The organism is Candidatus Dadabacteria bacterium (assembly GCA_009837205.1).
Lineage (GTDB): Bacteria > Desulfobacterota_D > UBA1144 > Nemesobacterales > Nemesobacteraceae > Nemesobacter.
The window spans coordinates 3,978-54,650 of record VXTZ01000024.1; the positions used below are offsets into that span (position 1 = coordinate 3,978).

Genomic DNA, 50,673 nt, shown 5'->3' on the forward strand with positions numbered 1-50,673 from the left:
TTATCGAAGTCTTCTATTGCTCGGTCAAAGTCGCCTTTGCTATATAGTACGCGAGACCGCGGTTATAGTAGGCAAAAGCTTTATCATGGGGTGATTTCTCTAGTTCAACTATTTCCGCGCATATAGGTATCAGTTCATCCCAATTTTTTTCGTCGAAAAACTGGTGTGCTTTTTGTTTCAGATTTTCTAGATTTTCCTTCATTGTCGTTTTAATTTCATGAAACAGATTTTATGCATACAGAAGCTACTCTCTGTCTTTTTTATGCGAAATTCAACAGTTAATAAAGGCTGCCCGGGTTATTGTGGTTACAAAAATGATCTGATCAAATGACAAAGATGGTTTTGGTTTGATTTCTTGGTCATTAGTCACCAGATTCAGCAATCCCGAGAACTTTTAACTTTGAACCAGCTTCCGCAAGTGGTTGTCTTAAAGCCTTTTCAAACAAAGTCATATTTGAGACAAGCCATTGAATCATCTCCGGCCAGTTATCTCTGTTATAACCGTCGAAAAGCTTGCGAAATTGGATTCTTGATGCTTTTCTGCCTTCTTTGTGGTTCCAGATAAGTTTCTTACCAAAACTTCCTTCAATTTCAGCTTGCTGGTCTTTAAGTTCGCTAAAAAGAAAATCGTTTTCTTTAGCGTTGCTACGCATGAGAGAAAGTTCTACCCTCACCTCTTTTTTACCAAATATAAGAACGAATGGACAACTGGACACGCCTGAACCGGCACTCAACCAATGGTCCTCACCCGGACTGAGGTTGTTATAAAGCTTGCATTCAGAAATTCTGAAAGACTCTAGTGCTTTTTTCCAAAATTCCAGCCTTATGACATGTCGATCTTTACGTAGCGCCTCAGTCGATTTCTCTTCTTCTTCTTTAGTTTTCATGATAATCATGAACTCTTTGGCTTCAGGCGTAGGTATGATCTGGTCTATACTAAGCAATAACTGTTCGCCAAAAACATATGGTTTTGCCCTGAAACACTGTATGGAAATTCCTTGCCCGAGTAGCCACAATGCGGTGTTTGTCACTTCCTTAGGAAAATTAGCCGCCACAAACATCAGTCGCTGGCTATTGCCTATGTTTATCTTTACTTCATCGATGTCAGATGCCTCCAGGAACTCACAAATCAAGTCCTCGGCATTGTCATCTTCTTTCAAGTATTGGCGGAAAATCTCAACAATCTGAAGTTTGGTTAAATTGGCACAATATGATGCATATTTAAGTGCCTGCCAGACCACATCCTTGCCGCTGTCATCAAGCTTGTTCTCAATGACGACCAAATTCCCGTTTTTGTCTAAAGCCAACAGATCCAACCTTTCTCTAGTCTCGGCAAAACCATCGAACTCTTTTTGTATTATTAAGAGTTCTTCACCTAGTGCGTCAGGCCGATGAGCCAACCACTCCTGAAGATTTTTCCTTTCCGTAAACCCAAGTTCGCCGAAGCCTTTAGCCTGTAAAGGGATAATCCGATTTGAAATTCTGTCAATTTGAAACATGTCAGTAAGGTCTATATTTGAGCAAAGCCCTGCCTCACCTTGTCCTCACCCCTTCGCTTTACGTTCTCCTCAAGAAGCTTTCGCCTCTTCTGCTCTGCTTCGTGTGGTTTCACCTATCCCCCTTTTCGTAGGTTTTCAGATTTATAAAGATTACTGAACTGGCCCGTTCGACTCAAGAAGTCAATTTCTTACAGGAAAGGTTCTTTCCAAGCATGTAGCGTTAAAATACTAAGTAATATCAGGAAACTATGAGCGCAGAAAGAGTGATGGAACCATTTTTGTCGTTTGATGAAACGAGCTCTCAAACTATAGAAGATCCAAGTCCACCCTGCCCTCAGACTAGCGCAATGATGAAAAGGCGGGGGAAGGGATACAGCGTACGGTTCCCAGAACCTATGGGATAAGCATCTCGAAGCCGCCGCTTGTATACCTTTAAAAACCGGTTCCGCTCAGTATCGGGCAGACCATTTAGGATCGGGCGAAGACCGCTGCCCATAACCCATTCAAAAACAGGATCTTCGCCTTCCAGCGCATGGAGATACCGCGTTTCCCAGATATCAAGGTGTCGCGTACAGGGAGAAAGGATATCGTAGTAGAACTCTGAATCCTCAACCCACTTGTTTGACAAGGCGTCAAGAAGTGAGACCTCGCCGACGGGCTTCCCGTCGGGACCACCATCTGCCAACGTATCCCGCATCAGGCGGTGAGACGGAAGGTCCCAGCTAAGCGGCATCTGGACCGCAAGGCAACCTCCCGGGTTAAGGTAGCTCACCAGGCGCGTAAACAGCTCAGAGTGGCCGTCAACCCAGTGCAAAGACGCATTGGAATATATAAGGTCCGGGCTCTCCTCCGGCACCCAGCTGCGGATATCGGCGTCCGCCCAGTGTATGGTTGACGGCTCCGCAGCCGCCTCGGCCAGCATCTGCGGTGAATTATCGATACCGTATACCTTGGATGAGGGCCAGCGCTTCGCCAGAAGACGGGTTATGTGGCCCGAACCGCAACCCAGATCATAGATCACACCTGGCGCCTCAAGGGGTATACGATCCAGCAACTCAAGGGCTGGTCGCAGACGCTCCTGGGAGAACTTCAGGTACTGATCGGGGGTCCAGCGCGTTCCGGCAACTTCACCTTGGTGCACTCTTTGCGACATGCGATTTCCTCGCTCCACCCCTCGGATATGTCCGCACGGTTTTTGTGCGGAGTGGTCAGCTACGTCGTCTTTTTAACTTCAGGAACTACGATCAGTCGCCGCTCAGGTAACTTACCACGTCATCCTGAATGGACTCGTCCACGAGTTCCCTCCACTCCTCATTGCCGCTTGCTATCGACTCGCGTATTTTGGTAGCCGATATGAACCCTATGTTCTCAGGCGGGAAAAACTCGTTCATCTCGTAACCGACTCCCCTGCCCCAGTTTACCGATTCAATGTCTGGAATCACCATCACGACTACGTCATCGCCCTTGCTCTCGTGATATTTTCTAATCATTCCGACGGTCTGTTCCGTGGTGAAGGGGTTTTTCGGGTCGGGAGGAATATCCCTTACCATTATCAGGCATGGAACTCCGTTGTCGAGTTTCTGCCTGACAAGGCTTATGTGCCCGGCGTGGTATGGCTGATACCTGCCGATGAATATCGCTCTTCTGGAAGGAGAAGGCTTTATGTCTGGATGACCGTGATTTTTACATTCCCAGTTGCTCATTATTTACCTCGTCGAGTGGATTAAAAGAAGATTTTTACTAACTGAAAGACGCACGGATTATACACACGCCCGGATTTTTTTCAACAGCGATTAATAAGGGGACTGCAGGCGCCAAAGCTTCAGACAGAAGGCATATGCGCCTTTTTCTCCGAAGTGCCCCCAAGCAGATCGATAAAACCACCGAAAGTCCGCCTGCTGAGATCGGAAAGGGCATCTATGTGTTTTGGAGTCTCGGACCTTATAACGTCGGGATTTATCTTGCCGCCGAGTTCTTCGATTTCCTTTTTGTTCACCGGAGTGACTAGCCAGCGCTCTATCATGGGCGCGTCTACCTCGAGGTGGAACTGAAACCCGTACACCTTGTCTCCGTATCGAAACGCCTGGTTCGCGCACGCGGGGGAAGTGGCCAAGTGCACGGCGCCCGGTGGAATCTCAAAAGTATCCCCGTGCCACTGAAAGACCTTCTCAACCGCGCCGAATGCGCCCATAAGACGGTCCTCTCCCCCCTCTTCGGTAGGGGAAACGTCGTACCAGCCGATCTCTTTTTCCGGGTTCTTGCGAATCCGGGCTCCGAGGGCCTTGGCAATCAGTTGCGAACCGAGACATACGCCGAGCACCGGAGCGTCCATTTCGATAAACTCCCTTATGGACTCGGTCTCCGGTACGAGGTAAGGATACTCCTCGATCTCGTCCACGTTCATCGGCCCCCCCAGAACAACAAGACCATCGTAATTGCGGAGTCTGGGGATCTTGTAGTTTGAACGGCCGAAGTTTACGTAACGTATCCTGAAACCGGCATCCCTTAGCATCGGGTCAAGAGTTCCCAGTATCTCGTGGGGGACATGCTGGAAGACAAGCAGTTTCGGCATGAGGCAGGATTTTAACCACTTTTCCAGCCCCTGTCATTTCGCCGGACCGGGGACAGTTCAGATCTCCCACTTGCCACGCAGGGTCTTCTTCCCAAGAGAGGATTCAAGCGCGGACAGAAACTCCTTTCTTGAGATTTCTCTTCCTCCGAGAGTCCTCATATGATCCGTCGGAACCTGGGAATCTATGAAATCAAAACCGGATTCCCAGCATCTCTGCGCCAGATGGAAAAGGGCCACCTTGGAAGCGTCGGTTTCAAGGTGAAACATCGATTCTCCGAAAAACGCGCCACCGAGAGACACTCCGTAAAGACCGCCGACAAGCTCTCCCTCCCGGTAGGTCTCAAAAGAATGGGCATAACCCAGTTCATGCAGTTTCCCGTAAGCCGCCTTCATCTCCTCAGTTATCCAAGTCCCGCTCTGCCCTTTCCTCTGGACCTGCGCGCAGTTCTCAACGACCGCCACGAAATCCGTATCGGCCCTCACTGAGAATTTCCCGGAAGACACCGTCTTTAAGAGGGTTTTTGAGAACCTGAAGTCCCCCGGGAGAAAGACCATCCTCGGATCGGGAGAGAACCATAAAATGGGGTCTTCCTCGGAATACCAAGGGAAAATGCCGTTTTCGTAGGCCAAAAGAAGCCTCTCGGGAGAAAGATCCCCTCCGACCGCCAGAAGCCCTCCCGGCTCCGCTTCGGATGGATCAGGAAATCTTATTCGGGAGTCGAGAAAGTAAACGGTCATCGGTTCCGGATAAAATCTTTTTAGCGTGACGGCCGCTCACTCAGGAAAATCCCTCGGGTTTGCCAATTCACTGAAGATCCTGCTTTCCCCAGGTCCTTTCGATAAAGCCAGCCCTCCCCGAACCTATTTTGTAATTGCCGTAGTGAATCGGGTTTTTCTCGTAGTAATTCTGGTGGTATTCCTCTGCCCTGTAGAAGGAAACGAGCTTCTCTACCGAGGTGACTATCGGCTTTTTGAACTTGCCCGACTCCTCGAGTTTCTTTTTCGAGAGAAGGGCTTTTTCCTTCTGCGAATCGTTATGGTAGAAGATAGCGGTTCTGTAGTGCTTTCCTCTGTCGGCGAACTGCCCGTCCACTTGGGTAGGATCAATATTTATCCAGAAAGTCTCAAGAAGGGTTTCGTAGTCTATCTTCGCGGGATCGTAAACAACCCTTATAGCTTCTGCGTGGCCCGTTCTACCCTGCCAGACCTGCTCGTACGTAGGGTTTTTCTCCTTTCCGCCCGAGTAGCCCACCACCGTCTCGACAACCCCGTCGAGGCTGTCAAAAGGAGGCTGCATGCACCAGAAGCATCCTCCGGCGAAAGTCGCTTCCATGTAACCGCTGTTTTTCCCGCTTTCCATGTCTTTAACCTCCCCTACACTTTCGTTGTACACGGGAAAAGCCGCACCCGCAAGCACAACAAGCATCGGAACAAAAACCCTGGACCAGAAATCACGTCTCATTTTTCCTCACACCAAGCAAAAACCGGGAAATTTCGACTCCGAGGACTCGTAGAGCCGCCCCCAGACAGGAATCAGTTATACACCCTTATTTCGTTATAAAGCGCGTCTCTCTCAACGGGAACGTACCCCGAATCCCGGATCATCTTTATCATGAAATCCCTGCTGTGACCCACTTCAGAAGGGGCGCCCGCGTCGTGTATGATCTTTTCCCTCATTATCGTTCCGTCCGCGTCGCTCGCGCCGTAATGCAGCGCCACCTGAGCCGCTTTTTCCCCGAGGGTGATCCAGTAGGACTTTATGTGAGGGAAATTGTCAAGATAGAGCCTCGCAAGCGCGTGAACCTTCATGTCGTATGAGGCTGGAAAAGGCTTTATGTCTTTAAGACCCGTGTTCTCCGGCTGGAAAAGAACGGGGATGAACGCAAAAAATCCGGGGGACTCGTCCTCTATTTTTCTAAGCCTCTCCATGTGGTCAACTACGTGGAAGGGTTTTTCAAGATGACCGTAGAGTATGGTGGCGTTTGTAGGGATGCCAAGTGTGTGAGCCAAGCGGTGGATTTCCTCCCATCTTGTCGCAACCGTCTTCGGGGCGCAGATCTTCTTTCTCACCTCTTCGTGCAGTATCTCCGCTCCCCCGCCCGTAAGTGCGTCAACGCCCACGTCTTGAAGGGCGAGAAGCACATCCCTCAGGGAAAGGCCGCTTATCTCAGAGAACCAGTCGATCTCAACCGCGGTGAAGGCCTTTACGTGAATATCCGGGAAATGGCGCTTTATCATCTTCACTATGTCCAGGTAATGATCGAACTCCCAGTCAGGGTGAAGGCCACCAACTATGTGAACCTCCCTCATCTCCTCGCTCAGCATGGAAAGCATCTGCTCGTCTGAGAGCTCGTAGGCGTTTGCGGACTTCTTCGTGGTCCCGAAAGCGCAGAACCGACATGATATGGCGCATATGTTGGAAGGGTTTATGTGGCGGTTCACGACGAAATAGACCTTTTCCCCCGATTTCTTTCTCTTAACGTAATCCGCCATCATGCCGACGGTGTTAAGATCGGGGGAATCAAGTATCGAAAGCCCGTCTTCAAAGGAAAGCCTGCGGCCCTCGGCGACCTTCTCCATTATGGGGAGCAGGTTCGGGTCGGTGCAGAAACTCTCGGTCAGCTCCAGTACTCGCTCCATCTCGTCTCAACCTTGTCCTTTATATCCTCCGACATCTCTATTACCGGGGGATACCACTGCTTCACAGTGGCGTCGATTCCCATCCTGCCGTCGTAAACAACGGCTGAACCCCGAAGTTCCGTATGTTCGAACAGAACATCCAGATAAGGATCAAACCTAGTAAAGATACCCCAGATAAGCTCCATGTCATCAGTTAAATCTATATCCGGGCTCACAAGAGCGATTATGCGCACCCCTTCAAGGCCCGGAGTCTCAAACAGCCTGCGTATCATCTCTTTGGGATCGGTCCGGGATTCATCTATCCGGACGGCGCAGAAACCTCCCGCAAGGAGCCTGAATCCCGTTATCTCCGGGTGTTTTTCCCTGGGATCGGGAACCTCCCTGGCGTAGGTTTTTCTCTCCGGGGTGTTTTTCCTTACTGCGTTTATTCCCATCTTGCTTCCCACGTTAAACTTGTTGCTCGTAAAATCAAGGGTATCCAAGGGAGCCCACTGTATCATGAGGAAATCCTCCCTGGGATCGAAATTCTCCCCTATTTCGTGAAGCACCGCGGAGAAATCCCTGGGGTTAACATCGCTTGAAACGCAGATCATGCACTTTGTGAGAAGGAGCTGCCCTGTTCCCCAAAGCGCAAGCATGGCCTTTATCCCGCCCTTGGGATAGCGCTCGTCGACTGAAACCGCAAGCAGGTTATGAAATCCCGCCTCTGGGTAAGCCCACATGTCCTTTACCTCGGGCTGTATTATCTTTATAAGAGGGGAGAACATCTCGCCGGCTGCGATCCCAAGGTAGAGGTCTTCCTGCGGAGGCTTGCCGACCACGATGGAAGGGTACACGGGGTTTTTCCTGTGGGTTATCTCGCTCAGATTAAAAACGGGGAAATCTGCCTCCATCGAGTAGTGACCGAAATGATCGCCGAAGGGCCCTTCCTGCCTCAGCACGTCCCTCGGAACGGAACCCTCGAGTATGAATTCCGCCTCGGCCGGGACGTGAAGTGAAATGCTCTTGCCCTTCACCATGGGCATCGGGCTTCCGCGAAGATAGCTCGCAAACGCGAGTTCGTCCATGCCGTCTGGGAGCGGAGCGACGGCGGAGAAGATCATCCTGGGGTCTCCTCCGAGGATCACCGCGGCTTCGAGGTCTCTTCCCAGTTTTTTCGCCTCGTGGTAGTGCGCGGCTCCTCCCTTGTGCGCGTGCCAGTGCATCCCAGTAGTCCTGTTGTCATATACCTGAAGCCTGTAAATCCCGAGGTTTCTTGAGCCCGTAGCGGGATCCCTCGTCAGCACAAGACCAAACGTGACGAACTTTCCCCCGTCGCGCGGCCAGCATTTCATCACGGGAAGCTTCGAGAGATCGGGTTCGGTTTCAACCTGCTGAACGTCGCCGCGCCTTACCTTCTTAGTTCTCATGGAAAGAAGACCGGTGGCCTTTGGAAGCACGGAAAAAATCCCCCCTATCGAGGGAGGATTAACCTTGCGGAATATCTCGACGAGTTCCTCGCCGACCGAGGCGGGTTTTCTGCCAAGCGCAAGCTCCACCCTCTGCTCCGTGCCGAAGAGGTTTATCACCAGGGGAAAATCTGATCCTTGGACGTTTTCAAACAGAAGGGCGGGGCCGCCTTCCCTTACAGTCCGCGACGCTATTTCCGTTATCTCAAGCTCAGGGGAGACCTCAGTTTTTATTCTCTTCAGGTCGCCTATGCTTTCAAGATGGCTTATAAAGTTTTCGAGATTCCTAAAACCTTTTGGGGGCATGAGAAAAGACTACTCCAGTTCGTCCCTCCTCCATCCCCTGCCGGTATCGACACCCACGAGGCCTAAAAGCTTGTCCACGTATCCGCTCACCACATCGGAGATCGATTCGGCACCCATGTAATCAGTCGGAGAGATCGGCGCGATAACGACTCCCTCGCGGGAAAGCTTAAGGGCGTTCTCAAGGGCGATTGTGCCAAGCGGCGTCTCCCTGAGAGCGATTACGAGCCTTCTTTTCTCCTTTAGCGCCACGGCCGCTATTCTCGTTATGAGGGTATCGGCTATGCCGTTTGCGATCTTGGCAAGCGTTGATACAGAACACGGCACTATGACCATGGAATCGAAATGGTTGCTTCCCGATGAAAAAGGAGACGCGAGGTCAGAATCACTGTAAATATCAGTCACCCAAGGCCGCAGTTCCTCAATCTTTAGGCCGAGTTCCTCGTGAAGGACTCTTTTGCCCCACTTGCTCGCCACCAGATATTTCTCATCAGGGCATCTTCTAAGGAAATCAACCCCGTAAGCGACTCCGGAAGCTCCAGTAATTCCGACTATGGTTCTCATGGTCAGGGTAAGTATATACCCGCGAGGGTGAAAAACAAAACCGCGAAACCTATCAGGATGTTGGTTCTGAAAAAAGCGGAATCCACCTGCCCGAAGCTTCTGTGCTCAAGGTAAAGGAGGTAGCCGCAGAGTAAAAGCGGCAAAAGCGCCAGGAAGCCGCGAAACGAAAGAAGGTAAAGAAAAACAAGCGAAACGAACGAAAGCAGATGGGAGATTCTGGAAACAGAAAGCGCTTTCTCTTTGCCGAAACGGGCGACAAGTGAGTAAATTCCGCGGCGGCGGTCAAACTCCTCGTCGGCCGTGGCGTATATGATGTCAAACCCCGAAATCCATAGGAAAGTGAAAACCGAGAGCATGATTGCCGGAAGCATCTCCTCAAAAGAGCACCTCACGGCAAGCCATCCGCCAAGCGGACCGAGCGCAAGGGAGAGTCCCACACCGAAATGACAGAGGCTAGTAAATCTTTTCATCAGCGGATAGACAGTAAATGCCACAAGCGGAATCGGGGAGAGAAGGAAGACAAGCGGACATATAAGATAGGCGCAGACAAAGTAAAGCAGGGCTCCCACAGCCGCCACGGCCACGGCCTCGCCCATGCTCATCTTGCCCGAGGGAAGCTCTCTTTTTTCGGTTCTCGGGTTCTCCCGGTCTATTTCCCGGTCAAAAATCCTGTTAAGCGCCAGAGCGGCGGTTCGCGCCCCTGTCCCCGCAAGGACAATCAGCACGAAAAGCCGGACACTGAATATCCCGCCGGCGGCCAAAAAAGCGCCCGCGAAGATAACCGGAAGGGAAAAAAACGTGTGCTCTATTCTAAGAAATCCCGAGAGATTTTTTAAAAACGTCATTTTGTATACGGAATTCTACCGGATGTTTCATCTGCACAAACGGTCTTTCGGGCGGATAGTCACCCGCAGAGAACGTGTCCGCAGCTTACTTTGCCTGTCATCTAAAATAACAGTAATCTTCTCAAACACATCGGAAATTTCAATGGAAATCAACATTTTGAGTCTGGAAACAAACCATGGAAACATGTGAAGCGCTTGTTTTAAGAAAATCAGATTACGGGGAAGCCGATCTAATTGTAACCCTTTTCTCAAGGGAACTCGGAAAATTCAGGGCGCTTGCCAAAAACGCGAAAAAGAGCCGAAAGCGCTTCGGTGGACGCCTCGATTTCTTTAACCGCCTAGCAATCGAAGTGACCCTGAACAAAGGAAGGTTCAATCTCATCGGGGACGTGACGCTTAAGGAAAGCTACAGGGAAATAACAGAGTCGGTTGACTCTTTCGTCGCGGCAAACCGAGTTTTGGAGCTGCTTGATTTCCTAACCCCCGAACAGGAACCCGCAGACAAGCTGTTCGACCTTGTGACAGACACCCTGGGGTTTCTCTCGGAAAAACGGGAACCGCACTCCGTTTTTCTCATTTTTCTCCTCCGCGCGTTAACCCTTTGCGGCTACAGGCCCGATTTCCGCTTTGACAGGGAAAAAGAGATCGCGGGATTTGACGTAGAGAACGGAAAACTCAGCAGTCTTGAGAAAACACGGGGGAAAAGGAACATCTATCCCTTCCACATGGACATAATGAGACACCCGGAAATCATGGACACAAACCTCGAAAAGGTAAAAAACAACATACGGATTCTAATGAGATACACCGAATACCGTACAGGAAGGCGTCTTGAGAAAACCGGGTTTGCTGACGAAACCTAAGCATGAAGCGTAGAGTCTCCGACGGAGACCGCCCGGGTCAGGTCCTGTAATCGGAATTGATTGAGACGTACTTGTGGCTTAGATCGCTTGTGAGAATCGAGTAGGCCGCCTTCCCCTCCCCGAGGCTCAGGGTTACCGTAAAGGACGGTTTTTTGAACACAGAGGCAAACCTTGATTCCGGCTTAGATCTTACCCCTTTTGAAAACACCTCTATTCCGCCAAAATAAAGCTTTATTTTTTCCGGATCGAATTTCACGCCGGCCCTTCCGGCGGCCGCCACTATCCTTCCCCAGTTCGCATCCTCCCCGTAAAACGCGGTCTTAACGAGCTGGGAAGTGGCTATCGTCCTCGCGATCTTCTCAGCGTCCTTCTTGTCCCTAGCTTCCGTAACATTGATCCTGACGACCTTCGTGGCCCCTTCGCCGTCGCTTACCATCATCTCGGCGATCTCTCCGCATAAAGACGAAAGCACGTCTACGAACCTGCCGTAATCCCCGCTTTTCTCCGTGATCTGCTTGTTTCCCAGAACCCCGTTTGCGAGGATAAAAACGGAGTCGTTGGGGGAAGTGTCCCCGTCAACCGTTATGGCGTTAAAAGAACCGCTTGCCGCTGCCACAAGAGCTTTTGAAAGAGCTTTCCGCTGAATATTAAGGTCGGTCATTATAAAACAGAGCATGGTCGCCATGTCAGGACATATCATCCCCGCCCCCTTGCCAATAGCCGAGACGGTGGCGGTCTTCTCTCCCACGGCAAGCTGTCTTGATGCGTACTTGGGAAAGGAGTCGGTCGTCATGATGGCTTCGGCCGCCTCGCGGACATTGTCTTCTCCAAGACCCTTTATGAGCTTGGGAATGGACTTTTTGATCTTCCCGACGCGAAGCCGCTCCCCCGTAACCCCGGTTGACGAAGGAATCACGAGCGATTCATCTATTCCAAGCCGCCCGGAGAGCGTGTTTGCAATTTCAAGTGAGTCTTCGTAGCCCCTTTGGCCCGTGAAGGCGTTAGCATTTACGCTGTTTATTATTAGCGCCTGGCAGAGCCCGCCTGCGATTCTCTCCTGCCCAACAAGCACAGGAGCACCTTTTATCAGGTTTTTCGTGAATATGGCGGACGCGCGGGCCGGAACCGTTGAGAATATAAGCGCCAGATCCCTCTTTTTGTCTTTCTTAAGCCCAGCGGATACACCGCTTAGCAGAAATCCCGGTACGTTTTTCATATCGCAGGTGCCCGCAACTCAGATTTCTCCGAGGCGAATTCAGTCTCGGTATTCAGTATATCCAAAAACAACAGCACGCATGTTATTTACTTAACATGGTCCCAACTATCAAATAATATCAGCAGTGATGGTTGCCTGATTCGGTACGGCCGCTCGCGAGGCATAAACTTCCGCCGGATACCTCCACGGCCTCACTTGGTATTTTAGATCAATGGCTATAATTAAGATTGCCGTCAGGGAGAAAGGAGCGGCTTCAGTTGGTCATGATACGAAAACGTACGAACAGGCAGCTCGTCATGCCTTGGAATCAAATGCCTCAATTCCTTTTTAAGCAGGAAGTCCCATGTCTTCTCGTAAGATCTCTCTAACGGGGAATAGGAGTTAAAGACTTTTGCCATAACCATAGCCCCTTTAAACTGATAAATCAGGAATTGGGGAATCAGCTTCGTATCAACTCCATCTTGAACCATTCCCGCTTTCTCGCAGTCTTCTAAGCTTATCTCAACACCGTGGTTGGTTACCTGGAAAAACTCATCAATAACAGAACGGAATTTCTGGTTTATGGAGCCTTGTTCCAAATCCATCCTTGCAATAAAACTGCCCGTCCGTAAAAAAAGGTCACGCTTAGCGTAAATTCCCTCTGTATAGAACCTGATAAAGCGCTCAAGGGGATCGATATCGCGGTTAAGGAGAATTTCTGATACGATTTTTTTCTGATAATCAACGTGAATTCCGAGTATCTTGAGCCCCAACTCCTCCTTGCTTTCGAAATGGTAGTAAAAATTACTCTTGGAAACCCCCGCCGCCTTTATGAGCATGTCGATAGAAGTTCCATTGTATCCGTAAAAACGAAAAGACTCGTAGGCAGCCTCAATAATTTTATCTTTGTTAGTAGGTCTCATCCTTATATCAACTATTAAACTCCGTAGAAAAGCCTCTGTCAATGAATTCGGGGAGTGATTACAGCATGATACGGAACGGTTGGTCCTTAATTGACGACACTGAGAATCAAAGTGTCGCCAGTTCCGGAAAAACTAACACCGGCGGTCATATCCTGCCCCAGCTCTCACGCAAGGGCAGAATCCCATTCGGGGTGATAAAAACACCCGCAGATACCCTTTCGGGCGAGTAAATCTTACAAGCAGGGAAAGCGCAGTCAGCGTCGAGAGCAACTCCTTTTTGAAGCGCACTCTCTACCCCGGCAAGTTATTTCCCCGCGATCAGGCGGGCCTAAGTCTTTCCACCATGTGCTTATTCAGAAAGAGGGAGGGGCGTTTTGAAAACTCTTAAGTCCAGTGTTATTTCTTTTGATCGTCCGTTCAGCTTGCTTCGTGGCCTGAACCGACAATCTCGCTTATGTCACTGATCCCGCTTTTATCCATGAACTCTAAAAGCCCCCTGTTTATCGAGTTCGCAACCGAAAAACCCTCTCCGCGAAGACCCGTGACCACCTGGAGGGCTTTTGCGCCCGCACAAAGCTTCTCAAGCGCAGAAGCCGTGTCGCAAACGCCCCCGACCCCGATTATCTCAAGCTCCCCGCCAGCGGCGCGGTAGATGTGGGAAATAATCGACGTTGAAAGCGACCTGTACTCAGGATCGTTTCCGCTTATTCCCCCGGGAAGACCTTCCCACTTCTCGCCGTACTTTGCCTTGAGGCCCCGGTTATCACTCGTATTGGTAGCGATTACGCCGGAAATCCCGGAATCGATCACGACCCTGAGGAGCTCATCGATCGCCTCCAGGGAAAGATCCGGGGAGATTTTTACAAACAATGGTTTCCCCGCGCCCGAGGAATCCACAAGTGACTCCGTTACCGCACCTATTATCTCCCCAAGGCGCCCTCCGTCCTGAAGCTTCCTGAGCCCCGGGGTGTTGGGGGAACTCACGTTTATTGCGAAGTAGGCGGCGTCCGTGCGGAATTTCCGCGCGACGGCGGCATAGGCCCGCGGGGCGTCTTCATGGCTTGTGTCAGAGTTTATGCCCAGATTTATTCCCACGGGCATATCGAGGCGGCCGTACCACCTGAGGTTCTCTAAAACAATGTCCATCCCCGGGCTGTTAAGGCCAAGAGAATTAAGGCACACATCGGGGGTTACCATGAACTGCCTGGGCTTGGGATTTCCCCTCTGGGGCCTCTCGACGACCGAACCCACCTCGACCCCTGCAAACCCAAGCGAGCAGAGCGCCCGAAGCGCCTTCCCGGTCTTGTCCCATCCGGCGCCCACGATAAGCGGGTTCTCAAAAGGCACGCCGGCCACGCTAACTCCGAGCCTTTTGTCCCTGACCCTAGCCCCGCCGCTTGCGGCGAACTCAAGGAATCTCAGAGTAAGGCCCGAGAACTCGCAGAGGTGCATGAGTTCCTTTACGTTATGGTGCCACGTTTCTGAATCAAGACGGTCAAGAACCGGCCTTAGAAAAGTTTTATAGATCATGCCTTTTGGAGAATTCTATCCGAACAAGGCGTCGGCAGGCAAAGCCGGCCTTCGGATGGAGCGCAGTTGGGTCAGACATTGAACCTGAAAAACATGACGTCCCCGTCGCAAACCTCGTAATCCTTTCCCTCAAGCCTCATTTTTCCGGCTTCCCTCACCATCTGCTCGGAACCTTCCCTCACGTAGTCCTCGTAGGATATGGTCTCGGCCCTTATGAAGCCCCTTTCGAAATCGCTGTGGATAATCCCGGCCGCCTGGGGCGCCTTGGTTCCCCTCTTGACGGTCCACGCCCTTACTTCTTTTGGCCCCGTGGTGAAATAGGTAAGAAGCCCGAGATTTGAGTACGCGCAGTTAACAAGCCTGTCAAGACCGGAGTCGCAAAGCCCGAGTTCCTCCAGAAAAACTGCCTTCTCCTCGTCCCCAAGTTCGGATATTTCGGCCTCTATCTTGGCCGAAACAATGATAACGTCATCTCCCGAGCCGCTCGCGTGCCCTCTCACCTTCTCGACCTCCACATTTCCTTCGGTCCCCGAAACTTCGTCCTCCGATACGTTACATACATAGATAACGGGCTTTGAACTCAGAAGAAAAAGCTCCCGCATAGTATCAGCACATTCCTCTCCACCGGGAAAATCACGCGCACGTTTCCCCGTCTCGATAAATTCTCTAAGAGATCTTACCGTCTCAAGTTCCCTGATTATGTCCCTGTCCCCGCTTTTAGACTGATTTGCTAGTCTTTCCTCCCTTCTCTCGACCGTTTCCAGGTCCTTGAGGATAAGCTCGTCCTCGATCGTGCGGATATCGCGGATGGCGTCAATTCCCTCCTCAACGTGAACAACGTTTTCATCCTCAAAACATCTGACTACGTGAAGTATCAGATCCACTTCCCTTATATGGGAGAGAAAGGCGTTTCCCCTGCCCTTTCCCTCGGAAGCTCCCTTGACAAGCCCCGCGATGTCAACGATCTCTATGCTTGCGGGGACGGTCTTCGGGGGTTTTACGATATTCGAGATGGCATAAAGTCTGGGGTCCGGAACCCCGACCACTCCTATGTTAGGATCTATGGTGCAGAAAGGGAAGTTGGAAGCGTCCGCGTCCGCGTTTGTAAGCGCGTTAAAAAGAGTCGACTTCCCGACGTTCGGGAGTCCCACTATTCCGCATCGAAGTCCCATATGTCTTTAATTTTCCGCGGCCTGTGAGGAAATGGGGTGGATGACCGGATTTGAACCGGCGACCTCTTGGGCCACAACCAAGTGCTCTAACCGGGCTGAGCTACACCCACCGCTGAAATTTTCATTGTCTACGAGGTAAAAACCGAATCTGTTAATATACCGGCAACCTCGTTAACAGACAAAATCGCCGGGAGAAAGTCGCCAAAAACCCTGCGTCTGCTTTCGGCGCCTCTGATTGCGGTTTAAACACATGACTTCCAAAATCCGACTACATTTAGTATAGTACCGAACATGGCTACCGACACTTCCGCTTTGCGATCAGACGTCCGCTACGAACCTAACGACAAACCGCCAACGCTACTGATAGCCGGGCTGGGACTGCAACTTGCCATTATCACCATATCGGGGATCGTCCTCACGCCGTTAATCGTGATCAAGGCGGCCGGCGGATCTGAGGCTTACATGATGTGGGCGGTATTCGCATCAGTCGTGATCAGCGGGATAAGCACGATACTGCAGGCCGTCAGAGTTGGTCGAATCGGCGCAGGATACGTCCTCTTGATGGGCACCTCCGGCGCATTCATCGCAATCTGCATTACCGCGATCGCACAAGGCGGACCCGCCATGCTGGCGACGCTCGTCATTATCTCGTCTTTGTTTCAATTTGCCTTGGCGAGACGTCTTTCTCTGTTTCGCCGGATACTCACCCCCACAGTCGCAGGTACGGTAATCATGCTGATTTCCGTCACCGTGATGCCAATAATTTTCGATCTCCTGGATAACGTTCAGGATGCCGCACATCCCCAGGCTGCTCCCTTCAGCGCGCTTGTAACCGTACTTGTCATCACTGGCATCGCCCTCAAGGGCACCGGTGTATTTCGACTTTGGGCACCCGTAGCAGGCGTCATTGTAGGATCCATTGTTGGCGGTTTTTTCGGAATTTACGACACGGCACGCATTTTCGAGGCCGCCTGGATCGGGTTTCCGCAAGGAGGCTGGCCCGGCCTTGATCTGAGTTTTGGACCGACGTTCTGGACGCTTCTGCCCGGGTTCATCTTTGTCACCCTGATTGGTGCAATCGAAACAGTTGGCGACTCCGTAGCAATTCAGCGCATTTCGTGGCGACGGCCACGGGCCGTAGACTTTCGTTCCGTTCAGGGAGCCGTGGCTGCCGATGGGGTGGGCAACCTGCTATCCGGGTGTGCCGGCACGATTCCAAATACGACGTACTCGACCAGCGTATCGGTAACGGAACTTACCGGAGTGGGAACCCGGACAGTCGGGGTTGCTGCGGGCATCGTCTTTCTCATCTTGGCGTGCTTCCCCAAGGCGCTCGCCGCAATTCTTGCAATTCCGAGTCCGGTGGCCGCAGGGTACCTAGCCATCCTGGTAGCCATGCTGTTTGTGGTTGGAATGAAGGTCGTCGTCCAGGACGGAATTGACTACCGCAAAGGCATGATTGCAGGAGTTTCATTCTGGGTAGGTGTCGGCTTTCAGAACGGCGTGATCTTCCCTGAGTATTTTGCGGCCTTTGCCGGTGGATTATTGCAGAACGGCATGACGGCAGGTGGTCTCACCGCTCTGCTCTTGACACTTTTTGTGGAAGTCACTGAACCTCGGCGCAGACGCATAGAGCTTCCGTTCCACATCACGACATTGCCGAAAATCCGGGAGTTTCTCCAATCGTTTGCTTCCCACAGCGGTTGGGGGGAGGCGATGGCTGACCGACTTGACGCCGCCAGTGAAGAAACCCTGCTCACACTGCTTGAGCAGAAGACGACATCAGATGAGGAAGAACCCTTGCGGCGACTGCACATTATTGCGCACAAAGAAGGCGACGAGGCTGTGCTTGAATTCATTGCATCAGCCACTGAAGAAAATCTCGAAGACCGGATCGCGCTGCTAGGCGAGCGAGCTACGGAAGCCCCAACTGAACAAGATGTGTCTCTGCGACTGTTGCAGCACATCGCCTCGTCGGTACAACATCAACAGTATTACGACACGGACATCGTCAAGATCCGCGTGAAGGCACCAGCTCCTTCATCCAATTGAGTGGTCAAAAGAGGAGAGGCGCAAGGTTTTAGCTGTGTAAGCCGGGAAATACCGGCGCTCCTGCCGTCCGTCTTCCCCTGCGAAGTCCTCGCGTACCGGCAGCTTAAAAGCCCCTTCTATGCTCGCCTGTACGATCCCTCTCAAAGCTAAAAAACCGCCGTTTTCCCCGACGCCCAACGGGTTCCGGCTGGATATTTGATTTAATCGAGAACTTGTTTATACTAGGCTGTCTTTATTCAATCATAACAGGCATCCGAGGAGTGAAGAACCAATGGGCACCACACTGCACATAAGAGACAACATCGAGCAATCCTATGGGGACGTGTACACGCCGGAAGCACTGGAGGCCCTTGAATTCATGGCCCGCTTCAACGGCGAGCAGAAGGCCCTCATGGAAAAAAGGACCCAGAGAAGAAAAAGGCGCTATGAATCCAAGGAAAGAATAACTTTTCTTGATCCAGATTCTCTTATCCCGCGCACCAATCTCAAGGTTCAGGACGCAAGGGACGGAAAATTCGAAGGACCGGAGATTCCCCACGACCTCAAAACACAGTGGATACAGGGAACGGGCCCAGCGGCAAAACCGAACTCCCCGGTTGAAAAAAGCATAAGAAACGTCGCCTACGCCCTTCTCTCGGGCGCGGACGGGTGGATGTTCGACGGCGAGGATGCCCTAGGGCAGATATCAACGATGTCCCTTGACAATCAGCGCAATCTGAAGCTCGCAATTGCGAGGGACGAAGTGTTCATGAAAACCGCCGAAGGCGTGGCCGGGCAGATGAACAGCTGGGGACGGGATTTTTTCGGACACGACATAATCGAGGACTGGGAAAAGCAGCTTGACTTCACCACCGTTATTTTCAGGGCGAGGGGACTTCACCTGGACGACCGCCACATACGCGACGCTGACGGCGTAGCGCTTTCGGCTTCCGTGGTCGACATGACGCTTTTTGTCGTTAACAACTACAGGGAACTCGCCAAGAGAAACTCATCCATAGTCCTTTACCTGCCCAAGATCCAGACCGCCGAGGAAGCCGCGCTATGGAACGAGATGCTAAGCGCCCTTGAGGGCCACATCGGGCTTCCCGAAGGCACTATAAAGGTATACGTGCTTATAGAGCAGCTCGAGGAAACGTTCCAACTGATGGAGATAAGGGCAGTTTTGGGCAAGCACTTCGCCGGGTTTAACACCGGCAGGTGGGATTACATAAACAGCGTCTCTGACGCCATGGCGTGGGATGAGGATTTCGTTAACCCGAACATAGAGTCGATCACCATGACCTACGGATACATGAGAAACTACGAGGACCGCGTTAGAAGGGCCGTTAATACCCCGGACGTAAACGGGAACTTCGCGCTCTGGCAGGGAGGCATGGAGCCCAACATACCGGTGGGATCGAAAGAAGGGGTCGAGAGCAGCATGGAGAAGGCCTACGCGGGGGCCGTAAGGGAGCAGCAGGAAGGGGCGAGCGGCAAATGGGTCGCCCACTGGAAGATGGTCCACATAATAAGGCCCGTCTGGGATAAGGTCGGCGAGGAGAACCAGCTCGGAAGGGAATTCCCTCTCCTTACCTACACCCAGGAGGACGCAGACGGCCTCATACTTCTTGAGCCCGCCCCGAGAACGATAAGGGGGGCACGCAACCTGCTTAGCGTCGGACTTCAGTACGGAAACGCATTCGGCCAGGGATTCCAGGCCGCGGCGCTCAAGCCCGCCGACTTCTTCGGAAACGACGACATTCTCTACCTGATGGAGGACGCCGCTACCGGAGAGATAAGGCTCAGCATACTCTGGGAGTGGATCCACAAGGGAGCGGAGCTCACCGAGGACGACCCCGAGACCGGGCTTAAGGCCGGGGACACGTTCACCGTCGAGGTCTTCGAGAGGCTTCTTGAGGAAGAGTACGCAAAGCTCCAGGCGGCAAGCGACAGGGATGTCCACGACATCTCCAAGCCCACTACCCTTCCGATAGCGAAGCAGATAGTGAGAGCCTACGTGCTTGACGACGTAAAGGTGCCGTGGTACATAGACCTGCTCAACATAAACCTAAACAACCATGACCACGAGGTGGCCTCGCAGAGAATCGAACTCTACATGACGGAGTTCGCGGGCAATGACACGAGAATCACCGAGAACCTCGATTTCGTAATCTAGGTTCCCGAAGAAACAACCATTTTTATTTTCAGGAGAGCATATCGATGAGCCAGTTAGAAGCTGAGATAAAGAAGACGAAAAGGTATTTCTCAAGCGCGCGCTTTAAGGGAATAACTCGTCTTTACTCGCCCCGCCAAGTGGTGGAGCAGAGAGGAACCATAAGAAGGGACTACTCAATCGCGAAAAACGCCGCGGGGGCGTTCTACAAAAGACTCCGCGAGCTTTTCGCCGAGCGAAAGCAGATAACGTCCTTCGGCCCCTATTCGCCCGGCCAGGCAGTCATGATGAAAAGAAAGGGAATAGAGGGCATATATCTCGGCGGATGGGCCACGTCGGCAAAGGGATCGATCGGCGAGGACCAGGGAGCGGATCTCGCTAGCTATCCGCTTAGCCAGGTGCCGGACGAGGCGGCCCCGATAGTGAGGGCGCTTCTCGCCGCGGACAAAAACCAGAGATACAACCGGGCCAGGATGACCGATAAAGAAAGGGAGCAGACACCCGAGATTGACTACAGCCCATTCATAATCGCCGACGCGGACACTGGGCACGGCGGCGATGCCCACGTTAGAAACCTTATCAGAAGGTTCGTCGAGGCGGGCGTTACAGGCTATCACATAGAAGACCAGAAGCCCGGAACCAAGAAATGCGGTCACCAAGGCGGAAAAGTTCTCGTTCCTTCCGACGAGCAGATAAAGAGACTTAACGCCGCCCGGTTCCAGCTCGATATCATGGAAGTGCCCGGAATAATAGTTTCAAGGACCGACGCCGAAGCCGCCACCCTTCTTGACGGAAACGGAGACGAGCGCGACCAGCCGTTTGTCCTGGGAGCAACCAAGCTCAACATCCCAAGCTACAAAAACGCCTACCTGACGATCCTTAAAAGAATCCACGAAAAAGGCGTAAAGGAGATAAATGGCCACAAGCTCTACAAGATAAGCAAAGAGGTCTATGCGGAAACGGACAAGTGGCTTGAGCAAACCGGCATAGCGTCGGTTATTGACGAGACTATAGAAGCAATGAAGGGGGACACCCAGGAACTTGAAACCGCTTTGGATTCCGTAGTCACCAAGTTCGTTGAGATATGGGAAGAGGAATCCGGCCTGAGCACCTTCGGCGAAACAATAGAGACGCTAATGGAGTTTAACATGGAGCAGGGCATTGAATTCGACATGACCATCGAGCAGTGGAGAGAGTTTGCCAAGACCGCCTCCACTAAAGACGCCATGGAGAAGGCCGATTCCCTGGGAATCGACTACATATGGGACCCCGAGATTTCAAGAACGCCCGAGGGATACTCCCAGGTAAAAGGCGGAATTGAATACGCGATCGCAAAGTCGCTTGCCGTGGCGCCCTTCGCCGACCTGCTCTGGATGGAAACCAAGACGGCAGACCTTGAGGACGCAAGGCAGTTCGCGGACGCCATTCACGAGGTCTTTCCGGACAAGATGCTTGCCTACAACCTCTCTCCTTCCTTTAACTGGGACACGACGGGAATGACCGACGAGGAAATGAAGAAATTCCCCGAGGAGATAGGAAAGCTCGGCTTCGTGTTCGATTTCATAACCTACGGAGGCCACCAGATCGACGGCATGGCCGCCGAAGAGTTCGCAACCGCGCTCATGGAAGACGGCATGCTCGCCCTGGCGCGCGTGCAGAGAAGGCTGAGGCTCATAGATTCGCCTTACAAGACTCCGCAGACCCATGTCGGAGGACCCCGCATGGACGGAGCACTTGTTGCAAGTTCCGGAAGAACCGCGACCACGAAGGCTATGGGCAAGGGTTCGACGCAATTCCAGCACCTGGTTCAGACGGAAGTCTCTATCAAGCTTCTCGAAGAGTGGCTCGAGGCCTGGACAAGACACTACAAGATCAAAGACAGCTTCACTGTTGAACTCAAGCCTCACACCGTGGGAACTTTCGTGCTTGAGTTGAACATCATAAACGGCAACGGCGATAAGGTAGGGGACGTCATATTCGAAATACTGCAGGACAGAAAAGGAGAGAAAATACTGACGGTGAGGGACGAGAACAATTTTGATCCCGCACTTCGCCAGAAACGTCTCGCGACACTGCTTCACCTGTTCCTGATTCACCGTTACAGAACCGATTTCGTGCATTACGTAAGCCCCACGGAAGACAATCTCATGCAGACCAAGGGGATGATGAGGCTCGGAATCTACGAATCGGTCAACACAGAAGTCGGTCACATAATAGTGACCAAGGTGAACGTCGAATACGTTAAGGAGCTGCTTAGCCCCGACCGCAGGGAACTCAAGAAGCTCATCGCAAAAAAAACCGGTAGACGCAAAAAGAAGTAACAGAATGCCGGATTGAAAAGATTCTGTTTTTGTGCGTGCCTAAGGTGAAAAGTGTTCCTTTTCACCTTAGGCACAGCTTTTTGTCCGCTCCTTCCGCGAGATATCGCTCACTGATTAAATCTCACTTCCCGATGACCAGTCCCCCATAGGAGTTATGCGCGGCCATAACAACAAAGTGGGGCAATGGATGGCTTCCCGCCGCTACAGCTTCAAAGAAAAAAGGCGCAGAGTATATTTTTTGTAGTAATCGAGACCGAAAACTGTATTCTAATCTGTTCAGAAAAGGGGCAGTGTCTCAATACGCCTCCTAAAAATACGGCGAGGGTAACACGATGCCGGTTAACGTCAAAAAAACGGTAAGGAAAATAGACAGGGCCGTAAGGAAAGGGAACTGGGATGCCGTGAGGGGCATAACCCAGTCCATGCATCCATCCGAGATAGCGTCCCTTATACAGGCTTCCTCCCAGAAAGAGAAGCATCTCATACTCGAGGCTCTAGACGTGGAAGTAGCATCCGAGGTCTATTTCCAGCTTAACCCCGAGGAACGTGTAAGCATACTCAAGCTCATGGGGGAAACTTCCCTCATCGCGATGGCCGAAGAAATGGAATCGGACGATGCCGCCGACTTCCTGGGAGAACTCGCGGAGGATGTGGCAAAGAAAGTTCTCGAAGCCATGGATCCGGAAGAACGCGAGGAGGTGACGCCGCTTCTAAAGTATCCCCAAGATTCCGCGGGCGGAATCATGCAGACCGAGGTTCTTAAAAGTCCGCATGACGCCACCTCGAGAGAAACCATTGAACTCATAAGACAAATCGAGGAAGAAGACGAAGACGACGTAGAGGACCTGCACATGGTGTACGTGGTGAACGAAACAGGGAGACTCGTCGGAAGAGTGTTCCCGCTTAAGCTCTCAACAGCGGCACCTGATTCTCCCCTCTGGACCATAATGGACCCGGTCGAGATCACAGTCATTCCGGAAATGGACCAGGAGGAAGTAGCCAGGATCTTCAGGAAATACGACGAAGTATCGCTTCCCGTGGTAGACAATGCTGGAGTGCTGCTCGGCAGGATAACCGCCGACGACATACTTGACGTCATATCCGAAGAGGCTGGAGAAGACATATACAAACTCGGCGGTATAACCGGCGAGGGACTACATCCTGTACACACATCCATATACGACAACGTGAGGCTGAGAGCTCCCTGGATAATGCTGGCCCTCGCGGGAGAACTTGTCCTGGCAATTATAATAATGCAAAAATTCCAGACCACTCTTGAGAATTTCATCGTACTCGCAGCCCTGCTTCCCCTGGTCATGGCTACGGGTGGAAACGTGGGGGTTCAGACAAACACCATCACCGTCAGAACAATAGCCGCCGGCGATTTCTTTAAAAGCCAGATAAAAGATCTTCTTCTGGGGGAACTCAAGGTGGGATTGGTTCTCGGGATTATAAGCGGCATTTTGGGTTCCCTGATCGGACTTCTGCTAAATACCGCGGAGGCTGATGTTACAAGATTGTTTCTGGTAATATTCGCGGGAATCGTAGGAGCCACACTTACAACTTCGTTCCTTGGAGTCGCAGGCCCGCTGGTTCTTAACAGACTAAAGATGGACCCGGCGGTATCATCGGGACCGTTTCTCGTCACGTTCAACGATATATTTGGTAGCGCCTTCTACCTTTTCCTAGGCGCTGCCCTACTCTGAAATAGTTGGCCGGTATCTTTAGAAAATTTAACCCGGTATTTCTTTCCATTATGTGTTTCTTATAGGAAATACGTCCGAGAAAAAACTCTGTTGCAGTATTATAATGTACACCTAAGAAGAGAGACTCAAACTCGCAGTCGATCCACGAGAACTAGGTCCAACTATGCTGGATGTACCCTTTATTATTAGATCGCTTCAACAGAAGCCTTGAGTGACGCGTAATGAATTGGCGAAACAGTCTCTATCATTTCAAGTAGGTATTTCACATTATTTTGTGTTTCTGGGACCAAGGCTGGATCAAAACCTTTGCCTGGAGAATGGGATAGATCATTCGCGAATTTAAGTAGAGCTGTTTTCTTGTTTTCGTCGAAATTAACACGCTCAAGTTTGTGATACATGCTTTGACTTCCCGGATAATAGAATTCTAGAAAAGCCTCAAGCACCTTTCTGGCAACATTAGGAATGTGGTACGATCCGGCTATCGTTCCGTCGGACTTAAAGAAATAAAGCAATTTAAATAGATAAGAATACTCACTCTCGTTTTGTAATAGTTCCTTATCAAGGGGTTTGATCGTCGCCTGTCTTGATCCATCAGATTTGAGGTCGCAAAGTAGCATGTAATATTTTCTTCGGATAGAATTTGGCCGAATATTCTTGCACCAATTTAATAAAAGCCTCAAAAAGTCAAAATTATGTGTCAGCAAGAACGCTTGCTTGGCGTTCTTAATCGCATTTTTCAGGAACGAAAATGCCTGGTAAACAGAATTTGAATCCAAGCTCGATACGGGATCATCTATAACGACGATCCCGTTCTGTAAATCAAAATCCTGATCTTCAAGTTGAACAATAAAGTAGATAAATGTGATGGCAGTTTTTTCGCCTTCGCTCAAGCGCTTCGCCGCCTCACCATTTCTAAGGATGCGATACCCTTCTCCTTCAGGTTCGAATTGCAATTCATTTCTGCCAAGAAAGGTCTGTAATAGGTCTGTGAGTCTTGCCGCAGCCTGGGTGGTGTTTGATACTTTTTGGCGGTTTTTGTAAATTCTCTTTTTTAGCGCACCCGTCCCAAGCTCGCCTGTCGCCGAATCACCTTCTTTTATCGCTTCCAATCGCTGATCAATTTCCTTGATCTCCGCATCATAGGCTAGCACATCCTCACGGATCGAGGTGAGATGGTGTGTTTCTATCGCATTAGTGGCTGCGCGCACATGTTTTTCAAAGGATTCAGTCTTGCCATTATGCAAAGCAATTAAATCATTTAGGGCTTCCAGCTTCTTATAAAAAGTAGAAGGATTAATTTCCTTTAAAGTGAATGGAACCTGCTCCGTTCGGCGCTGCAGTTTGTCTTTTAGACAATCATGAAAATTCCCGAGATCATCTAACAAAGTCGTTTTAGCATCTTCAAAGGCCTCAAGATGAGACTGATAATCGCATTGCAACTCATCATACAGTTGCGACTTTATTGGAGTTATAACCGCTTTTACAGTGCTCATAATAAGCTTAGCATCCTGAATTAAACTCTCGATGCGTTGCTTCAATAGTTTGTCAGATTGATTAAAGTGCCTGCCAAGCGCTTCCATGCGCTCGGCAGTGATATCTTGGCCACAATACTCGCACTTCTCAGACGAGTGTTTCTCATGCAGAATTAGGCCTTGCTCAATCCACCCTCCAATATCTGGATTGTCGCGCAGGCGCTGGATCGCTAGCGAGTCCGATGTTTGCAATAGAATTGCTTGTGTTGAACTTTCGAGCGCGGAGATAGCTTGTACTAAGTTTAAGCTCACTGGTCGCTCTTCTGACAACAAATTAACTGTGTCCAGATATATCGCGTCGATTTTTTCCAGAGATTTTTGGCGCAAGGTGGAGCAGTTTTTTGTTAGCTCGGCTTCACTCAGGGAATTCTCTTCTTCCATAGCTGCGAAAGCCGCCTCAGCATTCGGTTTACGATAAGTTCGTGTCACCTGACCACTTGTTTCCGATGCAATAATCCTCGCTATGTCGGTGAATTTCTTTCCACGGAGTACTTCCAATCTTTTTCTTTCATCAGTTTTCGTACGTACTTCTTCTTCAAAAGCACTCAGTGTCTGTTCATCAGTTTGAATTTGTCCAACAAGCGATTTGTTTTCTTTTCCTATAATAAAGATTGGATTTAATTGGCCCTCAATCTCACCAAGGTTTGAATCTATATAGTCAGAATTGAAAACTCGAATCATGCAAGGGTAGTATTGACCCTCTTTGAATTGTCCTTCATCGCTCGTGATCTTGTATTTGAGAGAAGGATAATCATCTGAGTTTCCCACATTAAAGCTTGCAAACATTCTTGAAAGGGTCGTTTTGCCTGACCCGTTCATGCCATAAAGAATATTAAATCGACCAAAATCCTCCAAGTCAGCCGCTTTTTTGTAGTCATAAAATATACCAAGACCATCTATGCGTTCTATGTTTGTCAACATAGCGGATCATTCCTCAATTTCTTTATCTTCAAGAAGCGGTAGTTCTAATCCTTCAATTTCCTGTATCGCTTGTCCCGCAATCCCTTGCAGATCACCATACATGCCAACCGCGCTTTCGATGACACCTTGGATTTGAGCCTCACGCTTGGCCCAAAGACGTGTCATTGATTTACGTTCGCGATCGAGATCGGCCTGCATGTCGGAAAACTTTTCCACGATAGCTTCCACACGGTGTCGGAACCGTGGGCCAGTCAGATATTGGTATACAAGCTCCATCTTGGTCCGCTGTCCTTCAGATGCTGTCTTGGAATTGTAAATTTCGATCAGCGATTGGCGCAGTGCGATTGCCAAAGGCACATAAAACTGAACCCCTGTCACCCAAACGCCATCAACTAGGCCAAATGTGGTTATGTCTTTAGGGAGAGCTTGAGAGATAATAATTGCGATGTCAGCTTTCGCCACACGCTGATCATCTCGTAACTTCGTAAGCCAGCGGCCCGACCAGTTCTTTGTTCGCTTACTTTCCCAAAGTATTGAGCCGCAGGCATTTCCAGTAGCCGAAATGACGCTTTGGATGACATCACCGCCAAACTCCCCTTTCGGAACGGGTTCGATTCTGTCGAGAGGGAATTTAGCTCGGAGCGTCTCTTCAAGGGCAAGTTCCATGACCTCACCTTGAAGCTGTTGCGAGCCTTGCTCAGCCTTGCGCCTTAGGTCTTCTATCTGCTTTTGCATCGAAGCAATCTGTTGTTCTTTTTCGCTCACTTTCAGCGATAGCGCTTCTTCAGCTTCCGCTTTGGCCTTTTTGTGGACGGCAGCAATTGATTCCTGAACACGTTTTTCGACCGTGAGATCAAGCTCACGCTTGGCATCATCCAGTTCACGCTGTTTTTTCAGCAAATTGGCTTGCTCCTTCTGTGCTTCTTTAAGTTTTTCGTTGCGCTCACTGACAAGACCCTGAAGTTCCGCGATCTCCTTTATCTTCCCCTCAATCTCATCAGCCACTGCGGTGCGGGCTTTCTTTTTTTCTTCTTCAGAGATCGCAATGCGTTCGGCCTTTAGCCTTTCAGCAACCTTATCCTCAATCTGCTGCTTGTCTCGCTCAATGTGTTCTTGCTGTTGTCGAATGTCCGCTTCGCGTTTCGCAACTGTGTCTTCTTGTTCCTTGAGCTTGCGCTCATATTCATCCTTGGTTGCTTCAATGAGTGGAGCCGCCAAGCTCTCGGTGAGTTTGATCTCAGTGGAACAGTTAGGACATATTATTGTTGGTTCGATCATGCAACGGGAACCCCCCTTCCAAAATTACGGTCTGCACTTATTGGCAACTTGGCGCGCCCGAGAGGATTCGAACCTCTGACCTACGGATTAGAAGTCCGTTGCTCTATCCTGGCTGAGCTACGGGCGCGAAAAAGACTAAATCACGCACTAAATCACGAAGAAATGGTCGGGGTGAGAGGGCTCGAACCTCCGACCTCAGCATCCCAAATGCTGCGCGCTCCCAGCTGCGCCACACCCCGATTCAAAAATGAGTAATTATAACGACAGGAACCGAAGAAAACAAAACCGCCGTTCCGGCGAAAAGACTCAGGAATCAGAAAGCTTGTGTCTCCTCCAGTACCTAATAAGGCCGCCGGCGTTCATGTGGTAGGGAGCCATGAGATTGTACTTGCGGTAAACATCCTCGCTTGTGCCCTCACGCTCGAATATCTCGTTGAAGTAGGCGCCGAACTCCTCGGTTATCTCCTCATCACTCTTGCCGGCTGATACTCTCTCGCCAATCCATTCAGACCACTCTTCGAGTTTTTCTGAGGCGGCGTCAAGCATGGGACCCACATCCGTGTATCCGCCGAAATGGGTGAGATAAAGAATGTCTGGGGATATTTCCCTCATCTTCTCAATAGAAGCGTTCCACTTCTCAAGGTGTATCTCGGGAGGAGGAGTTGCGGGAATCATGGGCCCGCCCGCCATCAGGCACCCCGCAGTATCCCCGGTAAAAAGTGCGTTCTCAATCAGGTAGCAGTGATGATGTCCGGCATGTCCGGCTGTCTCAACAACCCTTATTTCTACGTCTCCTATGTTGATGACTTGGCCGTCCTCAATGGCAATCACGCTGCTTTGATCCATTCCCCTTACCTCGCCCCAGAGTTCATCCATTTTGTCCCCGTATATCCTTGTGGCGGACCTCATGAGTTTCTCGGGATCAACAAGGTGCGGAGCTCCCACCGGGTGAACGTATATGGTGGATCCCGCCTCGGCGAAATGCCAGGCGGCACCCGAGTGGTCAAGATGAATGTGGGTTACGAACACGTGCTTTACGTCAGAGGGCGCGTAGCCGAGGTCCGAAAGACCGCTTTTAAGATTCTCAAACGACGTGTCGGGACCGGTTTCTATCAGCACCGGCCCCTCTCCGGTCTCTATGAGATAAGACGCTACCGCCTCCGTTGTAAAGAAATTAACGTCAATTATCTTCAGGTCCATTTAGTTATATCCTCCTGCGTTTGTTCCATTCTTAGAATCCGAAACGTAAACCCGCGTGAAAAGTAGTATTGTCGATTGACAACGAGTCTATTAGGTCGCTGCTCCTGGCGATCCCCAGTTTCAGCCTCGCGCTCTCGCCCAAGTTAACAAAACCCGCCACGGCCAACGCGGTATTACCTACACACGGATCTCCATCTTTTACCGGGTAAGAGGTCCCGTTCGTATAGTGACTAAGTCCCATACCCAGTTTTACCCCCGCTACCTTGAAGCCCGCTCCCCCCGTAAACACGCTGATATTATCAATCTCAGAGTACTTTTCATCAAACGGGGTATGCGACGCCGCTACGTCAAACGTGACTTTCTGGTGAACGAGTTCCGGCACCGCGTGAATCGCGAGATTGTTGTTTTCAACCGTGCTGCAATCGCTCGCGGACGCCAGCGTCGGCATAATAGCTATTAAGCCCGCTATCAGGACCAGCTTGATTTTATACACTTCATTGCCTCCTTTCAACTAAATACACCTTTTGGTTAACTTTTTATGATAACTTCTCTGACCTCTGTTTAAAACCGTTGCCCGCAGAGAGTAGAGTCTCCTAAGCGCCGGCTTTCACCCGGCCCGAGTCAACGAGAAACGAGTGGAATTCCCCCCGACGGGGTATCTCGTTCTTATCGGTCGAGGTGACGAACACCTGCCCGGTGAATTCCGAGAGAGTTTTGAAAAGAAAGCTTCTGCGCTTTATGTCAAGCTCACTCGTTATGTCGTCGAGAAGAAGTATGGGATTGGTTCCCGTGTGTTCCTTAAAAAGCCTTATCTCTGAGGCCTTAAGCGCCAGAACCAGGTTTTTCGACTGTCCTTGCGAGGCAAAGCGTGAAGCGTCCTGCCCGTTAAGAAGAAAACCGACCCGGTCCCTGTGGGGACCAACAGTCGTATGACCCCTTTTTCTATCAGAAGGAAAATTCTTGGAGAGCGCTTCCCTTATTGCCTCTGCAATATCCGACCCGCGCTCAAACGAAAACCCGTAGCTAACGCGCGCCGACGTGTCCGATTCCCCGTGCTCCCCGTAAACCTCGGCGAGCTTGCGGTTAAAGCTTTTTATCATCTCGATGCGCCTGCCCACAATGTCGGCTCCGATTCTGGCTATCTGCTCGTCCCAGAGTTCCACGGAAAGCGGGGACACTTTCTCCTTTAATCCGAGCATGTGGTTTCTCTGGCTTACAGCCCTCTGGTAGTCGCGAAGCTGCTTTATGTGGGCTGGGTGGACGGCGCTTACGACGGAATCGAGGTAATTTCTTCTTGCCTGAAGACCGCCCTTAACTATCTCTATGTCCGAGGGAAGGAACAAAACGACCTTGAAGCGGCCGAAATGCTGACTTATGCTCCGCACGGTCTTTGAATTAAGCCGCGTGTGGCGGCCCTCTTTTTTCACGGTTATGTGCACTTCATTGAGACCGTTTGCCGAAAGAATCTCCCCCTTAACGAGCGAAGCTTCGCAGCCGAAGCGCACAAGCTCAGAGTTTTTTGCGCCCGAAAAAGGCCGCATCCCGCATACAAGGTAGATGGACTCCAGGAGGTTGGTTTTCCCTTGGGCGTTTCGTCCGTGGATTACGTTCAGTCCCGTATAGAACGGAAGGGAGAGATTTTCGTAGTTTCTGTAGTTCCTAAGGCTCAGATGTTTAAGCTGCACTTGACTCGCCAACTGTTTTTTCCCGGGGAAAAGCCGCTTTCCCCCTTCCCGCAGGCGCTTTCTTGACCATAAAATTTTAAGCGTTAATATCTTTTTTGAAAGGTACTGACTTATGATATCGCTTAAAATATCGGAAATCCACTCGAGGGACTCGGGCAAGGGTTACGCCAGGATAAGCCCCATAGACATGCAGGAGCTGGGACTTACGTCCTGGGACCTAGTGCAGATAGACGGAAGGAGGAAAACCGTCGTGAGAGCTCTACCGCTTGACGCCGAAGAGCGGGAAATGGGGTCCGTAATCGAAATAGATACTGTAACGAGAGAGAACGCGGGAGTTGAGCTTGACGACATAGTAATAGTGACGAAAGCTGACCTTGAGAAGGCAAGCAGGATAACCCTGTGTCCCAGAAACAAGGCGTTTCTCTACGACCCCGCCAAAAGCAAGCACCTCTGCAACAGACTCGAAGGGCTCGCCGTAACGGTCGGAGACAGGGTGTCGGTCAGGGTGTCCTCCGCCAAAACCGAAGACTTCGACGTGCTTACCACGATGCCTGAGCACTCGGTTGTCATAAGCCAGAAAACCCGCATGGACGTGATACAGAGACCGAGAACCAAGGTGGACGCGGAAAGGGTTTCGTATACGGACATAGGGGGACTTTCAAGCCAGATAAAAAGAATAAAGGAGATTCTCGAGCTTCCGATACGCTTCCCCTCGCTTTTTGAAAAGCTCGGGGTTCAGCCGCCCAGGGGAATCCTTCTGACAGGCCCCCCGGGAAGCGGAAAAACCCTGCTCGCAAAAGCCATAGCGTTTGAAACGGATTCAAATTTCCAGGTAATAAACGGCCCCGAGGTAATTCACAGGTTCTACGGGGAGAGCGAAGCCAAGCTGCGCCAGATATTTGAGAACGCTACCAAGAACCAGCCGTCCATAATATTCCTAGATGAACTGGACGCGATAGCTCCCCGCCGAGACAAGGTTACGGGAGATGTTGAAAAAAGGGTGGTGGCCCAGCTTCTATCCCTCATGGACGGTCTCACGCACAGAGGAAACGTCACCGTTATCGGAGCGACCAACCTTCCGGACATAATCGACCCCGCGCTTCGCCGCCCGGGCAGGTTTGACAGGGAAATCCACCTTCCGGTTCCCGATACCAAGGCCCGTCTAGAGATATTCCAGATTCATTCAAGAAGCATGCCGCTTTCAAACGACGTGGATCTTCAGAGACTCTCCGAGCTCTCAAGCGGCTACGTGGGGGCCGACATAGAGAATCTCTGCAGGGAGGCGGCCATAAATTCTCTTACCAACATTCTGCCGGACATGGAACAGGATTTCGTCTCCAACGTCGCACACAGCTTTCTTGTCGAAGTCGGCATGGAAGACTTCCTTGAGGCGCTTCGAAATATCCATCCTTCCGCAATAAGGGAGATAGTGGCTGAGATACCGAAGACCTCTTGGGATGACGTCGGAGGTCTTGAGAACGTAAAAGACGACCTGATTGAATCCGTCATATGGCCCATGAAGCACAGGAACTTCTACGAGGCCTTGGACGTAAAGTCACCCAAGGGAATATTGCTTCATGGCCCTCCGGGAACGGGGAAAACCCTCCTCGCAAAAGCGCTTGCCAACAGAACGGATGTTAACTTCATTTCCATAAAGGGAGCGGAGCTTCTCTCCAAGTATGTCGGAGAATCGGAGCGCGCCGTAAGGGAAGTTTTCAAAAAGGCAAAGCAGGTTTCTCCCTGCATAGTGTTTTTCGACGAACTAGACGCCCTTTGCCCGAGACGCTCCGAATCTAACTCGACCCGAGTGAGCGAAAGGGTGGTAAGCCAGCTGCTCGCCGAGATTGACGGGGTTGAAGAACTCCCGGATGTGCTGGTGCTTGCCGCGACAAACAGGATCGACATGATCGAACCGGCGCTTCTGAGACCGGGAAGATTCGATCTGGTGGTTGAGATTCCGACTCCGTCAAAACAGGAAATTCTCGAGATCCTCAAAATCCACACCCAGAAAAAGCCTCTCGGAACGGACGTGAAACTCACCGCACTTGCGGAACAGCTTGAAGGCAGAACTGGAGCGGACATAAAGCTCGTATGCAACAGGGCATCTTTGCATGCGATAAAAGAACATCTGGGGAAAAACAGGAAAGTCATCAAGCTCTGCAGAAGACATTTTGACCTGGCGCTTTCGGAACTGCAGAAAAGAAACGCTTAACGAAAGCCGCTATTGGGACAGGAGTCGCCTTGGAAAGCTCTTTTCTTTTTCTTCATAGCATCGTTCCCGAAATATGGTTTTTCATTCTGGGAGCGGCACTTGGAAGCTTCGCAAACGTCTGTGTAAGGAGAATTCCAGCCGGAGTCTCGATAGTCTCTCCGCGTTCCCGCTGCGCAAGCTGCGAAACCCCCATAAGGGCCCTTCACAACATTCCGATCCTGAGCTGGCTATTGCTAGGAGGCAAGTGCGCCTACTGCGAAGAGCGGATATCGGCCGAGTACCCGCTTGTAGAAATTCTCTGTGCGGTGCTGGCGGTTTTCCTCTACAGGGAGTTCGGAGTGTCGCTCGAAGTGTTTTTCTACCTGGCGCTCTGCACGGGACTTGTGGCCATAACACTGATAGACATAAGACACCTGATCATTCCCGACATGGTAACGCTTCCCGGGATAGCGGCCGGGGTTTTGCTAAACGCGATCAGAACCGACTGGGCAGCCGCGGCCGAAGCGGTTTTTTTCTCCGGCCTTGCGGACTTTCTGCCCGCGACGGCCAGTATCGCCATTTTTAATTCCATAGGGGGGACGCTGCTCGGAGGAGGCGCTTTCTTGCTGATCGCCATGGCATATAGAAACTTGAGAAAAAAAGAAGGAATGGGAATGGGCGACGTAAAGCTCGTAGCGATGCTGGGAGCTTTTTTCGGAATGTGGGGGGTGCTGGTCATAATATTTCTGAGTTCCATCCTGGGAACCCTTATCGGACTCTCGGTTATAATACTGCGCAAGAAAGATCCGGGACATGCCATAGCCTACGGCCCCTTTCTTTCCCTCTCGGCCTTGCTTTACCTGCTCGGAGACGATCTTTTTCTCCTTGCCGGAATAAACATCGGGTCGCCTGGGTAGAGCCATGAAAAGAATAATCAAAAATCTCTTTCTTCTGATCGTCATAGTTGTCGCGGCCAAGTTCCTGTTCACGGTCTTCGGAAAAGACTTCTCGACCGTACACTCAGAAAAGGTGATTCTTGGGGACTGGACGCAGCAGGAAATAGAAACCCTGATGGAACAGGCAGCCTTAAAGGACGGTTCCGCCGCCAAAATAGAATTTCTCTCGGAGAAATTTCTCGGAACTCCCTACGCGGGAAACACCCTTGGTGGAGCGAGCGGCGAGACGGAGCAGCTTACACTGGATCTCTCAGGGGTTGACTGCTTTACCTATATCGACTACGTGGAGTCGCTCAGGCTTTCGCAAAGCTTCGAGGAATTCAAGGAAAAACTCGTGAAAACGAGATATAAAGACGGCGCCGTGCGGTGGGAGAACAGGAAACATTTTTTCTCCGACTGGGTAAACGGAGACCATAAAAACGCCCGTGATGTAACCCGTGAAGTCGGGGGCGACGCAACGGCAGCCGTGACCAAAGAGCTAAACAGAAAAACAGACGGCTCTTCCTGGCTTCCGGGACTTGCAACAGCAAAAAGGGACGTAAGCTATGTCCCCTCTGAGAAGTTAAGCCCGCCAGTTCTCCAAGAGATAAAAACGGGGGACTACCTCGGGATCTACTCCGATAAAGACGGCCTTGACGTCTCTCACACGGGAATAGCCGTTAAAAAGGACGGCGTAGTTTACCTGCGTCACGCTTCCACGGTACACGAAAAAGTGCTTGACGAGGAGCTTGCCGCCTACATGAAAAACAAGCCCGGACTTTTGGTATACAGGGTAAAGTAATGGGTTATGTGGTAGAATCAGAACTGTTCCCGGACGGGGCATGATTGCAATCAAGGAGGCGGTTTAATGTCTTTACCTATAAACGTAAAGGAACTCACAGGATGTCTCAAGGAAGTGAAGAAGGCGCAAGACTCTCTTGACAATCTTCTTGACTTCGTGGACCTCATGAAAAACGTAAAGGAATCTTTTCCGGGAGATGTCGCAACCCCGGCTGAGAAAATCAAGGAGATTTCAAGGGCCGCCGCTCCCTACATAAAAGAGATAAAGGCCATTTTTGACGGGGAGCTCAACAAGCTTCCGATAAACGACGAAGAGGTTGCCGACGCCGCGAAGAAACTGGTGCTATATCACGGAGACCACATGCAGGTTCTCATCTGGGCCGAGCAGCAGAAGGCGAACCATGAACCGGATTCCTACTGGTGGAGATACTGGGACGGTATAACGGGAAACGTAAAAAAGGACATAGCGGAACATCAAAAACAGCTCTAGGGCTTCGCCCCGGAGGGGGTCGTCCGAAAAATCTCCAGACCATCCGCAAGACCGAAGCCCCGGCGAGATGATTCTCACCCGCCCAAACCAAAATGCAGTTTATAGACGAGGCGAAAATAACCGTTATATCAGGTAACGGCGGCAACGGATGCGTCAGCTTCAGAAGGGAGAAGTTCGTTCCCAAGGGAGGCCCCAACGGCGGCGACGGCGGCAAGGGGGGAGACGTGGTGGTGGTCGCTGACGCGAATATGTCCTCGCTTCTTGACTACAGGTACAAAAAAGAATACAAAGCCCGGAACGGCCAGCCCGGAAGGGGCAAGGACCAGCACGGAAAATCGGCTTCCGACCTGATCATCCCAGTTCCAGCGGGAACCGTGATAACGTCCTCTGAAGACGGGGAGACGCTGGCCGACCTCATCGAGGACGGCGAGCGCTTTACCGTGGCTAAGGGAGGAGGCGGAGGCAGGGGAAACTCAAGGTTCGTATCGCCGACTAACCGGGCGCCGAGACAGGTAGAGAGCGGGCGCCCCGGAGTGCGTAGGGAAATAAGGCTCGAACTTAAGGTGCTTGCCGACGTTGGCATCCTCGGGTTTCCAAACGCGGGGAAATCAACCCTCATATCGAAAATCTCGGCTGCGAGACCCAAAATCTCGGGCTATCCTTTCACGACTCTTGTTCCCAACCTCGGGGTAGTAAGCTACGGAGACCATCAGTCTTTCGTAATCGCAGATATCCCCGGGATCATCGAGGGGGCACACAAGGGACTTGGGCTGGGTATTCAGTTTCTAAAACACGTGGAGAGAACCCGCCTTCTGGTTCACATGCTTGACCTTGACCCGATTTCGGGGAGGGATCCCGTAGAGGACTTTGACAAGATCAACTCGGAGCTAAAGGAGTACTCGGCGAAGCTTGCCGAGAAGCCTCAGCTGGTCATTCTCAACAAAATCGATATCGTCGAAGCCGAAGACAGAGAAGCGGAGACGGCAAAACGGCTCAAGGAAAGGGACATCGAAACCCTAAGCATATCCGCGGTCACGGGAGAGGCTTGCCAGCAGTTGGTCTACTTAATTGGGGAGAGACTCAGTCTCCTTACTGAAGATTCTCGTAATCAATCTCCGTGCGAGGAATAGGCATCAGGGAAGCGTGATGAAGCGCCATCTTCCATTCTCCATCGTCAAGCTCGAATATGTTGGTCGCCTGGGCCAGCACCACAACCCTGCGATCGTCTATTGAGTAAGTCGCCCTCTCAACGCAGTTAAGCCAAGCCGAATTTCCCTTTACGTCAACAAAGAAATTCGAAATATCAACGCGGTCAAATCCGCCCGTCTCGAAAATGGTCTTCCAGCTCTCCCTTATCGCTTCCCATCCGAGAATTATCGGCCAGCCCGCGTGAACGCACTTGGCCCTGCCGTCGGTAAGCCAGACCCGCTCTATGAGTTCAACATCGTAGCGGTTACGGGCGTCGTAGAATTTTCTGTTCGCCTTTATTATTTCGTCTTTCTCATAACTCATGAGAAACAAACCTCAGTTTCGCGGGGAACCGATAGCATGGTGAATTTCTTCCAGCACTTCCCCGTCGGTTTCGGTCTCAAGCAGACACTCAAGCTCGCCTTGGCAATCCTCTCCCCCAAGCATCCAGAACGCCCAGACCGCGTGAGCCCTTACGATCGGCTCATCATCTCCGAGAAGGCTCCTTGCGTATTCTATATACTCCTTATTTCCCGAATTTCCAACAGCCACGAGCACATTTCTCATGAAACCCCTGCGCTTGGCCCTCTTGACCGGACTCTTTCTGAAAATCTCCCGGAAACCATCCCCGTCAAGCTCGAGAAGCCATTTGAAATCGGGGCTGAGCAGTTTTTCCCGCGGCCTGAAGTTTTCCTTGAGAGTAAAAAGAGCGTCGTGGTTCCACGGACACACGTCCTGACACACGTCGCACCCGAAAACATTGTTTTCCACCCCTTCCCTGAGTTCAAGCGGCATTTTCCCCTTAAGTTCTATCGTAAGGTAGGAAATGCATTTCCTGGCGTCAAGCACGTAAGGCTCCACTATGGCATCGGTGGGACAGGCGTCTATGCACCTGGTGCAGGTACCGCAGCGATCCTCAGCTGCCGAGTCGTAGTCAAGTTCGATATCGGTTATCACCTCTCCCAAAAAAAGCCAGGAACCGACCTCCTGGTTTATGAGACAGGTGTTTTTACCCACCCAACCCACTCCCGAGCGACTCGCGTGCACTTTCTCAAGAACCGGCCCCGTATCCACGTAAGCCCTGACGCCTGTTTCTTCGGGGAAAAGACCCGTTATGTAGTCCGCAAGCCCGTCGAGCATCTCTCCCATTACGTCGTGGTAATCGTCTCCCCAGGCGTACCTCGATATCCAGCCCCCACCCGAAGCTTCCGTCGAGCGTGGATTCTCCGTATTGTAGTTAACGGCGCAGGAAACGACCGATCTGGCGCCGGGGAGAACCCTTTCCACTTCCTTCCTCTTAAGGAGCCCTCTCTCAAGATAGTTCATCTCCCCCGCATAACCCCGCCCGAGCCACCGCTCGAAAAAGTCCGCTTCCGCGTAATGACCCTCCGCCGGGCTTATCCCCACAAGGTCAAAGCCCAGGGCAAGCGCGTGATTCTTTATAAGCATTGAGAGTCGCTTAGTTTCCTTCATGAAAAACTATTCCCGGTCTTCCCTTTTCGAGTTAACGATCAGGTTTCCAAGCTCCGTGAAAACCGCTTCTCCATCGAAGTTCGATACGTAGCTCGAAACCGCCTTGAGGTCAAGCGGAGCGGAGCTTGGCGATACGGAGAAAATCCCGGAGAGAAAAAAATCAATGTCGGAGAGCTCAGAACCCAGCAGCACGCTGTCCTTTCTTCCCACGCTGTCGAGAACATAAGCGCGGTCGGCGGTTATTAGGTGACCGTTCTCTTCGACCAGGCCCCCGAACCCGTTTGTTGAGACGAAGTGCCTGGCACCGGGACCGTAAAAGACAATTTCCACTTCAAGGGAACGAAGCTCCTGAAGAAGCTCGGGTGCAGACAAGTTCTCAGGAATCCCTAGGTCGCCGCTTGAGGCGGAGTCAAACACCGCGACGTTTACCAGGAGGCAGGTAACCTCGTGGAACTTCTTTTCCATATCCGTCCTTATCCTTGTCAGAACATCCGTGCGGCGTTTTCGCAATTTACCCTACTCCCGGAACTGCCTTAAGTATAATTGTTACGATAATGATACCGATTAGAAGCACAATAAAAACCGAGATCGTCCCCTTTGTGAATTACGCGCTTCTCGCCGTAAACGTACTGGTTTTCGCGTATACCCTTCTTCTGACAGGGGAGGCACTTGAGATGTTCTACCATACGCACGGTATTGTGCCCAGCAAGATAACCACCCTCGAGGCCTACGGATTCCTTGACAGAACGGCAAAATATTTCAGTTCCATGTTCATCCATGAAAACTGGATACACCTAGCCGGAAATCTAATTTTCCTCTACATATTCGGAAACGCGATTGAAGATCTGCTGGGCCACGCAAGATACCTGCTTTTCTATCTCGTGTGCGGGCTGCTAGCCGTATTCATCCAGGTGGCTTTAAACTCCCACTCCGCAGTTCCGGTAATAGGAGCAAGCGGGGCGATTTCCGGAGTCCTGGGCGCATACATGCTCTTTTTCCCAAGATCAAAAATTCTTACGCTTTTCATAGTCCTGGTATTTGTCTACTTCGTGCGCATAAGGGCTTACCTTTTCATAATTTTCTGGTTTGCCGTTCAGTTTCTGACCGGAATCGGCTATATTGGTGACGCGGGAACCGAGGGCCTGTGGGTGCATATGTCAGGATTTGCCTGCGGAGCCATAGCCGGAGGGAGTTTTCTTTACACGCGGGGATACCGAAGTAAGAAATACAAAGCCGGTTACGGAACGGGGTGGTACGGACAAGATGACTAGCAAGAAAATGGACAATCTGGGAATAATAGCGGCCGGAGGACCCGCCCCCGGGATAAACGGCGTGATAAGCTCGGCCACTATCGAGGCCAGAAACAGGGGGAAGAAAGTAATTGGAATTCTCGACGGGTTTAAGTGGATCTCCATGGGAGACACCTCGAAAGTTCTAGATCTTGATATCCAGAACACCTCGAGGATTCACACAACCGGCGGCTCGATTATCGGAATATCCAGACAAAATCCCCTTGCGACTGAGCAAACCTTTAAAAACACGGTTTCCTCGATTGAAAAACTCGGCATAGGCAACCTGATAACCATAGGCGGCGACGGAACAATGTTTCTCGCAAAGACGCTTCACGAGCACTTCGGGGGAAGATTAAAGATAGCGCACCTGCCCAAAACAATAGACAACAATATCGCCCTTCCCGACTACATATCAACCTTCGGATTCGAGACCGCAAGGGATGTGGGAGCGAAGATAATGAACAACATAATGGAAGAGGCGAGAACTACGGGCAGGTGGTTTCTGGTTATAACCATGGGGAGAAGAACCGGCCACCTGGCTCTTGGAATCGGGCAGTCATCAGGAGCCACCATAACGATAATCCCAGAGGATTTCGAAGAGGAAAAAGTGCCTCTTGAGAAGGTCGTAGCCATTCTCGAGGGTTCCATAATAAAAAGAATGAGCATGGGGAGGGAGTACGGAGTGGCGATACTCGCCGAAGGAATGCTTGACAAGATAGATCCCGTTGACTTGGGACTTATGGACAAAGACGGCATGGGAAGAATAAGGTACGTTGACGTTAACTTCGGTCAGCTTCTCAAAAGCACTCTTGGCGAAAAACTCTCCGAAAAAGGAGTCGAAGTGGAACTGGTGCACAAGAGACTGGGCTATGAAATGCGCTCGGCCAATCCGATTCCGTTTGACGTGGATTATACGCGAAAGCTCGGCTACTGCGCCGTCAAGTACCTGCTTGACGGAGAGGAAGACGGGGCTCTTGTATATGTAAGAACGGGGAAAATACAAGCGATCCCGTTTCAAGAACTAATAGATGAAAAAACAAACAGCATCAAAGTGAGATATATGGACAAGAACACAGAAGCCTACGAGGTTTCGCAAAAATACATGATCAAGTTAAATCGCGACGATATTGAAACACCCGTGGCCCTTAAAAAGCTCTCTGAACAGACCAGCCTTAACGGCGGCGAATTCAGGGAGTACTTCTCAAAAATCTTCCGCTGACGCCGCACGCTACGCTCCTTTCTAGCCCAAGCGGTCTCTCCACGAAACTGGCGGGACGCAAGTCGGAAGAAAAGCTAACTAAAATCAGTCCTTTATGTGATGTTTTTCGTCAACCGGTTTTATCAGGAGATTGCTTATCAAAGCGATTATTAATAGCGCCGCCATCACATACATCGTCGAGTTGTACAAGGAAGCCGTGGGATCTACTGTCCCCTCAGGCGCGATATCCATGAGTTTCGCAAGCGTTACGGTTTTATTTTGTACGAGTATCTCGAGGTCGTTAACTCCGGCTCCGAAAGTCTTGACGAATTCATCCGGCGATACCATTTCTGCGAGGCGATTGATTTCGGCCATAAGCGAACGATCTCTAAGCGAGGTGACCGCCAAGGGGCCGAGCACTCCGGCGACGCTCCAAGCGGTCAGCAAACGTCCGTAGATGCCGCCGACGTAGCGAGTACCAAACAGGTCGGCAAGATATGCCGGAACGGTGGCGAAGACTCCCCCGTAGAAAGTAAAAATTATCATCGTCGCCGCGTAAAACATTAACAGCCAGAAAATCGAAGGATTAAGATTCACCTGGAGGGCAGCCACGGGAATGGACAAATACAAGAAAAAACCGACCGCGCAAAATATCGAACACGTATTGCGCCGCCCTAGTTTATCGGAGGCACTTGCCCATATAATCCGCCCTAGCATGTTGAACATGCCGATCATCAAGACATAAGTGGCGGCAAAGGTAACATCAACAATATCCGGAAGCGCGCTGCTGAATATCTCGGTCATCATCGTCTTGGCGACAGAGATAATCCCGATGCCGGCTGTAACGTTGAGGCACAGTACGACCCACACTTGGTAGAACTGAGATGTTTTTAACGCCTGATCCATATGCACATCTTTCTGACTGATCATTCGCTTGCTGGAATCCTTATCGGCCGGCGGCTCCCATCCCTTCGGTCTATACCCCGGAACCGGAACACGATATAAAAACGCCGAGATCATTATCACAAGAAAATAAACCACTCCGAAGAGAAGGAAGGTCTGGGCGACTCCCGCAGAACCGGTGCCAACCACATACACCCCGGCCACTTCGGTTCCGGGCGCCAGCACATGTGCCGCCTCGGTGGCCCCCGCGACGACAACCTCTTTTAGCTGACCGCCTACTTCAACAAAGCGTCGGCCCGAATGAGTGATCATATCGACAGCGTCGGCCGTCCCCAGATATTGAGGCGCCTTGTAAAAGTACTTGAGGAAAAATTCCTTAAGCGGCACCGCAACCATCGCCCCGCCACCGAAGCCCATGATCGCCATTCCGGCAGCCAAGCCGCGTCGGTCCGGAAACCAGCGAATTAAATTGCTGACCGGTGAAACATAACCTAAACCCAGACCGATACCGCCGATTACGCCGTAACCCAGATAAATCAGCCACAGTTGATGCAAGGTAACACCGAGACTGCTGAGCATGTAGCCGCCACCCCAAAAACACGCTGCCGCCACACAGACCATGCGTGGTCCCACCTTCTCAACCCATTTGCCGGCAAACGCCGCCGTAAGCCCAGTGAACGCGATCGCAACGCTGAATATCCACACTACCTGACGCAGGGTCCAATCGTCCCCCGCACTAGTGGCAACGCCAAGCACTTCAACTAACGCCGGATTATATATGCTCCAGGCGTAAACGGAACCAATGCACAGGTGAACCGCAATAGACGGAGGTACAGCCAGCCAGCGGTTGAATTCCGGACCTCTAACGATACGTTCTTTTGATAAAAGACTCGTCATTGGCTGTATCACGTAGTTAGTCGACGAGGTAGAGCTGAAGCGACATACAGCCGACGAGGGGATTCGAACCCCTGACCTGCTCATTACGAGTGAGCTGCTCTACCACTGAGCTACATCGGCAGTAATTGTCTGGTTAATTATGACACAGGAAAAAATTTTGTGAATATGATGTTAATAGCACGCCATCTGTCCGGTTTTGCTGAAGAAGGATTGTCTGGATTTATCTTCTCCACAGGAGGAGGTATCCATGGACCAGACAAGGTTTCTGCAGAGAGTCAGGATGAACCAGTTCGAGAGGGTATACAGGAGATGGAAGGAGAAGAAGGTGACACAGGCAGAGGCGGCAGAGCAGTTCGGTATAGGGAAGAGGACGTTTCGTCGTTACACAGTCCGATACAGCAACGAAGGGATGCGTGGGCTTTTGGACCGCCGGCTGGGAGCACTCTCCCACAACCGGGCCCCGCAGGAGGAGAGCTCGGAGGTGATGGAGTTATACAAGACTCTTTATAACTACCTCCTTAAAATTTGCATTTATCTATACAGACCACCCACATTCCTCCCCTGTCCACTATCTCGTATGTATATCTATAATTGTTACACTTGATCTTGACGTTCCCTTTCCACCCCACGAAAAGACTGCTCACACTATTGCATGTATACCCATATAAACGGATTATCTGGACACCTTGTTCTACCGCTCCTCTGCTAAAATTCGAGTCAATCAAAGCATCCGGTTCTATGCGTACTTGAGGATAAGCAGAGAGGGGAATAAATAAAAAGAACAGCACGGCCAATAAAGCTAAAATCCTTCTCATAACAAACATTTTCCTCGGCCCTGAATATAGTGGTACCGAGCCTTACTTGTTAGTCAAAACGAGCTTGGACGTACCGTTTATTTCTCTGGACGGGTGTTATATTCACGGAGACCCGACAGAGCGGGTTCGTTTCAACTAACAAGCGATTAAAAATATAATGGAAGGAATAAATAAGTAAAAAACAGAAACAAATATGGTTTCTATTTCCCTCTAACTATTGACTTTTTCCTATTATCAGGTATATTTATTACCACGACAAACGAGAAGTCGAATCACACATCATAAGGAACACGCTTACTATCTTACTTCATTCGTTTAGTAGCATTTCGGCCATACTATCGAGCTTTGTTTTTACAAATCGCCATTCGGGCATTACCTTGTCCAGCAACCGGTAAAATCGCGGACTATGGTTATGCTCCTGAAGATGACAGAGTTCGTGCAGGATTACATAATCCACGCATTCACGAGGCGCTTTTACTAAGTGTGGATTGAGTAAGATTTTTCCCCGCGGAGAACAACTTCCCCACTGCTTTTTCATCTTCAGCAATTGCAAGCTAGGGATTGATTCGAGCCATGTAACTGTATCAAAAAGTGCCTCTATACGGCATTGAAATGTTTTCCTAGCCCGCTCGCGATACCATTTATCAATTTTCTTCTTAATCACAGCCGGGTCTTTGTTCAACCCCTCAACGCAGAGATATCCTCGAAATAATTTGACCGAATCCTCTTTCTTAGCACCACAATCAACCTTAAGTTGGTAACGCCGTCCCAAGTAAAAGAAGCTCTCTCCGCTAACATAACTTCTCGGCAGTACATTCTGTCGCAATTTGCGCACTTCGGAAAGATGCCGCTTAATCCAGTTCGCACGTTTAAGAACGGCAGCATGAATTTCATCCATTGATCGGTTTTCTGGAGCGTTGACCCGAACGCTTCCATCGGGACGGATACGAATCGCTACTTCCTTGAGACGTCTCGACGTGAAGCAAATGTCATACTCAAACTTCTCATCTCCATAGACAAAACTCTTTTTAATCATCTAAAGTGCCCCTTTGCCGACTCCAACTCGAGTAATATGGATTACCCGCTCAATGATTTTCTTTGCATTATCGAGCCCGACAATTTCAAATAAAAGCTTCAACAGCGTCTTGCGTATTTCCGCCTCCATGTTCTGAGAACTTATGGAATATGTAGCAACTGCACTTCTAACGACTTTGTCAATATTAAAAACCAGCTCTGCAATCCTGTCATGTTCTTTTTTGTCTAACCTCTCAAAATATTCTTCTCCAAGTACAAGACGGAAAACACCATAATATGCCTTGGCATACCGGTTATCATTAAAGACATTCGGAACTGTATCCACCTCGCGGTTACTGATTTTCTCTTCAAGGTCCCTGAGTAGGACATATTGCTTGTACGGATAATCAAACATTGCATCCGCTTCCTCAATCGCTCGCCTTAAAAGCTCCGAAAACATTTGTTGCGCATAAGGATCATCACCCAGATCCTGCTCTATGATTCGCTCGATACGACTTTTTATTACATCAGTCTCATTTCTCGTTTTCTCTTTTGTCCAGTTCTCTGGGTCTTTATTTTGCCCAAGCTCATCCACTAGAATTGTGCCCTCGGGTTCCCGAACCCCAGTGCCAACAATATGCTTATCAACCAAGCTACTAATCTGTCTTTCGTAAGTACTGTAATCGACGGCTTCATGGGCATCCTGTCTAACGATTTTCCTAAGACTGGTAAAAAAACTCAGGTCTTTCTTATAGGTTTGAATCAGTGATTCCGAGAAAAAAGAGTCTTCAAAAAAAGACCGGGAGGAAAGCGCTGTTTTAAGACACATTCCATACTCTGTTAGTGCTACGTAAAAATCTTCCCGGGTTTTTTGACGCACATCATAATTTCTTCCCTCTGCGTCTTTTTCGTATTGAGGTATCAAGATGCTACGGTATTGTTCAAGGTCTTTTCTGTTTTCGACCACAACAAAGATTTTCCATAAACGATCATGCAGGACAGGCAATCTTTTGTATTCGGCACTTACCTGTCGATACAAACCGTTTAAGTCGTCAATGTCATAACCTTGCTGAGTACGATCTGCGAGATCCTGATACTTCTTAATCGCCGTGTCAAGCTCTTTGAGAATGCCTCGATAATCTATTAGCAAGCCATAATCCTTGGCATCATGCAACCGGTTTACGCGTGCAACGGCCTGAATAAGATTGTGCTGTTTAAGCGGTTTGTCGATATAAAGCACTGCGTTTCTAGGTTCGTCAAACCCAGTCAAAAGCTTGTCGACAACTATCAGTAAGTCCGGCGGGTCATCTGTTCCGAACCGTTCAACAACATCCCGTTCATATTCGTGCTGGTTTCCCTGAATATTCTCTCTCCACCACTGCTGAACTTCTGGTACGTCTCTTTCGTCAATGCTGTAATGTTCCTTGCGAGTATCAGGCGGAGAAATTACCACCGCACTCGACACAAGACCGGTTTTGTCCAAATATTTTTTGTACCGGATGGCAGAAAGCCTGCTATCGGTAGCAACCTCGCCCTTTAGACCCTGTCCGAGTTTTTTGAAGTTCTCGTTGAAATGAACTGCAATGTCCCAGGCAATCAGCTCAATGCGATTAGCCGAACCGTATAAAGGCCCCTTATTCCCCCACTTCTTTTTTAGATCGTTTCTCTGCCTGTCGGAGAGACTCGCGGTTATTTTTTCAAACCAATTATCAATAGCCTCCTCAGTTACGTTGAGTTCGGATCTACGCTCTTCATAGAGCAACGGGGTCACAGTGTGGTCCTCCACGGCTCTGCGCATTGTGTAGGTGTGTATAATCGGACCAAATTTCTCGGTAGTCTTCTCTCCTTTGAGAAGCGGCGTACCAGTAAACGCGATGTATGACGCGTTGGGAATGGCATGTTTCATACGTTCGTGGGTTTCACCGCCATGACTGCGGTGTCCTTCATCCACGATAACAATTATGTCCTCGCTATCGTTTCGGCACTCTGGCAGCTTAGAAGCCGTATTAAACTTGTCGATAATCGTAAAGATAATCCGTTCATTGCCCTTGCCAATGCGGTTCGCAAGATCCTTTCCTGAAGAGACTTTGGCTTTCTCACCCTTTTTCACTCCAGCAATTTCTGAACCGAATGCTCCACTCGTCAAGAATGTCCTAGCAAGCTGCTTTTCAAGATCAATGCGGTCGGTTACAACAACAATCCTACAGTTCTTGAGATCAGGATGTAACAAAAGCGCCTTACAAAGAAAAACCATTGTGAAGGACTTGCCCGAACCGGTCGTGTGCCAGATAACGCCGTCCTCGCGTCCTCCCTCGGGCTTTTTTTCTTTAATTCTTTTGACAAGAGATTTGACACCGAATGCCTGTTGATAACGGGCGGCGACCTTGCCAACTCTCTGATCAAATAATAGGTAGAAGCGGATGAACTCAAGAAACTGTTTTGGCGATAGCAGACTGATTATCAGCCTGTCTTGGTCTGTAGTCATCTGTTTCTCGGACCATAGGCTCTCAAAATACTCTCTAACCTCTAGAGGCCGGTTCGCAAAAATCGTGGCCTTTGCAGGATATGAAAGTGGCGTATTCTTGATTTTCGAAAAATGATCCTCTTCAAACTCTTCTTCCCGCCACTTGGCCCAGAATTTCTTCGGCGTTGCAGTAGTTCCGTAGCGTCCGTCCGTGCCACTTATGCTTAACAGAAGCTGGCTATAGATAAACAAATGGGGAATTTCGTCTCTCTTTTGGTTGCGGATATTCTGACTGATACCCTCATCAACAATAGATTTATTGAGACTTCCAGAATCTGGCCTCTTGGCCTCAATTATAGCCAAAGGAATGCCGTTTACGTAACATACTATGTCCGGTTTCCTAGTATGTGTGCCATCTGATGAAAGAACTTCTAACTCTTCGGTAACGATAAAGCTATTAGTTGATAGATTTTCCCAGTCAATGATCGAGATAGTTGGCGAATGCTTTTTGCCATCTATAAACTCAGTAACAGTGGTCCCTAGGCACAATTTATTGTAAAAGCGCTCGTTTGACGAGAGTAATCCCTCGTGAAGCGAAGAGACCGACAGTTCACGAACAATCTGCTCGATCGCATTAGAAGAAAGCTGATATTTATTGCCCTTATACTCAAAGCGGCGCTTGCTAAGTTCCTCTATAAGCACATTGGGCATAAGCACTTCTTGCATACTACCCCTAGCGGAAAGACACTTCTCAGTAGACATAAAACTCCATCCCATCGCTACAAGGGTTTGCAAGGCAGGAATGTGCGAACTGTATTGTTCTGTGGTCTCTGGAGTTCCGTTCATACTATTCTTTACTTTATCTATGCCTCCTTTGTCGAAACTTTCTAGGCAAATCCGCAATGAGTCCCTAAGAGGCCACAACTCCCTTTATTCTTATGCATTCCATTTAGATGCCAAAGTAGTCTATCCACCAAGGTATCCGCGGTTTGTTGTTTAAGATATAATTGACGATGTATCATCGGGCAGGTTTTTGGCTTCTTTTTCTTCATTCAACTCGTGATCATCCTCAAGAACATTTAAAGCGTTAAAATCCTGCTTTAAGAGATAAACAGAAAACGAATGGCTCTTACTCATTTAGTGCTTTCCATTTTTACACGCCGGTTACCAGTTAAAAGTTGTTGCATTAGAGCTTTTTTCTCTTGATGCAATACAGTGGCAATAGCTTTGAATTTAGCTATTTCTTCATCCATTGTCCTTAATATGATCCCTATAGTTCGTTGTGTCTGGATTGAAGGAACATGCACTGTCATTTGGCGAAAATATCGCTGGGAGAGCACATAGCGTTGTCCGCTCCCTTCACACAACTGATATGCCTGTCTAAAAAAATGAGGGGATTTGAATGCGTAAGCACTGAAGTTTAAATCCCACAACTCATGAAGACGAAGCCTGACAACATGATAACTGTATACCGATCCACAGATATTCTCGGTAGCAACTGCGGAATGTGCAATATCACTTCGTGTTTCAGAAGATGGGGTAAAAAAAATATCTCCTTTTTGGATATCGCAACTTGCAATTTGACGATCTGGGGCAGTAACCCAGTGATCTAAATCCTTGTCAAAAATATAATCCTTGTTTAAAACATCAAGATAATTCAGGAGCCTAACAGATTTCTCATCAGCCTTCGTTTTCTTATCCACACCAGCACCAGAGATTTCTCCAAGCTCACCAATAGATACTTCTGACCAACTTTCCCCAAAAACCCTTTCCTCACCAAAAAACAACTGCTGCATCAGTGCTTTTTTTTGAGCTTGACTGTTGGAAATAAGCTCTTCCACAACTTCAATAGCTTGATCCCAAGTAGAAAGGATTTTAGCTATTTTGCGTTGCTCAAACAGCGGTGGCGCTACTATACGTAGTTTTTTTACATCATTGGAGTTAATTGCGGGATAATTCGAACCAACTACAAGCGCATGAAACTGTGCTCGTAACTGGTGAGTGAAAAGAAGATGAAATATGTATGATTCTTCAAAAGATTTGTTTAATTTGACCACTGCAAACCCTGTAGAAGCAATACATTTTCGGTGATCGGAACCCACCCTAGCGAAACCCAGAAGATTGGGTCTTACCGTTGAAATCAGGATATCTCCTTCTCCAACAATACGCCGAGCCCGCGATGGAGCATCTGCAAACTTACACTTCTCTAGTGGCCCAACAATTCTTCCAGGTTCTACATTGGACAATGAGATATATTCAAACTCGAAGTCAGGTTTGGTTTTCGATCCAAGGTTTTGCAGATCAATCTCGGCAATATCCCCCAAGAGCACCTCACGCCATCCATCAATCATACCAGACCTCTTTTTGGGGTTTAGTTATCTTGGTCAACTGATTTTTACTCATAGCCTAATTCTTTTAAGTATCCCTCCATTTCTATTTCCAGCTTAGCCAACTGGGCTTTTAGTTTTTCCCGTTCTTTCTTAACGGTCATTAGATCAATTTCCTCTTCCTCCTCAAAGGTATTGACATAGCGAGGAATGTTGAGGTTATAATCGTTTCCCCTGATTTCATCGACTGTTGCCAGATACGCATATTTATCGAGATGCTCTCGATTATGGCAAGTAACAACTATCTTTTTGATATTTTCCTCTGTTAGCTGATTCTGGTTCTTACCGTCCTTGTACTCACGGCTGGCTTCCACAAAAAGTACATCCGTGTTCGGCTTGTTACACCTGAACACTAATATCGCAGCGGGAATCCCAGTGCCGTAAAACAGTTTTTCCGGCAGACCAATAACGATATCCAACAGATTTTCTTCAATGAGTCGCTTTCTGATTTTACCTTCGGACGCACCGCGGAATAATACACCGTGTGGCACAACAATACCCATACGTCCGGTTCTGGGTTTGAGAGTTTCGATCATGTGTAGAACAAAGGCGTAATCTCCTCTGGTCTTTGGTGGCAAACCACGCCGAAAACGACCGAACCTATCCTCCTCCGCCTTTTCTCGACCCCATTTGTCAAGACTGAACGGAGGATTAGCAACAACAACATCAAAAAGCTTCAGTCCATTCTCATCGCCAAGAAGTTTAGGATTGCGTATAGTATCACCCCATTCTATACGGTGATTGTCTTCACCATGAAGGAACATATTCATCTTAGCAAGCGCCCAAGTGCTACCAATGGCCTCTTGGCCGTAAAGTGAGTAATGTTTGTGAGAAATATCGCTTGTTTTTTGAACCTGAAGGCCACATTTTATTAGTAATGAACCGGAACCGCAGGCCGGATCGCAGATCTCATCTCCTTCTTTGGGCGCAATAAGTTCGGCAATCAGTTCTGAAACCTCAGGCGGAGTGTAAAACTCTCCTGCTTTCTTGCCGCCCGTAGCTGCAAAATTTCTGATGAGAAACTCATAGGCGTTTCCGATCACGTCAAGATTACCGATTCGGCTTGGGCTCAAATCCAGCTCGGGCCGTTCGAAATCTTCCAGAACATGGCGGAGAATATCGTTCTTCTGTGCCTCATCACCAAGCCGTGTACTGTTAAAACTTATATCCTGAAACACATCCCGAAGCTTGTGAATGTTGGCCTCCTCAATTGCATGGAGTGCTTTGTCAATGCGCTCGCCATTTCCAGGCTCGTAGCGGTGTTCGTAAAGAGCGTAGAAGCTGGCATCCTCGGGAAGAACAAAGCGTTCGTTCTTCATGAGTTCTTCAATAAATTCTGGATGTTCCCCATGCTCTTCTTTATACTTAGTATAGTGATCTTTCCATACGTCTGATATGTACTTCACAAACAACATGGTCAGAATGTAATCCTTGTAAATACTTGGATCAACGATTCCCCGAAAACTGTCGCAGGCCCCCCAGACAACCTGATTGATTTCTTCCTGATCAATAAAATCTTCCATTTCTCTAATCTCCCTTCTGTTTTGCTAAAGCCATAACTGCTAAGGCACGCATCTGGCGGTTTCTGTTTCCAATCATATCGAGAAGTAGTTGTTTTTCCCGAACCGCTGCCTCGTGAAAAACAACTATGGCTTCTTGCGTACTAATGTTCGGCACCGAAATAGGTAAATTCTCCAATACCTGCCGCCTAATGCTAGTGATGTATGAACCTGTTGCCAAAGTAGACAAATATTGCTGTGCCGAAACTTGATTGATTTGCCACGCGATGAATGCCGGCAATACTGGGATTTCATCCCTCAGGCGGATCAGGAACAGATGGGGGGAACAAACAGCTTTCAAATTGACTTCATTTAAACAGGCCGCAACGTTTCGATTGCCATGCGCAGTAAAAAGTATGTCCCCCCTCTTCAACCACTCAGGCTTGCGGCGACTAGTTAAACGGGTGCGTACAAGATTTTCCCAGTTCAACCCAGTTTCGGTGTTAATGTCTTTGATCTGAACAACAGCGACCTCGCTATTAGGATCCTCTTTAATCTTACCGCGAAACGGGTAACCGGAGATAATGGTTGACAAATTGCCAAGCTTCGTTAGTTTTATTTCCTCATATGTCATGATGCATAATAAAAAATATATTTTAAAAAATAAAAAATCAAAAAAATTTTTACCCCATAAGAAATGGGGCTTGATTTATTGGGATAAGATG

At 49.8% G+C, this 50,673-nt stretch carries 41 protein-coding genes and 4 tRNA genes; 13 read left to right on the plus strand and 32 right to left on the minus strand.

The annotated features are described in order from the left end of the window. Window positions 1-362 precede the first annotated feature (362 nt). From F4Z13_05485 to F4Z13_05530, 10 genes are all read right to left on the minus strand, one after another. A complete protein-coding gene (locus tag F4Z13_05485; GenBank protein ID MXZ48688.1) occupies window positions 363-1,499 on the minus strand; it encodes a DUF4268 domain-containing protein in 1,137 nt (378 codons plus the stop codon). A gap of 334 nt (window positions 1,500-1,833) precedes the next feature. Then, window positions 1,834-2,652, minus strand: a complete 819-nt coding sequence (locus tag F4Z13_05490) for a methyltransferase domain-containing protein (GenBank protein ID MXZ48689.1) — start codon at window positions 2,650-2,652, stop codon at window positions 1,834-1,836. A gap of 91 nt (window positions 2,653-2,743) precedes the next feature. After that, window positions 2,744-3,202: a hypothetical protein gene (locus F4Z13_05495; protein MXZ48690.1), complete on the minus strand. Its 459-nt coding sequence runs from the start codon at window positions 3,200-3,202 to the stop codon at window positions 2,744-2,746. 119 nt (window positions 3,203-3,321) lie between these two features. Next, window positions 3,322-4,071: a type 1 glutamine amidotransferase gene (locus F4Z13_05500; protein ID MXZ48691.1), complete on the minus strand. Its 750-nt coding sequence runs from the start codon at window positions 4,069-4,071 to the stop codon at window positions 3,322-3,324. A gap of 57 nt (window positions 4,072-4,128) precedes the next feature. Further along, window positions 4,129-4,809, minus strand: a complete 681-nt coding sequence (locus F4Z13_05505) for a leucyl/phenylalanyl-tRNA--protein transferase (protein MXZ48692.1) — start codon at window positions 4,807-4,809, stop codon at window positions 4,129-4,131. Window positions 4,810-4,876: 67 nt separating this feature from the next. Next, on the minus strand, window positions 4,877-5,404 hold the full coding sequence (gene msrA / locus F4Z13_05510) for a peptide-methionine (S)-S-oxide reductase MsrA (protein ID MXZ48693.1): 528 nt from the start codon (window positions 5,402-5,404) through the stop codon (window positions 4,877-4,879). Window positions 5,405-5,604: 200 nt separating this feature from the next. Beyond that, entirely contained in the window at window positions 5,605-6,711 is a 1,107-nt protein-coding gene (mqnE, locus tag F4Z13_05515; protein ID MXZ48694.1) for an aminofutalosine synthase MqnE, read from the minus strand. Continuing rightward, on the minus strand, window positions 6,690-8,465 hold the full coding sequence (locus F4Z13_05520) for a menaquinone biosynthesis decarboxylase (protein MXZ48695.1): 1,776 nt from the start codon (window positions 8,463-8,465) through the stop codon (window positions 6,690-6,692). The genes mqnE and F4Z13_05520 overlap by 22 nt, the downstream gene beginning before the upstream one ends. A gap of 9 nt (window positions 8,466-8,474) precedes the next feature. Beyond that, window positions 8,475-9,026 (minus strand): UbiX family flavin prenyltransferase, encoded by a 552-nt coding sequence (locus tag F4Z13_05525; protein ID MXZ48696.1) that lies wholly within the window; start codon window positions 9,024-9,026, stop codon window positions 8,475-8,477. 2 nt (window positions 9,027-9,028) lie between these two features. Then, window positions 9,029-9,871, minus strand: coding sequence for a 4-hydroxybenzoate octaprenyltransferase (locus F4Z13_05530; protein ID MXZ48697.1), 843 nt, complete (start codon window positions 9,869-9,871; stop codon window positions 9,029-9,031). A gap of 176 nt (window positions 9,872-10,047) precedes the next feature. On the opposite strand from F4Z13_05530, the gene recO reads away from it, so the two are divergent. Continuing rightward, entirely contained in the window at window positions 10,048-10,734 is a 687-nt protein-coding gene (gene recO, locus F4Z13_05535; GenBank protein ID MXZ48698.1) for a DNA repair protein RecO, read from the plus strand. A gap of 37 nt (window positions 10,735-10,771) precedes the next feature. Here recO and argJ read toward each other — a convergent pair whose 3' ends face one another. From argJ to F4Z13_05560, 5 genes are all read right to left on the minus strand, one after another. Beyond that, a complete protein-coding gene (gene argJ, locus F4Z13_05540) occupies window positions 10,772-11,950 on the minus strand; it encodes a bifunctional glutamate N-acetyltransferase/amino-acid acetyltransferase ArgJ (GenBank protein MXZ48699.1) in 1,179 nt (392 codons plus the stop codon). Window positions 11,951-12,183: 233 nt separating this feature from the next. Next, entirely contained in the window at window positions 12,184-12,852 is a 669-nt protein-coding gene (locus F4Z13_05545) for a TetR/AcrR family transcriptional regulator (protein MXZ48700.1), read from the minus strand. Between the two features lie 417 nt (window positions 12,853-13,269). Further along, a complete protein-coding gene (locus F4Z13_05550) occupies window positions 13,270-14,382 on the minus strand; it encodes a quinone-dependent dihydroorotate dehydrogenase (GenBank protein ID MXZ48701.1) in 1,113 nt (370 codons plus the stop codon). A gap of 71 nt (window positions 14,383-14,453) precedes the next feature. Next, entirely contained in the window at window positions 14,454-15,554 is a 1,101-nt protein-coding gene (gene ychF / locus F4Z13_05555; GenBank protein ID MXZ48702.1) for a redox-regulated ATPase YchF, read from the minus strand. 32 nt (window positions 15,555-15,586) lie between these two features. After that, window positions 15,587-15,664 (minus strand) — tRNA-His (locus tag F4Z13_05560). Window positions 15,665-15,845: 181 nt separating this feature from the next. On the opposite strand from F4Z13_05560, the gene F4Z13_05565 reads away from it, so the two are divergent. The 4 genes from F4Z13_05565 to mgtE all read left to right on the plus strand — a co-directional run bounded on the left by F4Z13_05565 (window position 15,846) and on the right by mgtE (window position 23,785). Then, window positions 15,846-17,606: a hypothetical protein gene (locus F4Z13_05565; GenBank protein ID MXZ48703.1), complete on the plus strand. Its 1,761-nt coding sequence runs from the start codon at window positions 15,846-15,848 to the stop codon at window positions 17,604-17,606. Between the two features lie 271 nt (window positions 17,607-17,877). Further along, window positions 17,878-19,761, plus strand: coding sequence for a malate synthase (locus F4Z13_05570; GenBank protein MXZ48704.1), 1,884 nt, complete (start codon window positions 17,878-17,880; stop codon window positions 19,759-19,761). A 44-nt stretch (window positions 19,762-19,805) separates the two neighbouring features. Then, a complete protein-coding gene (locus F4Z13_05575; protein ID MXZ48705.1) occupies window positions 19,806-22,079 on the plus strand; it encodes an isocitrate lyase family protein in 2,274 nt (757 codons plus the stop codon). 332 nt (window positions 22,080-22,411) lie between these two features. Next, entirely contained in the window at window positions 22,412-23,785 is a 1,374-nt protein-coding gene (mgtE, locus tag F4Z13_05580; protein MXZ48706.1) for a magnesium transporter, read from the plus strand. A gap of 185 nt (window positions 23,786-23,970) precedes the next feature. On the opposite strand, the gene F4Z13_05585 is transcribed toward mgtE, so the two are convergent. The 7 genes from F4Z13_05585 to F4Z13_05615 form a co-directional block, all read right to left on the minus strand. Further along, complete coding sequence (locus F4Z13_05585) at window positions 23,971-26,238, minus strand: AAA family ATPase (GenBank protein MXZ48707.1); 2,268 nt, start codon at window positions 26,236-26,238, stop codon at window positions 23,971-23,973. Between the two features lie 6 nt (window positions 26,239-26,244). Next, on the minus strand, window positions 26,245-27,516 hold the full coding sequence (locus F4Z13_05590; protein MXZ48708.1) for a DUF2130 domain-containing protein: 1,272 nt from the start codon (window positions 27,514-27,516) through the stop codon (window positions 26,245-26,247). A gap of 49 nt (window positions 27,517-27,565) precedes the next feature. Next, window positions 27,566-27,643 (minus strand) — tRNA-Arg (locus F4Z13_05595). A gap of 36 nt (window positions 27,644-27,679) precedes the next feature. Then, window positions 27,680-27,755, minus strand: a tRNA-Pro gene (locus F4Z13_05600). A 67-nt stretch (window positions 27,756-27,822) separates the two neighbouring features. Further along, on the minus strand, window positions 27,823-28,716 hold the full coding sequence (locus F4Z13_05605; GenBank protein ID MXZ48709.1) for an MBL fold metallo-hydrolase: 894 nt from the start codon (window positions 28,714-28,716) through the stop codon (window positions 27,823-27,825). 31 nt (window positions 28,717-28,747) lie between these two features. Then, complete coding sequence (locus tag F4Z13_05610) at window positions 28,748-29,209, minus strand: hypothetical protein (GenBank protein ID MXZ48710.1); 462 nt, start codon at window positions 29,207-29,209, stop codon at window positions 28,748-28,750. Window positions 29,210-29,309: 100 nt separating this feature from the next. After that, on the minus strand, window positions 29,310-30,560 hold the full coding sequence (locus F4Z13_05615; protein MXZ48711.1) for a DNA replication/repair protein RecF: 1,251 nt from the start codon (window positions 30,558-30,560) through the stop codon (window positions 29,310-29,312). On the opposite strand from F4Z13_05615, the gene F4Z13_05620 reads away from it, so the two are divergent. The 5 genes from F4Z13_05620 to obgE all read left to right on the plus strand — a co-directional run bounded on the left by F4Z13_05620 (window position 30,514) and on the right by obgE (window position 35,948). Then, on the plus strand, window positions 30,514-32,613 hold the full coding sequence (locus F4Z13_05620; protein MXZ48712.1) for a CDC48 family AAA ATPase: 2,100 nt from the start codon (window positions 30,514-30,516) through the stop codon (window positions 32,611-32,613). The genes F4Z13_05615 and F4Z13_05620 overlap by 47 nt on opposite strands. A 59-nt stretch (window positions 32,614-32,672) precedes the next feature. Beyond that, a complete protein-coding gene (locus tag F4Z13_05625; GenBank protein ID MXZ48713.1) occupies window positions 32,673-33,509 on the plus strand; it encodes a prepilin peptidase in 837 nt (278 codons plus the stop codon). A 4-nt stretch (window positions 33,510-33,513) separates the two neighbouring features. Further along, window positions 33,514-34,329 carry a DUF1460 domain-containing protein gene (locus F4Z13_05630; GenBank protein ID MXZ48714.1) on the plus strand — a complete coding sequence of 272 codons (816 nt, stop codon included), beginning with the start codon at window positions 33,514-33,516 and terminating at the stop codon, window positions 34,327-34,329. A 66-nt stretch (window positions 34,330-34,395) separates the two neighbouring features. Then, entirely contained in the window at window positions 34,396-34,818 is a 423-nt protein-coding gene (locus F4Z13_05635) for a hypothetical protein (protein ID MXZ48715.1), read from the plus strand. Window positions 34,819-34,910: 92 nt separating this feature from the next. Further along, complete coding sequence (gene obgE / locus F4Z13_05640) at window positions 34,911-35,948, plus strand: GTPase ObgE (GenBank protein MXZ48716.1); 1,038 nt, start codon at window positions 34,911-34,913, stop codon at window positions 35,946-35,948. Here the strand turns inward: obgE and F4Z13_05645 are convergent. Genes F4Z13_05645 through F4Z13_05655 form a run of 3 tightly spaced genes read right to left on the minus strand, consistent with a single transcriptional unit; the run spans window position 35,908 to window position 37,944 of the window. Continuing rightward, window positions 35,908-36,330 carry a nuclear transport factor 2 family protein gene (locus F4Z13_05645; protein MXZ48717.1) on the minus strand — a complete coding sequence of 141 codons (423 nt, stop codon included), beginning with the start codon at window positions 36,328-36,330 and terminating at the stop codon, window positions 35,908-35,910. The two genes, obgE and F4Z13_05645, sit on opposite strands and share 41 nt — an antisense overlap. Window positions 36,331-36,342: 12 nt before the next feature. Next, on the minus strand, window positions 36,343-37,479 hold the full coding sequence (queG, locus tag F4Z13_05650; protein ID MXZ48718.1) for a tRNA epoxyqueuosine(34) reductase QueG: 1,137 nt from the start codon (window positions 37,477-37,479) through the stop codon (window positions 36,343-36,345). Between the two features lie 6 nt (window positions 37,480-37,485). Continuing rightward, window positions 37,486-37,944 carry a hypothetical protein gene (locus F4Z13_05655; GenBank protein MXZ48719.1) on the minus strand — a complete coding sequence of 153 codons (459 nt, stop codon included), beginning with the start codon at window positions 37,942-37,944 and terminating at the stop codon, window positions 37,486-37,488. 89 nt (window positions 37,945-38,033) lie between these two features. Here F4Z13_05655 and F4Z13_05660 point away from each other — a divergent pair, with 89 nt between their 5' ends. Next, on the plus strand, window positions 38,034-38,750 hold the full coding sequence (locus F4Z13_05660) for a rhomboid family intramembrane serine protease (GenBank protein ID MXZ48720.1): 717 nt from the start codon (window positions 38,034-38,036) through the stop codon (window positions 38,748-38,750). Further along, window positions 38,743-39,990, plus strand: a complete 1,248-nt coding sequence (locus tag F4Z13_05665) for a 6-phosphofructokinase (GenBank protein ID MXZ48721.1) — start codon at window positions 38,743-38,745, stop codon at window positions 39,988-39,990. Before F4Z13_05660 ends, F4Z13_05665 begins: the two co-directional genes overlap by 8 nt. An 84-nt stretch (window positions 39,991-40,074) precedes the next feature. On the opposite strand, the gene F4Z13_05670 is transcribed toward F4Z13_05665, so the two are convergent. Both F4Z13_05670 and F4Z13_05675 read right to left on the minus strand, forming a co-directional pair. Further along, complete coding sequence (locus F4Z13_05670) at window positions 40,075-41,769, minus strand: OFA family MFS transporter (GenBank protein MXZ48722.1); 1,695 nt, start codon at window positions 41,767-41,769, stop codon at window positions 40,075-40,077. 48 nt (window positions 41,770-41,817) lie between these two features. Further along, a tRNA-Thr gene (locus F4Z13_05675) sits at window positions 41,818-41,889 on the minus strand. A gap of 127 nt (window positions 41,890-42,016) precedes the next feature. On the opposite strand from F4Z13_05675, the gene F4Z13_05680 reads away from it, so the two are divergent. Further along, window positions 42,017-42,373, plus strand: coding sequence for a helix-turn-helix domain-containing protein (locus tag F4Z13_05680; protein MXZ48723.1), 357 nt, complete (start codon window positions 42,017-42,019; stop codon window positions 42,371-42,373). Window positions 42,374-42,891: 518 nt separating this feature from the next. Here F4Z13_05680 and F4Z13_05685 read toward each other — a convergent pair. From F4Z13_05685 to F4Z13_05705, 5 genes are all read right to left on the minus strand, one after another. Beyond that, window positions 42,892-43,620 (minus strand): M48 family metallopeptidase, encoded by a 729-nt coding sequence (locus F4Z13_05685; GenBank protein MXZ48724.1) that lies wholly within the window; start codon window positions 43,618-43,620, stop codon window positions 42,892-42,894. Next, a complete protein-coding gene (locus F4Z13_05690) occupies window positions 43,621-46,908 on the minus strand; it encodes a type I restriction endonuclease subunit R (GenBank protein MXZ48725.1) in 3,288 nt (1,095 codons plus the stop codon). 287 nt (window positions 46,909-47,195) lie between these two features. Next, a complete protein-coding gene (locus F4Z13_05695; protein ID MXZ48726.1) occupies window positions 47,196-48,413 on the minus strand; it encodes a restriction endonuclease subunit S in 1,218 nt (405 codons plus the stop codon). A 44-nt stretch (window positions 48,414-48,457) separates the two neighbouring features. Continuing rightward, on the minus strand, window positions 48,458-49,972 hold the full coding sequence (locus F4Z13_05700; protein MXZ48727.1) for a type I restriction-modification system subunit M: 1,515 nt from the start codon (window positions 49,970-49,972) through the stop codon (window positions 48,458-48,460). A 4-nt stretch (window positions 49,973-49,976) separates the two neighbouring features. Further along, window positions 49,977-50,582, minus strand: a complete 606-nt coding sequence (locus tag F4Z13_05705; GenBank protein MXZ48728.1) for a restriction endonuclease subunit S — start codon at window positions 50,580-50,582, stop codon at window positions 49,977-49,979. Between the last annotated feature and the right edge of the window lie 91 nt (window positions 50,583-50,673).

What these genes read in the sequence shown, in the direction of transcription:
- F4Z13_05485 (MXZ48688.1), bottom strand. Translation starts at nt 1,499, where the DNA reads ATGTTTCAAATTGACAGAATTTCAAATCGGATTATCCCTTTACAGGCT.
- F4Z13_05490 (MXZ48689.1), bottom strand. Translation starts at nt 2,652, where the DNA reads ATGTCGCAAAGAGTGCACCAAGGTGAAGTTGCCGGAACGCGCTGGACC.
- F4Z13_05495 (MXZ48690.1), bottom strand. Translation starts at nt 3,202, where the DNA reads ATGAGCAACTGGGAATGTAAAAATCACGGTCATCCAGACATAAAGCCT.
- F4Z13_05500 (MXZ48691.1), bottom strand. Translation starts at nt 4,071, where the DNA reads ATGCCGAAACTGCTTGTCTTCCAGCATGTCCCCCACGAGATACTGGGA.
- F4Z13_05505 (MXZ48692.1), bottom strand. Translation starts at nt 4,809, where the DNA reads ATGACCGTTTACTTTCTCGACTCCCGAATAAGATTTCCTGATCCATCC.
- msrA (MXZ48693.1), bottom strand. Translation starts at nt 5,404, where the DNA reads ATGGAAGCGACTTTCGCCGGAGGATGCTTCTGGTGCATGCAGCCTCCT.
- mqnE (MXZ48694.1), bottom strand. Translation starts at nt 6,711, where the DNA reads ATGGAGCGAGTACTGGAGCTGACCGAGAGTTTCTGCACCGACCCGAAC.
- F4Z13_05520 (MXZ48695.1), bottom strand. Translation starts at nt 8,465, where the DNA reads ATGCCCCCAAAAGGTTTTAGGAATCTCGAAAACTTTATAAGCCATCTT.
- F4Z13_05525 (MXZ48696.1), bottom strand. Translation starts at nt 9,026, where the DNA reads ATGAGAACCATAGTCGGAATTACTGGAGCTTCCGGAGTCGCTTACGGG.
- F4Z13_05530 (MXZ48697.1), bottom strand. Translation starts at nt 9,871, where the DNA reads ATGACGTTTTTAAAAAATCTCTCGGGATTTCTTAGAATAGAGCACACG.
- recO (MXZ48698.1), top strand. Translation starts at nt 10,048, where the DNA reads ATGGAAACATGTGAAGCGCTTGTTTTAAGAAAATCAGATTACGGGGAA.
- argJ (MXZ48699.1), bottom strand. Translation starts at nt 11,950, where the DNA reads ATGAAAAACGTACCGGGATTTCTGCTAAGCGGTGTATCCGCTGGGCTT.
- F4Z13_05545 (MXZ48700.1), bottom strand. Translation starts at nt 12,852, where the DNA reads ATGAGACCTACTAACAAAGATAAAATTATTGAGGCTGCCTACGAGTCT.
- F4Z13_05550 (MXZ48701.1), bottom strand. Translation starts at nt 14,382, where the DNA reads ATGATCTATAAAACTTTTCTAAGGCCGGTTCTTGACCGTCTTGATTCA.
- ychF (MXZ48702.1), bottom strand. Translation starts at nt 15,554, where the DNA reads ATGGGACTTCGATGCGGAATAGTGGGACTCCCGAACGTCGGGAAGTCG.
- F4Z13_05565 (MXZ48703.1), top strand. Translation starts at nt 15,846, where the DNA reads ATGGCTACCGACACTTCCGCTTTGCGATCAGACGTCCGCTACGAACCT.
- F4Z13_05570 (MXZ48704.1), top strand. Translation starts at nt 17,878, where the DNA reads ATGGGCACCACACTGCACATAAGAGACAACATCGAGCAATCCTATGGG.
- F4Z13_05575 (MXZ48705.1), top strand. Translation starts at nt 19,806, where the DNA reads ATGAGCCAGTTAGAAGCTGAGATAAAGAAGACGAAAAGGTATTTCTCA.
- mgtE (MXZ48706.1), top strand. Translation starts at nt 22,412, where the DNA reads ATGCCGGTTAACGTCAAAAAAACGGTAAGGAAAATAGACAGGGCCGTA.
- F4Z13_05585 (MXZ48707.1), bottom strand. Translation starts at nt 26,238, where the DNA reads ATGTTGACAAACATAGAACGCATAGATGGTCTTGGTATATTTTATGAC.
- F4Z13_05590 (MXZ48708.1), bottom strand. Translation starts at nt 27,516, where the DNA reads ATGATCGAACCAACAATAATATGTCCTAACTGTTCCACTGAGATCAAA.
- F4Z13_05605 (MXZ48709.1), bottom strand. Translation starts at nt 28,716, where the DNA reads ATGGACCTGAAGATAATTGACGTTAATTTCTTTACAACGGAGGCGGTA.
- F4Z13_05620 (MXZ48712.1), top strand. Translation starts at nt 30,514, where the DNA reads ATGATATCGCTTAAAATATCGGAAATCCACTCGAGGGACTCGGGCAAG.
- F4Z13_05630 (MXZ48714.1), top strand. Translation starts at nt 33,514, where the DNA reads ATGAAAAGAATAATCAAAAATCTCTTTCTTCTGATCGTCATAGTTGTC.
- F4Z13_05635 (MXZ48715.1), top strand. Translation starts at nt 34,396, where the DNA reads ATGTCTTTACCTATAAACGTAAAGGAACTCACAGGATGTCTCAAGGAA.
- obgE (MXZ48716.1), top strand. Translation starts at nt 34,911, where the DNA reads ATGCAGTTTATAGACGAGGCGAAAATAACCGTTATATCAGGTAACGGC.
- F4Z13_05645 (MXZ48717.1), bottom strand. Translation starts at nt 36,330, where the DNA reads ATGAGTTATGAGAAAGACGAAATAATAAAGGCGAACAGAAAATTCTAC.
- queG (MXZ48718.1), bottom strand. Translation starts at nt 37,479, where the DNA reads ATGAAGGAAACTAAGCGACTCTCAATGCTTATAAAGAATCACGCGCTT.
- F4Z13_05655 (MXZ48719.1), bottom strand. Translation starts at nt 37,944, where the DNA reads ATGGAAAAGAAGTTCCACGAGGTTACCTGCCTCCTGGTAAACGTCGCG.
- F4Z13_05660 (MXZ48720.1), top strand. Translation starts at nt 38,034, where the DNA reads ATGATACCGATTAGAAGCACAATAAAAACCGAGATCGTCCCCTTTGTG.
- F4Z13_05665 (MXZ48721.1), top strand. Translation starts at nt 38,743, where the DNA reads ATGACTAGCAAGAAAATGGACAATCTGGGAATAATAGCGGCCGGAGGA.
- F4Z13_05670 (MXZ48722.1), bottom strand. Translation starts at nt 41,769, where the DNA reads ATGACGAGTCTTTTATCAAAAGAACGTATCGTTAGAGGTCCGGAATTC.
- F4Z13_05680 (MXZ48723.1), top strand. Translation starts at nt 42,017, where the DNA reads ATGGACCAGACAAGGTTTCTGCAGAGAGTCAGGATGAACCAGTTCGAG.
- F4Z13_05685 (MXZ48724.1), bottom strand. Translation starts at nt 43,620, where the DNA reads ATGATTAAAAAGAGTTTTGTCTATGGAGATGAGAAGTTTGAGTATGAC.
- F4Z13_05690 (MXZ48725.1), bottom strand. Translation starts at nt 46,908, where the DNA reads ATGAACGGAACTCCAGAGACCACAGAACAATACAGTTCGCACATTCCT.
- F4Z13_05695 (MXZ48726.1), bottom strand. Translation starts at nt 48,413, where the DNA reads ATGATTGATGGATGGCGTGAGGTGCTCTTGGGGGATATTGCCGAGATT.
- F4Z13_05700 (MXZ48727.1), bottom strand. Translation starts at nt 49,972, where the DNA reads ATGGAAGATTTTATTGATCAGGAAGAAATCAATCAGGTTGTCTGGGGG.
- F4Z13_05705 (MXZ48728.1), bottom strand. Translation starts at nt 50,582, where the DNA reads ATGACATATGAGGAAATAAAACTAACGAAGCTTGGCAATTTGTCAACC.